The sequence below is a fragment of the Exiguobacterium qingdaonense genome (assembly GCF_018617855.1).
Classification (GTDB): Bacteria; Bacillota; Bacilli; order Exiguobacteriales; family Exiguobacteriaceae; genus Exiguobacterium; species Exiguobacterium qingdaonense.
In genome coordinates this window covers 1-43,754 of record NZ_JACSKY010000014.1, presented here as the reverse complement: position 1 = coordinate 43,754, position 43,754 = coordinate 1, and the positions used below count along the sequence as shown (strand labels likewise).

The 43,754-nt window shown below is 48.4% G+C and carries 43 protein-coding genes and 2 tRNA genes; 44 read left to right on the top strand and 1 reads right to left on the bottom strand.

The features are described from left to right. Positions 1-118 precede the first annotated feature (118 nt). Genes KNP00_RS12705 through rsmI form a run of 9 tightly spaced genes read left to right on the top strand, consistent with a single transcriptional unit; the run spans position 119 to position 6,615 of the window. Positions 119-1,534, top strand: coding sequence for an aminotransferase class I/II-fold pyridoxal phosphate-dependent enzyme (locus KNP00_RS12705; protein ID WP_215145836.1), 1,416 nt, complete (start codon positions 119-121; stop codon positions 1,532-1,534). 3 nt (positions 1,535-1,537) lie between these two features. After that, a complete protein-coding gene (gene tmk, locus KNP00_RS12700) occupies positions 1,538-2,173 on the top strand; it encodes a dTMP kinase (RefSeq protein WP_215145834.1) in 636 nt (211 codons plus the stop codon). Further along, positions 2,173-2,502: a cyclic-di-AMP receptor gene (locus KNP00_RS12695; protein WP_031421800.1), complete on the top strand. Its 330-nt coding sequence runs from the start codon at positions 2,173-2,175 to the stop codon at positions 2,500-2,502. Before tmk ends, KNP00_RS12695 begins: the two co-directional genes overlap by 1 nt. Before the next feature lie 14 nt (positions 2,503-2,516). Further along, positions 2,517-3,509 (top strand): DNA polymerase III subunit delta', encoded by a 993-nt coding sequence (locus KNP00_RS12690; protein WP_215145832.1) that lies wholly within the window; start codon positions 2,517-2,519, stop codon positions 3,507-3,509. 6 nt (positions 3,510-3,515) lie between these two features. Next, positions 3,516-4,346 carry a PSP1 domain-containing protein gene (locus KNP00_RS12685; protein ID WP_215145830.1) on the top strand — a complete coding sequence of 277 codons (831 nt, stop codon included), beginning with the start codon at positions 3,516-3,518 and terminating at the stop codon, positions 4,344-4,346. 23 nt (positions 4,347-4,369) lie between these two features. Continuing rightward, positions 4,370-4,705, top strand: coding sequence for a DNA replication initiation control protein YabA (yabA, locus tag KNP00_RS12680; protein ID WP_215145828.1), 336 nt, complete (start codon positions 4,370-4,372; stop codon positions 4,703-4,705). Between the two features lie 60 nt (positions 4,706-4,765). Next, on the top strand, positions 4,766-5,503 hold the full coding sequence (locus tag KNP00_RS12675; protein WP_215145826.1) for a tRNA1(Val) (adenine(37)-N6)-methyltransferase: 738 nt from the start codon (positions 4,766-4,768) through the stop codon (positions 5,501-5,503). Further along, positions 5,496-5,774, top strand: a complete 279-nt coding sequence (locus tag KNP00_RS12670) for a GIY-YIG nuclease family protein (RefSeq protein WP_215145824.1) — start codon at positions 5,496-5,498, stop codon at positions 5,772-5,774. Before KNP00_RS12675 ends, KNP00_RS12670 begins: the two co-directional genes overlap by 8 nt. Next, positions 5,746-6,615 (top strand): 16S rRNA (cytidine(1402)-2'-O)-methyltransferase, encoded by an 870-nt coding sequence (gene rsmI / locus KNP00_RS12665; RefSeq protein WP_215145822.1) that lies wholly within the window; start codon positions 5,746-5,748, stop codon positions 6,613-6,615. The genes KNP00_RS12670 and rsmI overlap by 29 nt, the downstream gene beginning before the upstream one ends. 16 nt (positions 6,616-6,631) lie before the next feature. Here the strand turns inward: rsmI and KNP00_RS12660 are convergent, their stop codons facing one another. Next, the gene (locus KNP00_RS12660; RefSeq protein ID WP_012727742.1) at positions 6,632-6,925 is read right to left on the bottom strand and encodes an AbrB/MazE/SpoVT family DNA-binding domain-containing protein; all 294 of its coding nucleotides are present in this window, start codon (positions 6,923-6,925) and stop codon (positions 6,632-6,634) included. A gap of 329 nt (positions 6,926-7,254) precedes the next feature. On the opposite strand from KNP00_RS12660, the gene metG reads away from it, so the two are divergent. The 35 genes from metG (at position 7,255) to lysS (ending at position 43,425) form a co-directional block, all read left to right on the top strand. Beyond that, a complete protein-coding gene (gene metG, locus KNP00_RS12655; RefSeq protein ID WP_215145820.1) occupies positions 7,255-9,213 on the top strand; it encodes a methionine--tRNA ligase in 1,959 nt (652 codons plus the stop codon). 51 nt (positions 9,214-9,264) lie between these two features. Further along, a complete protein-coding gene (locus KNP00_RS12650; protein WP_215145817.1) occupies positions 9,265-10,032 on the top strand; it encodes a TatD family hydrolase in 768 nt (255 codons plus the stop codon). A gap of 8 nt (positions 10,033-10,040) precedes the next feature. After that, a complete protein-coding gene (locus KNP00_RS12645; protein WP_338082285.1) occupies positions 10,041-11,321 on the top strand; it encodes a ubiquitin-like domain-containing protein in 1,281 nt (426 codons plus the stop codon). Then, positions 11,314-11,874: a ribonuclease M5 gene (gene rnmV / locus KNP00_RS12640; protein WP_215145807.1), complete on the top strand. Its 561-nt coding sequence runs from the start codon at positions 11,314-11,316 to the stop codon at positions 11,872-11,874. Before KNP00_RS12645 ends, rnmV begins: the two co-directional genes overlap by 8 nt. After that, complete coding sequence (gene rsmA, locus KNP00_RS12635) at positions 11,871-12,749, top strand: 16S rRNA (adenine(1518)-N(6)/adenine(1519)-N(6))-dimethyltransferase RsmA (RefSeq protein WP_215145805.1); 879 nt, start codon at positions 11,871-11,873, stop codon at positions 12,747-12,749. The genes rnmV and rsmA overlap by 4 nt, the downstream gene beginning before the upstream one ends. 82 nt (positions 12,750-12,831) lie before the next feature. After that, positions 12,832-13,068, top strand: a complete 237-nt coding sequence (locus tag KNP00_RS12630) for a Veg family protein (RefSeq protein ID WP_012727736.1) — start codon at positions 12,832-12,834, stop codon at positions 13,066-13,068. Between the two features lie 100 nt (positions 13,069-13,168). After that, positions 13,169-14,032 (top strand): 4-(cytidine 5'-diphospho)-2-C-methyl-D-erythritol kinase, encoded by an 864-nt coding sequence (ispE, locus tag KNP00_RS12625; RefSeq protein ID WP_215145803.1) that lies wholly within the window; start codon positions 13,169-13,171, stop codon positions 14,030-14,032. Positions 14,033-14,105: 73 nt separating this feature from the next. Next, positions 14,106-14,930 (top strand): pur operon repressor, encoded by an 825-nt coding sequence (gene purR / locus KNP00_RS12620; protein WP_215145801.1) that lies wholly within the window; start codon positions 14,106-14,108, stop codon positions 14,928-14,930. Between the two features lie 140 nt (positions 14,931-15,070). After that, positions 15,071-15,370 (top strand): septation regulator SpoVG, encoded by a 300-nt coding sequence (gene spoVG / locus KNP00_RS12615; protein WP_215145793.1) that lies wholly within the window; start codon positions 15,071-15,073, stop codon positions 15,368-15,370. Between the two features lie 184 nt (positions 15,371-15,554). Then, on the top strand, positions 15,555-16,910 hold the full coding sequence (gene glmU / locus KNP00_RS12610) for a bifunctional UDP-N-acetylglucosamine diphosphorylase/glucosamine-1-phosphate N-acetyltransferase GlmU (RefSeq protein WP_215145786.1): 1,356 nt from the start codon (positions 15,555-15,557) through the stop codon (positions 16,908-16,910). 45 nt (positions 16,911-16,955) lie between these two features. After that, complete coding sequence (locus KNP00_RS12605) at positions 16,956-17,912, top strand: ribose-phosphate diphosphokinase (RefSeq protein WP_215145779.1); 957 nt, start codon at positions 16,956-16,958, stop codon at positions 17,910-17,912. 54 nt (positions 17,913-17,966) lie between these two features. Then, complete coding sequence (gene pth, locus KNP00_RS12600; protein WP_215145778.1) at positions 17,967-18,524, top strand: aminoacyl-tRNA hydrolase; 558 nt, start codon at positions 17,967-17,969, stop codon at positions 18,522-18,524. Between the two features lie 45 nt (positions 18,525-18,569). Beyond that, positions 18,570-22,097, top strand: coding sequence for a transcription-repair coupling factor (gene mfd, locus KNP00_RS12595; RefSeq protein WP_215145776.1), 3,528 nt, complete (start codon positions 18,570-18,572; stop codon positions 22,095-22,097). Continuing rightward, entirely contained in the window at positions 22,081-23,628 is a 1,548-nt protein-coding gene (locus KNP00_RS12590; protein ID WP_215145774.1) for a polysaccharide biosynthesis protein, read from the top strand. Before mfd ends, KNP00_RS12590 begins: the two co-directional genes overlap by 17 nt. A 1-nt stretch (position 23,629) precedes the next feature. Further along, a complete protein-coding gene (gene yabN, locus KNP00_RS12585) occupies positions 23,630-25,045 on the top strand; it encodes a bifunctional methyltransferase/pyrophosphohydrolase YabN (protein WP_215145772.1) in 1,416 nt (471 codons plus the stop codon). Further along, positions 25,042-25,314, top strand: coding sequence for an RNA-binding S4 domain-containing protein (locus KNP00_RS12580; RefSeq protein WP_026824785.1), 273 nt, complete (start codon positions 25,042-25,044; stop codon positions 25,312-25,314). The genes yabN and KNP00_RS12580 overlap by 4 nt, the downstream gene beginning before the upstream one ends. Before the next feature lie 40 nt (positions 25,315-25,354). Then, on the top strand, positions 25,355-25,729 hold the full coding sequence (locus KNP00_RS12575) for an FtsB family cell division protein (RefSeq protein WP_215145770.1): 375 nt from the start codon (positions 25,355-25,357) through the stop codon (positions 25,727-25,729). 74 nt (positions 25,730-25,803) lie between these two features. After that, positions 25,804-26,316 carry a S1 domain-containing RNA-binding protein gene (locus tag KNP00_RS12570; RefSeq protein ID WP_012727724.1) on the top strand — a complete coding sequence of 171 codons (513 nt, stop codon included), beginning with the start codon at positions 25,804-25,806 and terminating at the stop codon, positions 26,314-26,316. A 202-nt stretch (positions 26,317-26,518) separates the two neighbouring features. Further along, complete coding sequence (locus KNP00_RS12565; RefSeq protein WP_215145768.1) at positions 26,519-29,131, top strand: YhgE/Pip domain-containing protein; 2,613 nt, start codon at positions 26,519-26,521, stop codon at positions 29,129-29,131. A 141-nt stretch (positions 29,132-29,272) separates the two neighbouring features. Beyond that, positions 29,273-29,349 (top strand) — tRNA-Met (locus KNP00_RS12560). A 9-nt stretch (positions 29,350-29,358) separates the two neighbouring features. Continuing rightward, positions 29,359-29,430: transfer RNA gene (locus KNP00_RS12555), tRNA-Glu, on the top strand. A 68-nt stretch (positions 29,431-29,498) separates the two neighbouring features. Continuing rightward, on the top strand, positions 29,499-30,719 hold the full coding sequence (tilS, locus tag KNP00_RS12550; protein WP_215145766.1) for a tRNA lysidine(34) synthetase TilS: 1,221 nt from the start codon (positions 29,499-29,501) through the stop codon (positions 30,717-30,719). Between the two features lie 35 nt (positions 30,720-30,754). Next, positions 30,755-31,300, top strand: coding sequence for a hypoxanthine phosphoribosyltransferase (hpt, locus tag KNP00_RS12545; protein ID WP_215145764.1), 546 nt, complete (start codon positions 30,755-30,757; stop codon positions 31,298-31,300). Positions 31,301-31,405: 105 nt separating this feature from the next. Beyond that, positions 31,406-33,430: an ATP-dependent zinc metalloprotease FtsH gene (ftsH, locus tag KNP00_RS12540; RefSeq protein ID WP_215145761.1), complete on the top strand. Its 2,025-nt coding sequence runs from the start codon at positions 31,406-31,408 to the stop codon at positions 33,428-33,430. 93 nt (positions 33,431-33,523) lie between these two features. After that, the gene (locus KNP00_RS12535) at positions 33,524-34,288 is read left to right on the top strand and encodes a type III pantothenate kinase (RefSeq protein ID WP_215145759.1); all 765 of its coding nucleotides are present in this window, start codon (positions 33,524-33,526) and stop codon (positions 34,286-34,288) included. 19 nt (positions 34,289-34,307) lie between these two features. Then, positions 34,308-35,237 carry an Hsp33 family molecular chaperone HslO gene (gene hslO, locus KNP00_RS12530; RefSeq protein ID WP_240542881.1) on the top strand — a complete coding sequence of 310 codons (930 nt, stop codon included), beginning with the start codon at positions 34,308-34,310 and terminating at the stop codon, positions 35,235-35,237. 84 nt (positions 35,238-35,321) lie between these two features. Next, a complete protein-coding gene (gene cysK, locus KNP00_RS12525; RefSeq protein ID WP_215145757.1) occupies positions 35,322-36,272 on the top strand; it encodes a cysteine synthase A in 951 nt (316 codons plus the stop codon). 93 nt (positions 36,273-36,365) lie between these two features. Further along, positions 36,366-37,745, top strand: coding sequence for an anthranilate synthase component I family protein (locus tag KNP00_RS12520; protein WP_338082284.1), 1,380 nt, complete (start codon positions 36,366-36,368; stop codon positions 37,743-37,745). Beyond that, entirely contained in the window at positions 37,742-38,326 is a 585-nt protein-coding gene (gene pabA / locus KNP00_RS12515) for an aminodeoxychorismate/anthranilate synthase component II (RefSeq protein ID WP_215145755.1), read from the top strand. The genes KNP00_RS12520 and pabA overlap by 4 nt, the downstream gene beginning before the upstream one ends. Then, positions 38,310-39,128, top strand: coding sequence for an aminotransferase class IV (locus tag KNP00_RS12510; protein ID WP_215145753.1), 819 nt, complete (start codon positions 38,310-38,312; stop codon positions 39,126-39,128). Before pabA ends, KNP00_RS12510 begins: the two co-directional genes overlap by 17 nt. Before the next feature lie 11 nt (positions 39,129-39,139). Next, entirely contained in the window at positions 39,140-39,925 is a 786-nt protein-coding gene (gene folP, locus KNP00_RS12505) for a dihydropteroate synthase (RefSeq protein WP_215145751.1), read from the top strand. After that, positions 39,918-40,283 (top strand): dihydroneopterin aldolase, encoded by a 366-nt coding sequence (gene folB, locus KNP00_RS12500; RefSeq protein WP_215145749.1) that lies wholly within the window; start codon positions 39,918-39,920, stop codon positions 40,281-40,283. The genes folP and folB overlap by 8 nt, the downstream gene beginning before the upstream one ends. Continuing rightward, positions 40,280-40,777 (top strand): 2-amino-4-hydroxy-6-hydroxymethyldihydropteridine diphosphokinase, encoded by a 498-nt coding sequence (gene folK / locus KNP00_RS12495; RefSeq protein WP_215145747.1) that lies wholly within the window; start codon positions 40,280-40,282, stop codon positions 40,775-40,777. The genes folB and folK overlap by 4 nt, the downstream gene beginning before the upstream one ends. Positions 40,778-40,847: 70 nt before the next feature. Then, the gene (gene dusB, locus KNP00_RS12490) at positions 40,848-41,786 is read left to right on the top strand and encodes a tRNA dihydrouridine synthase DusB (RefSeq protein ID WP_240542882.1); all 939 of its coding nucleotides are present in this window, start codon (positions 40,848-40,850) and stop codon (positions 41,784-41,786) included. A 148-nt stretch (positions 41,787-41,934) separates the two neighbouring features. Next, positions 41,935-43,425, top strand: a complete 1,491-nt coding sequence (gene lysS / locus KNP00_RS12485; protein WP_215145743.1) for a lysine--tRNA ligase — start codon at positions 41,935-41,937, stop codon at positions 43,423-43,425. Positions 43,426-43,754 lie beyond the last annotated feature (329 nt).

Sequence of the window (43,754 nt, the reverse complement as noted above, 5' to 3'; positions counted from 1 at the left end):
AGTAGTTGGGGGATCTCCCCCTGTGAGGATAGGACGTTGCCAGGCAACAACGCAGAAGACGATCAAGCATACGCTTGGTCGTCTTTTTTAATCGTTACTCATTTAGGAGGAATAACAGATGGCTCCTTCTCGAAAAAATCCTTTTACATTTTTAGAGGTTCTAGAACAACATGTACGTGAACATCGCGTCTCTTTTCATGTGCCCGGTCATCATAATGGTACTGTAATCGATGAGACGTTACCTAGTGCATTCGCAAAGGTCATGCCTTACGATTTGACGGAGTTGGCACATTTAGATGACTTGCACGATGCCTCTGGAATCATCGAGCAAGCTGAACAATCACTAAGTGCCTTATATGCGAGTAATAGTAAGTGGCTTGTCAACGGGTCGACCGTTGGAAATTGGAGTATGCTTGCAGCAACGGTGAAACGTGGTGAACGCGTTTATGTTCAACGGAATTCACATAAATCTGTTTGGAATGCGATTGAATGGTTAGGATTAAAACCGATTCTATTAACACCCACCATCGAACGTGGAACGGGCATTCCAACGGTCGTCACACAAAAAACGATTGAGCAGGCCATTCAATCATATCCTGGAGGAAAAGCGGTTATGTTGACGTCCCCTACGTATTATGGGGACATGGCAGACATCCGTACGATTTCAGAATATCTTTCTCCTCTAGAGATTCCGTTACTCGTTGATGAAGCTCATGGTGCTCATTTGATTCACCCTCAGTTACCGCGTCGTTCCGCAATTTTTGAAGGAGCGAGTGCAGTTGTACAATCCGCTCACAAAACGTTACCTGCCTTAACGATGGGAGCATGGATTCACTATAAAGAGGACATCAATGAAACTCGTTTAAATCATGCGTTGTCATCTTTTCAGACCTCGAGCCCTTCTTACCTGATTATGGCTTCACTAGATTATGCTCGTTCTTATCTAGAAAGCTTAACGGATGAAGTGTGGTCCGCTATTCAAAAAAGTCATGCACATTTCGTTCTTGATTTGAAGCGTGCCGGCTTTGTTGTGAAGGTCGGGGATGACTTTACGAAAGTAACGATTCTGACTTATCCGAAGAATGGCTTAATCTTTAGTCAACATCTCGCCTCAATCGGTATAGACATCGAGTTAGCAGCAGTCGATCATGTGTTACTCTGCCTGCCATTAAGGGAAATAAAGAAACAGGAAATTGAGCATTGGATTAAACTGATTAAAAAGGCATCTACGCATGTGCCGATCATTGAAGACGATGAAACGATTTTCCCATTTCCACAAACAGAACCCATATCTGAACTGTGCACTGTCACCGACATGCGCGTACAGCGTGTTCTTTTCGAGCAGTCCATCGGATCGATTTCAGCGGAGACGGTGATTCCTTATCCACCAGGTATTCCATGGATTTTGAAAGGAGAGCGCATTACAAAAGAAAAAATTCGCGTGCTCCGGGAGTGGATTTCTTTAGGAAGAAAACTTCAGGCTAGTAAGCATGTTATGATAGAGCAAATTGATGTTATTGTAGAGGAGTTTTAAAAAGTGAGCGGAATGTTTATTACGGTAGAAGGACCCGATGGATCAGGAAAATCTACACAACTTCAATTATTAGTAGAAAACTTAAAGCAAAAAGGATATGACATCGTCGTGACCCGTGAACCCGGAGGAACGACGGTCGGGAATCAAATTCGTGAAGTGTTATTGTCCCCGGATCATCATGAGATGACACCACGAGTGGAAATGATGCTCTATGCTGCTTCGCGAGCGCAAAATGTAGAACAAGTCATTCGTCCAGCGTTAGAGCGAGGGGCAATCGTCTTGTGTGATCGATTTATCGATGCATCGATTGCCTATCAAGGTTACGGATTACAGTATGAACTCGATCAGATTCAGTCACTCAATGAATGGGCGACGAACGGTCTCACGCCCGATTTGACTTTCTTGTTTGATTTGAGTCCGGAGCGGGCGAGTGCACGTATGAAAGACCGGGGACAACTCGACCGAATCGAGAGTCGTGATCAGGCATTTCATGAGCGAGTGTATGAAGGATTTAAAATGTTACTCGATCAGTATCCAGAACGTATCGTTCGCATTGATGCCGATCAATCAATCGAATGCATTCAAGATGAGGTACTTGACCATACAATTGAACGATTACAAGGAGGCGTACAGAGATGATGAAAATGGTAATTGCCATCGTACACGATAAGGATAGCGCACGTTTGTCCGATGCCCTCGTCGAACAGGATTTTCGTGCAACGAAATTGGCCACGACAGGCGGATTTTTAAAAGAAGGAAACACAACATTTATGATGGGGATTCCACAGGAGCGTCTCGATGATTTAATGGACGTGATTCAATCGAATTGCTCGAGTCGTGACCAAATGATCACCCCAATCTCACCGATGGGGGGACATGCAGATTCGTACATCCCTTATCCGGTCGAGGTACAAGTCGGTGGGGCGACGGTGTTCGTCTTGCCGATTGAAGGATTCCATCAGTTTTAATGGGAGTGGGGCAGATGCGTTTTCAGGAATTAAACGAGTCCCAAACAGTGGTTGCTCGAATCATCCAAAACTCAATCGTTACGAACAAAGTAGGCCATGCGTATATCTTCTCGGGGGACTATGAGCCATATTTAATTGATACGGCTACGTTGTTTGCAAAAGCGTTGTTTTGTGAAAGTCCCAAAGGAGCAGAACCTTGCGGCGTATGTCGAAACTGTCGACGCATGGACTCAAAAAATATTGTCGACTATATCGAAGTAGAGCCAGATGGCGCCAGTATAAAAAAAGAACAGATTCAGCAATTGCTCAGTGATTTATCGTTACGAGGTGCCGAGGGGGACCGTCAAGTTTATGTCATCCATCAAGCGCACAAAATGACGACTCAAGCAGCGAACAGTCTCTTAAAATTTTTTGAAGAGCCAGGTGTTGGCAAGCTCGCTATTTTAGTGACGACACAACCACAGCTTCTCCTCCCGACGATTCGTTCACGTGCGCAACATCTTGCTTTTCGTCCAATTAATCGTGAACAGTTGGCACAAAAGATGTCAGATGAACTGTCTTGCACGTATGATTTGGCATACCTTGCCTTAACCGTTTATTCGAAATGGGACGATGCGAAAATGGCGCTCGAGCAGGAGTGGTTTGTACAGGCGTACGGGCTAGTGGTACAATTAATTGAAGTATTGACGAAACGACCTCAAGAGTTGCTTTTGTTCGCACAAGAAAGATGGTTAGGACATTTCAAAGGACGGAATGAGTTACGGGTTGGCCTTGAATTATTCGAACATTGGTTAGAGGAGGCACTTCATTTAAAAGTGCGAGATGCATATACTCCGAAGCTATTTAAGAATGAGGCTACTTTGTACAACGCATTCATCCAAAATCGATCTGTCTCTAAACTTACACATGCGATTGAAAGCGTGCATGCGGCCATTCGACGACTCGAGGCGAACGTCAATCCTCAATTAACGTTCGAACGACTTTCGTTCGATTTGCAGAAAGGATAGAAGCGCGTGCTAGAAGTAGTTGGAGTCCGCTTTAAAGAAGCGGGAAAAATCTATTACTTTTCACCAGGCGATGCAACACTTAAACGTGGGGACCATGTCATCGTTGAAACGGTACGTGGCATTGAATACGGCCAAATTGTCCAAGTCGATAAGCAGCTCGGCGAAGACGAGGTCGTCTTGCCGTTGAAGACAATCCTTCGTGTCGCGGACCAAAAGGATGCGAATATCGTACACGATAATCGACTGGCAGCCGTTGATGCTCACGCCGTCTGTGAAGAAAAAATTCGAGAACATCAATTAGATATGAAGCTAGTTGATGTTGAGTATACATTTGATCGCAATAAAGTGATTTTCTACTTTACTGCCGAGGGTCGCGTTGACTTTCGGGAATTGGTAAAAGACTTGGCTAGTGTATTCCGTACACGAATCGAACTCCGACAAATCGGTGTTCGTGACGAAGCGAAATTACTTAGCGGGATTGGACCATGTGGTCGAGTTCTTTGTTGTTCATCATTTCTTGGGGAGTTTGAACCAGTATCCATCAAAATGGCCAAGGACCAAAATCTTTCATTGAATCCGAACAAGATTTCTGGCGTGTGTGGTCGTTTGATGTGCTGTTTGAAATATGAAAACGACACATATGAAGAATTGAAGCGCGATTTACCAGATGTCGGCAAGCGAATCAAAATTCCAGAAGGTGATGGTCGTGTAATCGGTCTTAACATTTTGGACCAACTCATTCAAGTGGAGCTCCGCGATCGGACGCGTGTCGTCACATATACGATTGATGAACTCGTCGAGGTGGGTGCGATTAAACGAAAACCGTCAAAACAGTGATGGGGTGCTGAGCAGTGGAAAGAATGGACAAAAAAGAAGTGATGATGCGAGTAGATGCCATCGAGCAACAGATGCAGCTCTTAACCGAACACTTAGGCGTATTGAAGGAACAACTCGCTTATTTGCTTGAAGAGAATCAGCATATGTATTTAGAGAATCATCACTTGCGTGAAAAAGTCGAACAATTGGCAGAAGTGGATACGGCAAATGGTGATTCACAAATCGCATTGTCTGGAAAAGGGCAGAACAATTTGGCTGCGCTGTATCAAGAAGGGTTCCATATTTGTAATCTCCATTATGGACAGGTACGAAAAGATGGGGACTGTCTCTTTTGCTTGTCGATGCTCAATAAACATTAATACGGGGCGATAGATAGGGCTTCCCTATCCATCGCCTTTCTTTTATAGAAGGAGGTAACGATGGTAACGTTTAAGGATGGAGAACGCCTTGATGATTTGCTCGGACGCCCGGGAAAAATCATTCAAAGCGATGATGTGTTCTCCTTTTCATTAGATGCGGTATTGCTCGCAGAATTCGTATGGGTCCCGATTCAAAAAGGGAAGTTGGTCGATTTATGTGCCGGGACCGGGGCAATCCCGCTCTTTTTGTCATATCGGACAAAAGGAACCATTATGGGAGTGGAGATTCAGTCAAAGCTCGTTGATATGGCGAATCGAAGCATGGCGGTCAATCGTCTTGAGGAGCGGATACAGATTGTAGAGGGTGATGTCAAAACGGCAGCGGCGCAGCTCGGACATGCGCAGTATGACGTGGTCACGTGTAACCCACCTTATTTTTTGGCGAACGACACGTCACTCCGAAATCAAAACGAGCATCATACGATTGCGCGTCATGAAGTGCTGTGTACGCTCGAGGATTGTATGAAGGCAGCAGGCCAACTCGTCAAGCCGGGAGGGAAAGTGGCGTTCGTGCATCGGCCAGAACGTTTACTCGATATCCTGACCTTGATGCGAGCGTATCGCATCGAACCGAAACGAATGCAACTCGTTTACCCGAAAGTTGGGCGCGAGGCGAATACCTTATTAATCGAGGGATCGAAAGATGGAAAAGCAGGTCTTAAAATTTTACCACCATTTGTTGTCTACGAAGAAGATGATACGTACACAGAAGCGATGCGAGCTATTCTCGATGCCTAAACATTATACGTATATTTTGGAATGCTGTGATGGCACATATTATACGGGTTACACAACGAACGTAGAAAGACGGATTCTTGCACACAATGCTGGAAAAGGTGCGAAATACACGAAAGCACGACTTCCGGTACGACTTCGATACGTGCAATCATTCGATACGAAACGGGAAGCCATGCAATACGAATGGTCAATCAAGCAATTGACACGTGCACAAAAAGAGAAGTTGATGGAGGGGACGACCAATGAATTCACAGAAGAGCTACCGAACTGAACAACCGACATTATATGTCGTACCGACACCAATCGGCAACTTAGAAGATATGACGTATCGAGCGGTACGGACACTTCGGGAAGTAGATTTGATTGCAGCGGAAGACACACGTCAAACGATGAAGCTTTGCCGTCACTTTGAGATTGCGACAAAATTAGTCAGCTATCATGAACACAATAAAGAGATGAGTGGACCAAGACTCATTGAAGACCTTCTTGCCGGGAAGTCGATTGCGGTAGTGTCAGACGCTGGGATGCCAGGGATTTCAGACCCGGGGAGCGACCTCGTTCGATTAGCGATTGAAGTAAACATCCCGGTTGTCGTCTTACCGGGGGCAAATGCAGCACTCACGGCACTCGTGGCATCGGGACTTGCGACAGAGCGATTTCTGTACTACGGCTTTTTACCTCGCAAAAAGAAAGATCGCCTCGATGTCCTTGAGACCATTCAATACGAGCCAGGAACCGTCATTTTCTATGAGGCTCCTCATCGATTGAAAGACATGTTAACGGCGATTCGACAAGTGTTCGGGAATCGACAAATCGTATTAGGTCGGGAACTGACAAAAACGTTCGAAGAATTTTTGAGAGGTACGGTGGATGACGCCTTACAGTGGTGCGAAGGCGAGGTGCGCGGCGAGTTTGTCGTCCTCGTGAGTGGAGCGAAAGAAACAGCCCCTACGACCGTGTGGTGGGAAGGACGCTCTGTGTATGAGCATGTGACTCACTATATCGAAGAAGGGATGAAGCCGAATGCGGCAATCAAGCAGACGGCGAAAGATCGTGGAGAGTCCCGGAACGATGTGTACGATGCGTACCATCAGTTGCATGAAAAAGAGTAAGCAAGGAAATCCTTGCTTACTCTTCGCTGTAGTAGTTTTCAAGCATGTTCTTCAATTCAACGAGAACACGTTGTGCACCTTCTGGTGACAAGATGAGTTTGCCGTCTGCCAATTTGAAGTTATCGTCTGATACTTCGCCCGTAACTTGGCAAGTCATGTTTGGCTTATATTTTTTCAGAACGATTTGGTCGTTGTCGACATAAATCTCGAGAGCATCTTTCTCTGCGATTCCGAGGGTACGGCGCAATTCGATTGGAATTACGACGCGGCCTAGTTCATCAACCTTACGTACAATACCTGTAGATTTCATTTGTGTTTCCTCCTCCAATGGTGTCGAAATCTCGTGGTGACATAAATCGTCAAAATTCGACAATGTGACTACAGCAAAAAGCATACTAAACTTTCCAATTGTAGTCAACTACTTACTATATGGAAAAGTAAGTTTTTAAAATGCTCGAATTCAGAACGATATATACCTAAATTTCCCCGATAGTTTGAACTTGAAACAATGAAAGGGTATTTTTGGAACATACATGACGAAAAAAACGCAAAAAAATTCCAAACAATTAGGTTTGGAAATTCTTTTGTCGAACCGTGTATAATGAGAATTGCAAATGTCGAAAGGATGGAGAGTAAATCATGGCGAAGCCAACTTTTTATATTACAACCCCAATTTATTATCCGAGTGCAAAGCTGCACATCGGTCACGCGTATACTACAGTAGCGGGTGATGCAGTTGCTCGTTACAAACGTTTAAAAGGATTTGATGTCCGTTATTTAACTGGAACGGATGAGCATGGTCAAAAAATTCAAGAAAAAGCGAAAGAAGCGGGTGTGACGCCGCAAGCTTTCGTTGATGGCGTCGTTGAAGAAATCAAAGTCTTATGGGACCGTCTTGAAATCTCATACGATGACTATATCCGTACGACAGAAGACCGCCATAAAAAAGTGGTCGAGCATATTTTTGAGACGTTACTAGAGAATGGGGACATCTATCTCGGTGAGTATGAAGGATGGTATTCCGTACCGGATGAGACATACTACACCGAATCACAACTCATCGACGGGAAAAGCCCTGACAGCGGACATCCAGTCGAGCTCGTGCGTGAGGAATGTTACTTCTTCCGTCTCAGCAAATACGCGGATCGCTTGATTGAGTACTTTGAATCACATCCTGAATTTATCTTGCCTGAATCTCGGAAGACGGAGATGATCAATAACTTCTTGAAGCCGGGTCTTCAAGATTTGGCTGTATCGCGTACGACGTTTGATTGGGGCGTACAAGTCCCATCGAATCCGAAACATGTCGTGTACGTATGGGTCGATGCGCTCACAAACTATATTTCATCACTCGGATACGGAACAGACAACGATGAGCTCTTCAACCGCTATTGGCCGGCAGACGTACATTTGGTTGGAAAAGAAATCGTCCGTTTCCATACGATTATTTGGCCAGCCCTCTTAATGGCGCTTGACCTTCCGTTACCGAAGCAAGTGTTCGCACACGGTTGGTTACTCATGAAAGACGGGAAGATGTCGAAATCAAAAGGGAACGTCGTCGACCCGATTCCGTTAATTGACCGTTACGGACTCGATTCTGTTCGTTATTACCTTCTCCGTGAAGTACCGTTCGGAGCGGATGGCACGTTCACACCGGAAGCGTTCGTTGACCGTCTGAACTTTGACTTGGCAAATGACCTCGGAAACTTATTGAATCGCACCGTTGCGATGATTAAAAAGTACTTCGATGGAAATATCCCGGCATATAACGGAAACGTCACGGCGTTTGATGCAGGACTGCTCGATATGGTGAAGGAAACGACACGTAAAACGGAAGACGCGATGGAACACATGGAGTTTTCGGTCGCCCTCACAAATATTTGGCAACTCGTCAGCCGTGCGAACAAATATATCGACGAGACACAACCATGGGTTCTCGTGAAAGACGAGTCGAAGCGTGAAGAATTGGCTTCTGTCATGACGCACCTTGCAGGTGTCCTTCGTCATGTGGCCATCATGATTCAGCCGTTCATGACGCGTGCTCCAAAAGAAATGTTCCGTCAGCTCGGGCTTGAGGGAGAGGATATGTCTTGGGAGGCACTCGATACATTCGCAGACTTTAACAATGCGGTCGTGACGGACGGGACACCGATCTTCCCGCGTCGTGATGTGAAAGAAGAAGTGGATGCGATCCAAGAAATGATGCGTCAGGCGTCTAAAGCACGAATCGAGGAAACGGAGACAGCGTCAGTAGAAGAAGACGAGGACGTTCGTCCGGAAATCACGATTGATGTCTTCGACCAAGTCGAATTCCGTGTCGGTCAAATCGTGGAAGCCGATAAGATAAAAAAGGCGAAGAAACTGTTGAAACTTCAAGTCGACCTCGGGAAAGAGACGCGTCAAATCGTGTCTGGCATCGCTGAATGGTATGCCCCTGAAGAGTTGGTTGGCAAAAAAGTCATCGTTGTTGCAAACTTGAAACCGGTCAAGCTTCGCGGAGAACTCTCGCAAGGGATGATTTTAGCAGCGGATCGTGATGGAAAACTAGAGCTCGCGACAGTCTCAGACCAGATGCCAAACGGTGCCATCGTCAAATAATGGAATGGGGGAGACCGCGGTCTCCCTCTCTTTTTCTAAGGAGGAAACGAGATGTTGATTGATACACATACACATATCAATGCAGAACAGTTCAATGAGGACGTGGAAGAGACGATCGAGCGGGCGCGGGAGGCGGGTGTCTCTCCGCTACTCGTCGTCGGATTCGATACACCTACCATCGATCGAGCGATTGAACTGGCAGAAACGCACGAAGACATCTACGCCATTGTCGGATGGCATCCCGTTGATGCGATTGATTGTACGGACGCGGACTTGGCGCGAATCGAAGCACTCATGAGTCATCCGAAGGTGATGGCACTCGGTGAAATCGGTCTCGACTATCATTGGGACAAGTCGCCAAAAGACGTGCAACAGCGTCTATTCCGTCAACAGATCGCCATTGCGAAGCGGACGAATATGCCGATTGTCATCCATAACCGGGAAGCAACGGCAGATGTGCTAAATATTTTAGAAGAAGAGCATGCCGAGGAAATCGGTGGTGTGTTCCATAGCTACAGCATGTCCGTAGAGCTGTTGCCTCGTTGCTTAGACTTGAACTTTTATATTTCTCTTGGAGGTCCGGTCACATACAAAAATGCAAAAGTACCAAAGGCCGTTGCAATCGAAGTTCCACTTGATCGTCTTCTTGTTGAAACAGATTGTCCGTATTTGACGCCGACGCCATTCCGTGGAAAACGAAACGAACCGGCTTATGTCAAATACGTTGCAGAAGAGATTGCCTCCCTTCGAGGCATACCGTATGATGAGCTGGCAGAAGCGACGACAGCGAACGCCAAGAAATTGTTCCGACTCTCATGATCAAGCGGGTGTTAGCGAGTATAGGCATTATCGCGACCGCATCTGTGGCGTACGTCATGTGGCAGCCTGAATTGATCAAGGTCGTCGATAACGGGGTGGTGATCGAGCATGAGACACGGGCTGACTCTGTTCTCGAGGTGCTTGAAGAATTAAATATTACGTTGGATGAGACGGATTATATCACGCCGGCACTGAGTGAGGACGTACCTGAAGACCGCCTGATTCGAATCGAACGCTCGCATGAGGTGTCACTCCAAATTGGATATGGTCAAACCGAGACGGTGCAAACTCGAGAGCGAACCGTAGAGGACGTGTTATTAAGATACGGGGTGACCGTACGAGATGGCGACACCGTGTACCCGTCAGTTCGTACACCGGTGACGAACGGGATGACGATTCGCTATCAACCGGTCGTAGCAGTGAACCTCATCGTCGGGCAAGAAGCGTTGACGATTTATACGATGGCCACGGACGTAGAACAACTTTTGATGGAAGAGAACGTCGATGTGACGGAGCGTGATACAGTCATCCCGGCCCCGTCGACTCCGATTCGTGAAGGATTGACGGTTACAGTCAATACAAATCGAGACGTCGTTCAATATGAGAGTCAGTTGATTCCGTTTGATGTGGTTGAGGAAGAAGACGGCACGCTTGAAGAAGGTGTGAAGCAAACGGCGCAAGTCGGGGTGCCCGGACTTGAACGGACAAGGTATGAACTTACCGTAGAAAATGGTACAATTACAAATCGTACGAAAACGGATGTCGAGACGTTACGCAAGACGGTTGCACACATCATCAAAGTGGGAACGAAGAAAGTCACGGAACCGATAAATGAGCCAGAGGCGACGGTTGCGGATGAATCAAGTCCATTCATCCCAGAAGCTGAAGTTGAAATCGCTGAACCACCAAAAACGGATGACGTGCTCGATTTTTCATCGGCAAAACAATTACTTGTGGAAGCAACCGCTTATACAAACAACGCAGAAGACACGGTGACGTATAATGGACGAGTGCTGACAAGAAGCGGGTACGATGTGACAGACACGATCCTGTATGAAGGAATGCGGATTATTGCGGTCGACCCTTCCATCATCCCACTCGGAACCCGTGTGTACGTAGAAGGAATCGGCATGGCGATTGCCCTAGATACAGGAAGTGCAATCAAGGGTCAAAAAATCGACATCATGATGGATGAAAAGAACGAGGCTGTGACGTTTGGTCGCAAGCCGCTCACCATCTGGGTGATTCCGAAGCAGGAAGAAGAGAAAGAAGGATCAGACAATGCGTGAGAAAATACAGGAAATTATCGTCGTAGAAGGGCGTGACGACACGGCGCGACTTCAGGAAGTATTCGATGTCGATACGATTGAAACGAACGGCTCTGCCGTATCTGCTCAGACGATTGAACGAATCCGTCGTGCCCAGGAGAAGCGCGGGGTAATCATTTTGACCGATCCGGATTATCCGGGCGATCGTATCCGAGCGATTGTCGAGGAACGGGTCAAAGGATGCAAGCATGCGCATCTTCCTCGGGCTGAGGCAAAAGGGAAACATGGAAAAATTGGTGTAGAACATGCGACTCCGGAGTCGCTTCGTCGCGTCCTGCGCACGATATTTGAACCGCGCGTCGAAACGGGTCAACCAATCGTTACCCGAAAAATGGTGCTAGAGGCAGACTTGATCGGCGGTGCAGCTGCTGCGGCACGTCGAAAGCGCCTCGGTGTATTGCTGCGAATCGGTGAGCCGAACGCCAAACAATTTGTGAAACGGGTTGAGGCGTTAGGTGTCACGATTGAAGAGTGGGAGCAGGCACTTGCTCAATTAGAGGAGGAACAGGGTTGAAAGACATTGCAACAATCCATCGAACGAAAGCGATTTTAGAACGACATGGTTTTTCATTCAAAAAATCGCTCGGCCAAAACTTTTTAATCGATTTAAATATTTTAAGCAAGATCGTCGGAGCAGCAGAGTTGAGTGAATCGAGCGGTGTGCTTGAAATTGGTCCGGGAATCGGGTCGTTGACTGAACAATCGGCAAAGCGCGCCAAGAAAGTCGTAGCTCTCGAGATTGACCAGCGTCTCTTGCCGATTTTAGAAGATACGATGTCACCTTATGCGCACGTGAAAGTGATTCATGGGGACGCATTAGAGTTAGATTTGCGTGGAATCGTGGAACAAGAATTTTTAAAAGAGGGCATCGAGGATATCTCGGTCGTCGCTAACTTGCCCTACTACGTCACGACGCCGATCATCATGCGACTGCTCGAAAGTGGTGTGAAATTCCGTTCGCTCGTCATGATGATTCAAAAAGAAGTGGCAGAGCGGATTGGGGCGAAACCAGGTACGAAAGCATACGGCTCGTTATCGATTGCGATTCAGTATTATGCTGAGGCAGAGGTGAGCTTTGTCGTACCGAAAAACGTGTTCATCCCCGCGCCGAACGTCGATTCGGCTGTTATAACGCTCCGAATGCGTAAAGAGCCGGCTGTACAAGTGAAAGACGAGTCATTCTTCTTTGATGTGGCGCGCGCAAGTTTCGCACAACGGCGTAAAACCATCTTGAACAATTTAACAAACTATATTGGAAAAGAACATAAGGTCGAACTTGAACGTTCGCTTCATGAGGCAGGGATCGACCCGAAACGTCGGGGAGAAACGTTGAGCCTAGAGGAATTCGCACGGCTGTCTGACACAATTTTACCACTTAAAAAGAGTTGACGACCTGAAAACGAGTCGTTATAATATTAAACTTTATTTTCATATTCAATTGTGCTATACTTGTAACAGTGAGGTGAAGCGTATGCCAAAGACGTTACAAGAAATCAGACAGAAACTCGAATCGCATGTTGGTGAACGATTGACGTTGAAAGCAAACGGCGGTCGTAAGAAAGTCGTTACTCGGTTTGGAACGCTCGTTGAGACATATCCTGCGGTGTTCGTTGTGAAATTGGATGAAGACCTGCACAATGTGGAACGTGTCTCGTATAGCTACGCTGATGTCCTAACGGATACAGTTAAAATTGAATTCGGCAATTGATTTATAAATGAGGGGCGGATGCATTGGCAGCTGCTTCTTTTTTTGTGCGTCTGTTTACGGTACAATGTCGAACAGGAGACAAATGGGAAGGGTGAACGTGATGCGCACGATCAGTGTGAAAGCGCCGGCAAAAATTAATTTGACGCTAGATGTCCTCGGAAAGCGTCCGGACGGCTATCATGAAGTTGAAATGGTAATGACAACAGTTGACTTGGCAGACCGCTTAGAGTTAACAATTTTGGAATCAGATGAGATCCGGATTCAATCGGAGCACGCTTACGTGCCGAATGACCATCGAAATTTAGCTTATCGGGCGGCAGAGTTGTTGCGTGAACGTTTTAATATTCATCAAGGCGTCGAAATTGTACTCGACAAACAGATTCCAGTGGCAGCCGGACTCGCAGGTGGGTCGAGTGATGCCGCGGCAACGCTTCGAGGTATGAATGAACTATTCTCATTAAATTTATCGTTAGAGGAACTCGCGGAACTCGGTGCAGAAATCGGATCGGACGTTTCGTTTTGTGTCATCGGAGGAACTGCCATCGCCCGAGGACGGGGGGAGAGATTGGAGATGATTCCGGCCCCACCTCCGTGCTACGTCGTACTCGGTAAACCGAAAATTGGGGTGTCGACCGCGGATGTATATCGAGCTGTGCGGATGGAAGACGTACATCATCCAGACACAGACGCCATGGTGGAGGCGATTCGTCAAAAAGATTTTCACGGGATTTGTGAAAACCTTGGTAACTCGCTTGAGAGTGTGACACTCAAGCTTCATCCAGAAGTGAAACAAATCAAAGAAACGATGCGTCATTGCGGGGCAGAAGGTGTCCTAATGAGTGGGAGCGGACCGACTGTCTTTGCGTTGATTGAACACGAGCAAAAAGCGCACCGAGTCTATAACGGTTTAAAAGGATTTTGCCCGGAAGTGTTCGTCGTTCGGATTCTCGGCAAAAGACATTGAACAAAAACGAATGAAAGTGATATATTTCTTATAGAACATTCGTTAATTAATGAAGTTGCGAAGGAGAATCCGTATGAAAATTCGTAGAAGTGGTCGTCTCGTTGATATGACCCGTTATTTACTTGATCATCCGCATCAGCTTGTCTCGTTGTCGATGTTTTCAAGTCGCTATAAAGCCGCAAAGTCGTCGATTAGTGAAGACCTTGTGATTGTCAGTGAAATGTTGTCCCATGACGGGATTGGAAAGCTGGTGACCGTTCCTGGTGCAGCGGGCGGTGTGATGTTTATTCCGCGATGGAGCAAAGAAAAGTCGCTTGAGATGATTGATACGCTTTGTGAGCAACTATCAAAACCTGAGCGTCTCCTGCCAGGGGGATACCTCTACTTGACAGACGTGCTAGGGAACCCGAGTCAAGTAAAACCGATGGGACAGGTCTTTGCGTCCGTCTTTGCCGACCGAAAAGTCGATGTGGTCATGACGATTGCGACAAAGGGGATCCCGCTCGCGTATGCTGTCGCGGAACAATTAGGCGTCCCGTTTGTCATCGTCCGTTCAGATAGCCGTGTCACAGAAGGCTCAACAGTGAGTATCAACTATGTGTCTGGTTCATCGAAGGCGATTCGTACGATGGCTCTCGCTCGTCGGAGTCTACCCCGAGGTGCGAACGTACTTTTAATCGATGACTTCATGAAAGCAGGAGGAACGATTCGGGGAATGATGAGCCTCTTGAATGAATTTGAGGCAAACCTTGCGGGTGTCGGTGTTCTGATGGAAGCCGAAGGGGCTGAAAAGAAAATGGTAAGCGAATACGTCAGCTTGATGAAATTGACGAACGTCGACCCAGATGAAGGTCTTGTCACCATTTCACGGGGGAATGTGGAACAATTCTTAAAGTGATTGGCAAAATTTTGATTTCGTTTTATGATTAGAGGGTATACACTTATCAACATGGAACGATGACGATTGCTTAAGACCAACTGAACCTTACAGAAGACCACACCATGGCGTAGACAACGATGAAAAAGGGGATGCGAAACATGCAGATCACAGACGTAAAAATTCGCAAAGTCGCGACAGAAGGCAGAATGAAAGCGTTGGCCTCCATTACACTTGATCACGAATTCGTTGTACACGACCTTCGAATCATCGAAGGGAGTAGCGGTCTATTTGTCGCCATGCCGAGCAAACGGACACCAGAAGGCATTTTTCGGGATATTGCGCATCCGATTAACGGGGAGATGCGACAAAAAGTGGAAGCGGCTGTTTTGGAAACATATTCCAACATCGATGTGGATGTGTTGGACCCACAACACGTGTCTCAAGGTACAAACGAATGATAGAAAGCAGCGGTAGGTCACCTAACCGCTGTTTTTTTGCGTTTCAATGGTTAAGGAATGGTACAACTATTGAAACGAAGGCATGGTTTCGATATAGTAGAAACGGTGTAAATAGGATTTAGTTGCAGAAAAGCCGAACTATAAAGATCAATCACAGCTGTTGTGAGATAGGAGCGAATCAAGCATGGAGCGTTTTGCAGTCATTTTGGCAGCAGGAAAAGGGACTCGAATGAAGTCGAAGCTATACAAAGTGCTTCATCCGGTTCTAGGAAAACCAATGGTCGAGCATGTTGTCGATCAGTTAGACCAAATCGGTGTCAGTCGTCAAATCGTAATCGTTGGCCATGGGGCGGAAGCGGTACAAGACACGCTAGGCACTCGGGTGGAATATGCGGTCCAGGAACAGCAACTTGGAACTGGGCATGCTGTTCAAATGGCGGAAGCCGAGCTTGCAGGTAAATCAGGGGCAACACTTGTCGTTTGTGGAGACACGCCGTTACTGACGGCTGAAACGTTAGAAGCCCTTCTTGCTCATCACGAAGCACAGCAGGCAAAAGTCACCGTATTGACTGCAATTGCAGACGATGCGACAGGATACGGTCGGGTCATTCGTGGTGAAGACGGTAACGTGACGAAAGTCGTGGAGCATAAAGATGCTTCCGATACGGAGCTCGCCATCAACGAAATCAATACGGGGACATACGTATTCGATAACGAATTGTTGTTCGATGCACTCAAGCGGGTCGGGAACGACAATGCGCAGGGTGAGTATTACTTGCCTGACGTCATTTCAATTGCAAAAGAAGCCGGCGAAGTGGTCGCAGCACATACAGCACCGACGTTTGATGAGACGATTGGGGTCAATGACCGCGTCGCCTTGTCGCAAGCAGAAACGATCATGCGTAAACGGACGAATGAGCGTCTCATGCGTGAAGGCGTCACATTTATGGACCCGGCATCGACATACATCTCGCCAGACGTCGTCATTGGATCAGATACGGTCATCTATCCGGGCACGGTCATTCTTGGGGAGACGGTCATCGGCTCAGAATGTGTCATCGGTCCAAACTCCGAAATTCGTAACAGTATAATTGAAGACAACGCTGTTGTTCGACAATCCGTCGTGACAGACAGCCGAATTGGTGAAGCAGCGCAAGTCGGGCCATTCGCTCACTTACGTCAGCAAGCTGTGCTCGGCGCGAACACGCGCGTCGGCAATTTTGTCGAGATAAAAAAATCAACGTTCGGTGATGGGGCGAAAGCTTCGCACTTGAGCTATATTGGGGATGCGTCAATCGGTGAGCGCGTCAACTTAGGCTGTGGGTCAATCACAGTGAACTATGATGGCAAGAACAAGTTCGAGACAGTCGTGGAAGACGATGCGTTCGTCGGCTGTAACGTCAACTTGATTGCCCCGGTAAAAGTCGGAAAAGGCGCGCTCGTCGCAGCCGGTTCGACGATTACACAGGATGTACCGGAAGAGGCGCTTGCAATCGCACGTGAACGCCAAACGAATAAAGAGGGTTACACAAAACGATAACTTGCTGCCAATCATTATGGAAAACGATGGAGGAGAATCCTAAACATGTCTACTGTATACGAACGAGAAATTCGTCTATTTAGCTTAAACTCGAACCGCCCGCTAGCTGAAGAAATTGCGAAAGAAACCGGCATTCCACTCAGTGATTGCCAAGTCAAGCGATTCAGCGACGGTGAGCTGTATATCAATATCGAGGAAAGTGTTCGTGGAGATGATGTGTACATCATCCAATCGACAAGCTCACCTGTAAACGAGACGCTCATGGAACTACTTGTCATGATCGATGCACTCAAACGTGCCTCTGTCCGCACAATTAACGTTGTCATGCCGTACTACGGGTATGCACGCCAAGACCGTAAAGCACGCTCGCGTGAGCCGATCACGGCGAAACTTGTTGCTGATCTGCTTACAGTAGCGGGGGCGACGCGTCTCATTACAATGGATTTGCATGCAGCGCAAATTCAAGGATTCTTCAATATTCCGGTTGACCAATTACTCGGCGTACCGCTTATCTCGACTTATTTTGAGACAGAAGAGTTTAAAGCAAAGGATATCGTGGTTGTTTCTCCTGACCACGGGGGCGTGACACGTGCACGTAAATTGGCAGAACGTTTGAAAGCTCCGATCGCCATTATCGATAAACGTCGCCCGGAAGCGAATGTCGCCGAAGTGATGAATATCGTCGGTAGTGTCGAAGGAAAGACGGCTATTTTAATCGATGACATCATCGATACAGCCGGCACAATCACACTTGCAGCAGACGCCATCGTCGAGGCAGGAGCGAAAGAAGTATATGCATCTTGTACGCACCCGGTTCTTTCTGGTCCAGCGATGGAGCGCATCGACAACTCGTCAATCAAAGAGTTGGTCGTCTTAAATACCATCGATTTGACAGGGCGTGCTTGCTCGAGCAAAATCAAGCAAATGTCGGTTGCCCATTTGCTTGGGGAGGCGATTATGCGCGTACACGAGCATAAATCGGTCAGTACCCTATTCGATTAAAAACGAGGCCCGGAGGCATTCGCCTCTGGGTTTTTTTGTTCAGGAGGAAATGATATGAAATGTATCGTCGGTCTGGGGAATCCCGGAAAAAAGTATGAAATGACCCGACATAATGTCGGTTTTTTGGCGATTGACCGTCTCGCTGAAAAGTATGGCATCTCGCTGAATGAAGCGAAGTTTAATGCCCTTATCGGAACGGGAAGAATCAATGGTGAACGTGTCGTACTCGTTAAACCACTCACATATATGAATTTATCGGGTGAAGCCGTTCGTCCGATTTTAGATTATTATAAGATTGAGATTGATGACTTACTCGTGATTTATGACGATTTGGATATGGTGCCTGGGAAGATTCGGTTTCGTCCGAAAGGAAGCGCGGGTGGCCATAACGGAATCAAATCACTCATTCAACATCTAGGGACAGCCGAATTCAAACGATTGAAGTTTGGAATCGGTCGTCCGCCACACCCGATTAAAGTCGTCGACTGGGTGTTGATGAACTATCGGAAAGACGAGCTTCCGGAATTGAGTGAAACACTCGATCATACCGTAACCGCAGCCGCTGATTTTGTAGACACAGATTGGTTGGCACTGATGAATCGATACAACTAAAGGGTCATTGCACCCTTTTTTGTCGTATGAGTTGGAGGAAAACAGATGAATGCTTTAGAAAGATTTATGGTGTCGCTCCCTGAAACGAATGTGATTCGAGAGCGGCTTCAAAAAGTAGACCGTCAATTGGTAACGGGTCTGACGACGAGTGCGAAAGCGCTCGTCTTGGCGGGGCTCGTGAAATCATCATCGAGACGTCTCGTGGTCGTGACACATAATATGTATCAAGCACAGAAGATGTTCGATCAACTTGAATCACTGATCGGCCCGGACAAAACTGTGCTATATCCAATCGATGAAACGCTAGCAGGTGAGTTGTCACTCACGTCTAGTCCAGAATTGTTGGCTGCCCGAATCGATGCCCGTACGCGTCTCCTCGACCAAACAGGAGGCGTTGTTGTCGTGCCGCTCGGTGGACTACGGCGTTACATCCCAACTCCAGAGGCGTGGCAGAACAGTCGCGTCATGTTGAAGCCTGGAAGTGACCTCGATCTAGCAGGTTTTTCGAAACAATTGACGGACATGGGATATGAACGGACGGCGACTGTGACGACCCCGGGTGAGTTTTCCGTACGAGGCAGCATACTAGACGTTTACCCACTGACGGAAGCGCGTCCATATCGGATTGACTTATTCGACACGGAGATTGACTCGATTTTCACGTTCGATGCAGAGACGCAACGCTCGCTAGGTGTTGTAGCAGAAGTTTGCATTACGCCGGCGACTGAGTTCATCGCAACAGAAGACCAGTTGAAACAGGCCGGTAGCACCCTTCGGAAGCAATATAATCGGACCGTGGAATTGATTGAAAATGAAGTGATTCGCCAAGCTCTCGAGGAGGGGGTCGTGACAGATATCGAGCGCTTCGAGCGCGGGGACTTGCCTGCGAAGATTGGGAAGTATTCACCATTACTCTATACGTCCACGTTCCTTGATTATGTCGGACAAGACGCCGTCCTCATTCTAGACGAAGTGGCACGAATCGATGACGCCGCGGACGTACAGGACCGTGAAGAAGCCGAGTGGTTCTCCTCACTCATCGAAAAAGGAGAGGCTGTCAGCAATTACACGCTCGCCGTCCCCATGCATAACGTGTTCCGTGACTTGAAACAAGTGGCATTCTCCTTACTCCCATCTCGTCGTTCAGGAATACCAGAGACCGATACGGTTCATTTGAGCTGTCGTCCGCTACCGGCGTTCCATGGACAGATGCATTTGTTGAAACAGGAAGTCGAGCGCTGGCAACAGGGCGATCAACGAATTGTCGTACTTGCAGGTGATAAGTCGCGCGCAGATAAGATTGAAGCGCTTCTTTCCGATTATGGAATCGCCTCGACCTTCACCAATGTCGATGGAGAGTTAGAACCGAGACGCGTATCCGTCATCATTGGTCAAATCGAAGGTGGATTCGAACTGTCGACGAGCCGTCTTGTCGTCATATCGGAGGAAGAGCTATTCAAGCGCGTGACGAAACGGAAGCGACAAACGAAAAATTTGACGAACGCGGAGCGAATCAAGAGTTATCAGGAACTGAAGCCGAACGACCATGTCGTCCATGTACATCACGGAATCGGAAAGTATCTCGGCATTAAAACGATTGAGGTCGGCGGGATTCATCAGGATTACCTTCACCTCGTCTATGCCGGGGACGATGCCCTTTATGTGCCGGTCGACCAAATCGATCTCGTTCAAAAATATGTCGGCGCTGAAGGCAAAGAACCGAAGATTTATAAACTCGGGGGCACCGAATGGAAGAAAGTGAAGTCGAAAGTCGCCAAATCGGTCGAAGACATCGCCGATGAGCTGATTAAGCTGTATGCGGCACGGGAAGCATCGGTCGGTTTTGCATTCCCACCTGACGATGAGGAGATGGATCAGTTCGAATCTTCCTTCCCGTACGCCGAGACAGAGGATCAAGTCCGTTCGATCGCTGAAATCAAAACGGATATGGAACGCTCCCGTCCGATGGATCGCCTCTTGTGCGGCGATGTCGGATATGGGAAGACGGAAGTGGCGATTCGGGCGGCGTTCAAAGCTGTGCTCGCCGGCAAACAGGTGGCATTTCTTGTCCCGACGACCGTCCTCGCGCAACAGCATTATGAAACGATGCTCGAGCGGTTCAGCGAATTTCCGATCAACGTGTCGGTCATGAGCCGCTTCCGCTCGAAAAGTGAGATGACGGCGACGAAGAAGGGACTGAAAGAAGGGACCATCGACATCGTCGTCGGGACGCATCGGGTGTTATCAAAAGACGTGACGTTCGCTAACCTCGGACTCGTCATTATCGATGAAGAACAACGGTTCGGCGTCAAACATAAAGAACGTCTGAAACAATTGAAGACGAATATCGACGTGCTCACGTTGACGGCGACGCCAATCCCACGGACACTCCATATGTCGATGATTGGAATCCGTGACCTGTCTGTACTTGAAACACCGCCTGAAAACCGCTATCCGGTCCAAACGTACGTCATGGAATATGACGGCATCGTCTTGCGAGAAGCGTTAGAGCGTGAACTCGCCCGCGGGGGGCAGGCGTTCTTCCTTTATAACCGCGTCGAAGGGATCGAACGGAAAGCAGAAGAAATTCGGGCCTTATTGCCGGAAGCAAGGATTGCCACGGCACATGGTCGTATGACCGAAAGTGAGCTTGAGAGCCAGTTAATCAGTTTCTTAGAAGGGGAGGCAGATATTTTAGTTTCCACTACTATCATTGAAACAGGAATTGACATCCCGAACGTCAATACACTGATTGTCCATGATGCTGATAAGATGGGGCTATCCCAGCTCTATCAACTTCGTGGTCGAGTCGGGCGTTCGAATCGAATCGCCTATGCGTACTTTACGTATCGGAAGGATAAGCGTTTGACAGAAGTGGCAGAAAGTCGCCTTCAGGCCATCAAAGAGTTCACGGAGCTCGGCAGTGGATTTAAGATTGCGATGCGTGACTTGTCGATTCGTGGAGCCGGAAACTTACTTGGTGCACAACAGTCTGGATTCATCGATTCTGTCGGTTTTGACCTGTACTCACAAATGCTCTCTGAAGCCATTGAGGAACGGAAAGACCGTATGCGTGGACAAGCGAAACAAGTCGTCTTCAAGCCGGAGATCACGTTCCAGGCCGATGCGTATATTCCTGATAACTACTTGTCAGATAGCGAATTGAAGATTGAGATGTACAAGCGCTTCAAATATGTAGATACGCCGAGCGCGTTGTTCGCCCTTCAAGACGAACTGATTGAACGGTTTGGTGAATTTCCGGAACCGGTCGCGCTGCTCATTCAATTGACACGTCTACGTATTTATGGGGAGCTGGCAAAGGTGAGTCGAATCAAACAGACGCCAGGACGTATCGAGATGGTCTTGTCTAAAGAATCGACGACGGCGCTCGATGTACCATCCTTCATGGAATGGACGATGCCACTCGGTCGCAAACTGGGTGTGGGTCAAGAAGATGGAGCCTTGAAACTATCGCTCAGCGGACGGATGCCGGTAACAGAGCTGTTGAATGACGCCGATACAGTACTAGAGGAACTGATGAAGCGGTTGGTGGGCGATGCGGTCGCCAAGTAAGTTTGCGCAAGGCGTCGTCTTGTTCGCCCTTGCCGGCTACGTATCGAAACTAATTAGTTTTGCGTATCGCGTCCCCTATCAAAACTTGGCAGGCGACTTCGGTCTTTATGCGTATCAAACGGTCTATCCGTTTGCAGCGATTGTCGCTTCGCTCGGAATATATGCGATGCCGGTCGTCATTGCAAAAATGGGTGTCGGCACGAAAGGGTCGAACCGAAAGCTCGAAGTGTTATGGGGTGGATTTTACGTTTTATTTCTACTAGCGGTCCTCCTCGTGGCCACGGTATGGACGTTCGCACCGACTCTAGCTCGCTGGCTAGGAGATGAACAGTTAGCGCCGGCGCTTCGGGTCATCAGCTTAAGTTATTTGCTCATGCCAGCATCAGCCGTGTTGCGCGGCGCTTTTCAATCGAGAGATGATTTACGACCGAGCGCATGGTCACAAGTGCTAGAAAACTTTGTTCGGGTCACAGTCATGCTGTCGCTGTTATGGATTGGGGTCCGTCTTGGAAAAGACGCCTACACGCTCAGCCAATATGCGTATAGCGCCACACTAATCGGTGGAGTCGTCGCGATTGCCTTTTTAGTTTATCGTGCGCGCGGTCTGCGAATTGTCAAGGTACGACGTGTCACATTTCAAAGCGGAATGCGACTCTTATTAACGACGGGGTTTGCAGTCGGATTCGCTTCGCTCGGAATTTTATGGATGCAACTCGTCGATTCCTTCACCATCGTCAATTTGATGGGTGGAACGTATGACGCGAAGGTGAACAAAGGGATATTTGATCGAGGATACCCGCTCGTGCAATTCGCCATCCTGTTCACCACGACCATCGGCATGGCCAACGTGCCTACACTCGTCCGTCATTATCGGGCGGGACATCTACAAAGGACGACACAGGGCCTCCGTTCGATGATTCGTGTGACGACGGCGATTGCCGGTGCTGCGACGATTGGGTTGATGGGGGTCATGTTTTTCTTGAACGTGGCGTTGTTTGAAGACGGATCAGGGACGCGTGCACTCGTAGTGTTAGCGACGAGTACGTTTGCTGCGTCACTGGCGATTGTGAGCATGACTTGCCTGCAGGCGATTGACCGGGAGTGGGTCGCTGCGCGTAGTATGATTGCTGCAATTTTAGTGAAGGGTGTGGTAAACGCCTGGCTCGTCCCGCATTACGGGATTGAAGGCGCGGCAATCGGAACGTCAGTCGGTTTTTTAATGATGGCGTTCTACAACTTTCGGGCGCTCGACCGCTCGATTCCACTCGGGTCATTTCGGTCAAAGCACTATCAATCGCTATGGAAGGCTCTCACTCCCATGTTGATTCTCGTCACCGTGTTAAACTGGTTAGGCCAGATGTTTGTCGACTCGCGAACCACCGCCTTCATTTGGTTGATTGGAATGGTGTGTAGCGGTGCCGCCCTCTATATATGGAGATTATGGAGCACGCGAATGCTGTCACTTGAAGAATGGGAATTGATTCCATTCGGAAGTCGTCTGCTCGATGTGCTCGAGAAAAAGGAGAACTAATATGGGTTATACAATCACGGTGGTCGGACTCGGGTCCGGCGAGTTGAATCAATTGCCACTCGGTGTGTACCGCCATTTGAAACAGCAACCACTCGTTTGGTTGCGGACGAAAGAACATCCAGTCGTTCAAGAGTTAGAGTCGGAGGGGCTCGTGTTCGAATCATTTGATTCGCTTTATGAATCGAGCGATACGTTTGAAGAAGTGTACGACCAGATTGTCGAGACGTTACTGACTAAAAGTGAAGAGATGGCCATCACCTACGCGGTACCGGGCCATCCGTTCGTGGCGGAACGGACTGTCGAACTATTGGTGGAGCGTGATGCCGACCTTCACGTACTCGGTGGACAAAGCTTTTTAGATGCAATGTTTCAGGCGCTTCAAATTGATCCGATCAATGGATTTCAGTTGCTCGATGCGACCGCGCTTGACCTTGAACGCTTGCAAGTGACCCAGCACATTCTCATCGGACAAGTATACGATGGATTCGTAGCAGGAGATGTCAAAGTGCAATTGATGGAGCGATATCCGGATGAACACCCTGTCACTCTCGTGACGGCAGCGGGAACGACACAAGAGCGAATCGAACACATCCCGTTATTCGAAATGGACCGGATTGCGGAAGTGAACAACTTGACGACCCTCTATGTCCCGCCGCTCGTTGATGAATCGTATTTGGCGAAGGACTTTGCGACACTCAAACAAATCATTGCAACGCTTCGCGGACCGAACGGCTGTCCGTGGGACCAGAAGCAGACACATGAGTCGCTTCGCAAATATTTGTTAGAAGAATCGTATGAGCTGATAGAAGCCATCAATGACGAAGATGACGATGCGATCATCGAAGAGCTTGGTGACGTCTTGCTTCAAGTCATGTTGCACGCCCAAATCGGAGAAGACGAAGGGTATTTTGATATTCGTGATGTGATTGGATCGATCAGTGAGAAGATGGTGCGTCGTCATCCGCACGTCTTTGGAGATGTGACGGTTCAGGATACATCCGAAGTGATGGAAAACTGGAACACGATTAAACAGACAGAAAAAGGGGAAAAGAAATTATCGCATCTCGATGGCGTTCTCGTCGATCAACCTTCTCTGATGCGGGCGGAGCAACTTCAAAAGAAAGCGGCTCAAGTCGGGTTTGAGTGGGATGACGTAGCTGGTGCCTTCAAAAAGCTCGAAGAAGAATTGAGTGAATGGCATGAAGAACTGAGTGACGAATCAGAACTAGGAGACGTACTGTTCTCAGTCGTCAACATCGCGCGATACGTTGGGCTGAATGCCGAGCAAGCATTAGAACAGACGAATCGAAAGTTCAAACGTCGGTTCGAGTATATTGAAGCGAACGGTGAGCTTCGACAGATGTCGCTCGAACAAATGGATGCACTTTGGAACGAGGCAAAGGAGAAAGGATTATGAGACTAGATAAATTTTTAAAAGTATCACGTTTAATCAAGCGTCGTACGTTGGCAAAAGAAGTGGCAGATCAAGGACGTATCCAATTAAATGGACAAGTGGCAAAGGCGAGTACAGATGTCAAAGTCGGAGATGAATTACAGATTCGCTTCGGAAACAAACTCGTCACAGTCGTCATTGATTCAATCGCGGAACATGCACGTAAAGAAGATGCGAAAGAAATGTATCGATTACTTAAAGAAGAGAAGATGGACGGTAGTATCAACTCATAAAAAAAAGTATACTTAATGTATGAAGAGGAGGGGTGAGGCGATGAACGGACGTAACCCGATGGAGCGGCAACGGCGCATTCGGGCGCTAGATGAGCGTAGAGAACAGCTGGAAAAAGACACACATCGTCGACGAGTTCATCTTCGACGCCGTTTGGCAGCAGCCTCACTCCTATTTTTATTTGTCATGGTATTGATTGGGCAGAGTTACTTCTCAAAAGTAGGATATGTATCGGACCAGCAACAAGCCTATGCGCAGGCGAAAGTAGAGTTGCGCGAACAGCAAGCCGAACAAGATGAGTTGAAGGAGCAAGTGGAACGTTTACAGGATGAGGATTATATCGCGAACTTAGCGAGAAATGAGCTACTCTTCTCTAAAGATGGAGAGATTATTTTCTACTTCTCCCCCGAGGAATAAGTTGGTTCGTTGACCGTTTGGGAAACGACTCGTATAATTGTAAAGAATCAATCAAAAAAGGAGTACATTATTTTATGTCAATTGAAGTAGGAAGCAAGGTACAAGGTAAGGTTACAGGGATTACGCATTTCGGAGCGTTCGTAGAGCTCCCTAACGGCAAGACAGGGCTAGTACACATCAGTGAAGTGGCAGACTCTTACGTCAAAGACATTAACGAAGTGTTAACAGTCGGTCAGGAAGTCACGGTGAAAGTATTGAACGTCGAAAACGATGGGAAAATCGGGTTGTCCATCAAGAAAGCGGTCGATCGTCCTGTAAGCGAACGTCCTGAACGTCCTGAGCGTCCAGCTGGTGAGCGTTTCTCTCGTGGCCCACGTCCAGGTGGTCCAGGTCAAGGTGGTCCACGTGGTGGCGGCGGTCCCCGCGGTGGCGGCCCACGTGGTGGCGGTCGTCGTGAGCAACGTCGTGAGCCGGAAACTTTCGACACATTGATGAGTAAATTCTTGAAAGATAGCGACGAGCGTCTTTCAACGTTGAAACGTCAAACAGACTCAAAACGCGGTGGACGCGGAGCCAAGCGCGGGTAACCCTTCGTATACCAATTAGCTTCTACTCGTAACGATATAGGTCTTGTAATGAGACGAGCCATGAACATTTTTGTTCGTGGCTTTTTTTCTTCTGAAAAAACTTATAAAAAATAACTAAAAGAGTTGCTTTTTCTCAAGGAAGAGAGCAAAATAGGGAACATGAAAAAATAGTTATGTTTTATAAGTGAAGGTGGAGAGAGAAATGAATGGATGGAAATTGTGGACGGCGGAGTGGCGGAGTATCTTCAAGAACCCTCGTGTGTTGGTTCCGATTCTCGCAGTCGCACTCGTACCGTTAATGTACGCCGGTATGTTCTTATGGGCCTTTTGGGATCCGTACGGACAGATGAAGGATCTTCCGGTCGCCATCGTCAATGAAGACAAAGGGGCAACATTTGAAGGGGAGTCGCTTGCCATTGGGGATGACCTCATTGACAAACTGTTGGATTCGGAGGCGTTCGAGTTTGTCGAGACGGCAAAGGTAGAAGCGGAATCTGGACTGAAAAACCATGACTACTACATGGCGATTGAAATTCCAGAAGACTTTTCTGAAAAGGCGACGACTGCTTTAGAAGAAGATCCAGAGCAACTCGAACTGAAGTATATCGCAAATGAATCGTATAACTTCTTAGCCGCACAAATCGGTGGTTCCGCGATGGAACAAGTGAAATCGGAACTTTCGACCGAAGTATCGAAACAGTACGTCAGTGCGTTGAAAGACGGATTGAATGACGTAGCAGATGGGCTCGGGGAGGCCGCAGACGGTGCGTCGCAACTTGCAGACGGATCAACGTCGGCGAAAGACGGTGCCGTCAAGCTAGCGGATGGGGCGAAGCTGCTCGCTTCGAAACAACGTGAGCTCGCGAGCGCAGCGAGTCAATTAAACGAGGGGATGACTCAGTTAGAAAACGGTTCGTCTGAGCTCGCGGATGGGACGAAGCTTCTCGCTTCGAAACAACGGGAACTGGCGAATGGAGCAAGTCAATTACGTGATGGTGTTTCGCAATTGGCCGATGGCTCATCTGCACTCGTGGATGGCAGTCAACAAGTATACGAGGGCTCAGCCTCACTTTCGGACGGTGTCCATCGTGTCAGCGAAGGCGCTTCTGCCTTACAAGGAGGGACGAGCCAACTCGTTGACGGGACAGGGGCGTTCGCATCTAAACTTGATGAACTACACACAGGTGCGAAGACGTTGAACCAAGGTGTTCAAGAGCTTGCTACCGGAATCGAGCGCTCGAAAGAGGGGGCATCTGCATTACAGGATGGTGCCAAAAAACTCACAGGAGCGTTGACTCAGGCGAAGGATGGAAACGCGGCACTTGTTGCGGGTCAAACAGACGTGGTCAATGGGATCGGACAAATGAAGTCCGAATTGACTGCGAAACAAGATGAGTTGATTGGACAATTGACAGCGCTCGCTGAGTCGGGTCAATCGGCGTCACCTGAAATGCTTCAAGCCATCGCGGCACAACTGAGCGAAGGGAAGCAAGAGACGGCGGCCGGGTTTGATCAACTATCCGCTGGTGTTGCAAAAGTAAAAGAAGGACAGGTCGCACTTGGTGCAGGTCTTGATCAGGCAGGTACAGGTGCAAACAAACTATCAGCTGGACTTTCTGACTTGAGTACCGGTCAAACGAAATTGGTCGAAGGTGCGAACGCGCTGGCAAGTGGTTCGAGTCAAATCGAACAAGGCACGCAAACGGCGGCCGATCGTTCTCAAGAACTTGTGTCGGCGAGTGAAAAGCTCAATCAAGGCGCAACACAACTTCAAGATGGGACAATTGAGCTCGCCGCTGGAAGTGACAAGCTTGTAGACGCGACCGGACAGTTGTCTGAAGGCAGCGAAAAGCTTGCCGATGGTGCGAAGAGCGCAAGTTCCGGTACAAGTGAATTGGTGAATGGTGCGAATCAGTTAGCGGACGGTGGTCAAAAGCTGCAGTCAGGAAGCCGTGAACTGGCCGAAGGTGCGAAGAGTGCTGAGGCCGGAACGAGCAAGCTAACGGATGGCGCGAATCAGCTTGCAGATGGTGGACAAGAACTTTCAGACGGTAACGGTGAACTCGCCAAGGGGATGGAAGAGATTGCATCAGGTAGCGACGAACTTCGTGAGGCATTAGTGAAAGGTGCGACAGATGCGGACATCGGATTGACGGACGACAATGTCGACATGATGGCGGGTCCGGTGTCGCTCGTCGACAAATCGATTCATGAGGTGCCGAACTACGGTACAGGATTTGCGCCGTACTTCATGTCACTCGGCCTTTTTGTCGGGGCACTCCTTCTCTCGATTGTCTATCCACTGTACGATCCGGCGGGACGCCCGAAACGAAGCTTGTCGTGGGTCTTGTCGAAGTCTGGCGTTCTAGTTGTCGTCGGATTCCTACAAGCCTTGATTCTCGATGTGGCAATGGTGCAACTGCTCGGTCTTGAAGTGAGCGAACCGTTGAAGTTCTTCGGGTTCAGCTGGTTGACGAGTATCACGTTCCTGTTTATCGTACAGTTACTCGTGACAACACTCGGGAACCCTGGACGTTTCGTGGCAATCGTCTTATTGATTTTACAATTGACGACATCAGCAGGGACGTTCCCGCTCGAATTGATTCCACGAGCGTTGCAACCGTTCAATGCATTGCTCCCAATGACGTATACGGTTGCGGGATATAAAGAAATTCTGTCTTCAGACGGTGCACAGTACTTGCAGACGGCGACAATCTACTTAGTGCTTGTTGCTGCCGGATGTTTCGCATTACTGTGGGCATATTTCCGGATTGCATGGAAGAAAAAATATCGTCCGATTGTCTCAGAAGCATGATGTAAAAATAGTTAAAAATCGTGTATAGTGGTTAAGACGACACGATACACGATTTTTTTATAAAAAAATATAAAAAAAGAATTGACACTTGAATGGTGACTGGTTATTATAGAAAATGTGCTTAGGACACAACAATAACATGGCGGTGTAGCTCAGCTGGCTAGAGCGTACGGTTCATACCCGTGAGGTCGTGGGTTCGACTCCCTCCGCCGCTACCATTTTATTTAGGCCCGTTGGTCAAGCGGTTAAGACACCGCCCTTTCACGGCGGTAACACGGGTTCGAATCCCGTACGGGTCACTTAACCTAAGCGAAAAGAAGTCATCTCACACGAGATGGCTTCTTTTGTTATATCAAGGAGGGAACTCATGAAAAAGGTACTCGTCGCTGTGTCCGGTGGAGTCGATTCCATCGTCTTGTTGGACCGTCTCGTCAAAGAAGGATGGGATGTGGCGGTGGCGCATGTCCATCATGGCTTACGAGAAGCATCGGATGAAGAGTACACGTTCGTCGCAAGCGTAGCGGCGTCCTACAAAGTCGCGTTTCATGGGAAGCGTCTTCATTTTCAAAACGGGTCACAAGCTCGTTATCGCGAGGCCCGCTATCAATTTTTTGAAGATGTCATGAATGAACATGGATACGATACATTGGTCACGGCGCATCATGCGGATGACGTGTTGGAGACCGTACTGATCCAACTTCATCGTAACGTGGTCGAGGTGAAAGGTATTCCCGAGCGGCGGAAATTCGCTCGAGGGATGCTCATCCGTCCACTGCTACAAGATACGAAAACCCAACTCATCGAGTATGCTCGAAAAAACGGCCTTGTCTGGAGAGAAGATGCCACCAATCGGGAAGTGGCGTACTTACGGAACCAGATCCGTCACGAAATCATCCCGAAGCTGAAACAAGGATGGCCGAGCGTCGTTGAAGACGTATACAACACGGCAAAACAGGCATACGCTGAATGGGACATGCGCTACCGGTCATGTGAGCAATGGATTGAAGCGTACGTGGAACTCGAAATGAAAGCGTTTCATGTGAAACTTGATGAGTTCAATCGCTTATCCTCACTTGAACGGTATACGGTCGCTCGCTTGCTGTCCCGTCGTTACGATGTAGAAGTCGGTGAGGCGATGGAGAAGCTACGGTTGAGCCAAAAAGATACAGGAACCTATCACCTGATGGGAAAGTGGTTCATGATGAAACGAAATGGGGTACTTCATCTTGTACAGCATGTAACAGAAGAACTTCCTCCAGTTCAAGTCGATTCCTTACCGGCCGTCGTTCAGTTTGGGGGACATACGGTAACGCTGTATATCGAAGAAGGGCGAGAAGGTATTCCACTAAATGAGATCATCTGTCCACTGACGGTTCGCTCGCCTGTACCGGGAGACCGGATGCGATTAAACGTGGGGACGAAAAAAGTGGCTCGAATCTTGATTGATGAAAAAATTGAACGAATGATTCGGCCGACAATTCCACTCCTTGAAGACGCGTCAGGGCAAATTATTGCGATTGCTGGAATACGAGTTTCAGAATTTCTAGACAAGTCGGATGCGATTTGCCTACGATTAATGGTAAAATGATGATTGTGTCGAAACAGAAAGAGGAGGATTTCAAGATGTCATTAATGAACGATATGGAGAAAATTTTGATCTCACGTGAAGAGATTCAAGAAAAGGTGAGCGAACTCGCTGGAACACTTAGCGCAGACTATAAAGAAGAGTTTCCGCTTCTCGTATGTGTATTGAAGGGTGCGATGCCGTTCATGTCGGACCTCGTCAAAGAAATGGATATCCATTTAGAAATGGACTTCATGGACGTGTCGACGTATCACGGCGGTACTTCTTCAACAGGTGAAGTAAAAATCGAAAAAGATTTAAACACATCTGTAGAAGGACGCGACATCTTGATTGTAGAAGATATTATCGACAGTGGTCTAACACTCGGCTATCTCGTTGATCTTCTCAAATACCGTAAAGCGAAATCTGTGAAGATTGTCACGCTTCTCGACAAACCGACAGGACGTAAGAATGGCCTATCAGCAGACTATAGCGGTTTTGTCATTCCACATGAGTTCGTCGTCGGATATGGCTTGGATTATGAAGAGAAATATCGTAACCTTCCTTACGTCGGTGTGCTCAAACCGAGCGTTTACGGGGGCTAACGTTTTTCTTTTGAAAATGTGACGTGGTAAGATAAAAGAAATTCCCAAAGTATAGCCATATACAGAATGGGCGAGAACATCGTTTCTCGGAATAGGAGGCAGAGAATGAATCGTGCAGTGAAAAACACATTGGTTTTTGGTGTGATTTTCCTAGCCTTGATCTTGTTCCTTCAATATTTGCAGAATCCGAATAGCCAGAGTGAAACGCTCTCGTATTCGAAATTCTTAGAGTATGTGGAAGATGATCGAATTGAGACGGCAACCGTACAAGAAATTCCGGGAGCTATCTCGATTACGGGCGATCTTACAGGAGATGAAGACCAGCGTTATGAAACAAACATTCCAGCGAACGAAGCTGAGTATGCGGAAGTGTTGACGCAGCTTCGGGCGGATACGGATATTCAAATCGAGGAGGCTGAGTCCAACAGTAGCTGGTTCAGCATCGTCTTCGCGATTTTACCGTTCATTATCATCTTCATCTTGTTCTTCTTCTTGTTGAACCAGGCACAAGGTGGTGGCGGCGGTGGTCGTGTGATGAACTTCGGGAAATCGAAGGCGAAACTATACGACCAAGAAAAACGTCGTGTCACATTCAAAGATGTGGCTGGAGCGGACGAAGAGAAACAGGAGCTCATCGAAGTCGTTGAGTTCTTGAAAGATCCTCGTAAATTCTCAAAACTTGGTGCACGTATTCCGAAAGGTGTCTTACTCGTTGGACCTCCGGGGACAGGTAAAACACTTTTGGCCCGTGCGGTAGCCGGAGAAGCGGGAGTGCCGTTCTTCTCGATTTCAGGTTCGGACTTCGTTGAGATGTTCGTCGGAGTCGGGGCATCACGTGTTCGTGACTTGTTCGAGAACGCGAAAAAGAACGCTCCATGTATCATCTTCATCGATGAAATCGACGCAGTCGGACGCCAGCGTGGCGCTGGACTCGGTGGTGGACATGATGAGCGTGAACAAACATTGAACCAATTGCTCGTTGAAATGGATGGATTCAGCGATAATGAAGGGATCATCATGGTTGCGGCGACAAACCGTCCGGATATCCTTGACCCGGCTCTCCTTCGTCCAGGTCGTTTTGACCGTCAAATCACGGTCGATCGTCCAGACGTCAAAGGTCGGGAAGAAGTATTGAAAGTCCACGCACGTAATAAGCCACTCGATTCGACAGTGGACTTGAAATCAATCGCACAACGTACACCTGGTTTCTCTGGTGCAGACTTAGAGAACCTCTTGAACGAAGCGGCACTTGTTGCGGCACGTTCGAATCGCTCGGCGGTTTCGGTTGTCGATGTGGAAGAGGCGATTGACCGCGTCATCGCGGGTCCATCGAAAAAGAGTCGCATCATCTCTGAAAAAGAGCGCAACATTGTTGCATATCACGAAGCAGGTCACACAATCATCGGGCTCGAGCTTGAGAATGCGGATGAAGTACACAAAGTGACGATCGTCCCACGCGGAAACGCGGGCGGATATGTCGTCATGCTTCCGAAAGAAGATCGCTACTTCATGACGAAACCTGAACTCGAAGACAAGATTGTCGGTCTTCTTGGTGGGCGCGTCGCCGAGGATGTCATCTTTGGTGAAGTGTCGACTGGAGCGAGCAATGACTTCCAACGTGCCACTGGTATTGCACGTAAGATGGTCATGGATTACGGGATGAGCGATAAACTCGGACCGCTCCAACTCGGTTCGAACCACGGCGGACAAGTCTTCCTTGGACGCGATTTCCAAACTGAACAAAACTATTCAGATGCGATCGCTCAAGAAATCGATTTGGAGATTCGTGAAATCATCAATCACTGCTATGCGAAAGCGAAGCGGATTTTGACGGAGCGTCGCGAAGACCTTGAACTTGTTGCGAAAACACTCCTTGACGTAGAAACGCTTGACTCGAAACAAATTCGTCACTTAATCAAGACGCGTGAATATCTCCCGCATGAGCCGGAAGAAGACGCGGATGCATCGACGGATGCGGACGACGAGGCGAAGAAAGATGACGCAGCCGTGCAGCACGGACAAGTCATCGACCAACCTGAAGCCGTTCAAGACAGCAAACCGGATGTCGTACCTGAAGGTGATAAGCCGGAAGCTACGCCGACGGAACGTCCGAATAACGAATCACGGTAATCAATTAGACGAATGCCCTTGACGAGGCATTCGTCTTTTTTCATGTTATAATTCGAGCGAACTGCAATTGACAACAAAGTGAGGAACTATGTCATGATTTTAGTGATTGATGTTGGAAATACAAATATTGTTCTCGGGATGTACGATGGAGATCACCTTGTACACCATTGGCGCATCTCAACAGATCGGACGAAAACGACGGATGAATACGGTATGCTGGTAAAATCGCTATTCAATCATTCGCATGTTTCGTTCGAACAAGTAGACGGTGTCATTTTATCTTCGGTCGTGCCCCCGGTCATTTTTCCACTTGAACAAATGTCGCAACGATACTTCAATGTACGACCAATCGTTGTCGGTCCGGGTGTGAAGACGGGACTAGACATTCATGTCGAGAATCCCCGTGAAGTCGGGGCTGACCGAATTGTAAACGCGGTAGCTGGAATCGCGAAGTATGACGGTCCGCTCATCATAGTTGATTTTGGCACGGCAACCACGTATTGTTACATCGATGAGAAACGTCGCTATCATGGCGGCATCATCTCACCGGGCATCATGATTTCGGTGGAGGCACTTTATCAACGTGCCGCAAAATTGCCTCGAATTGAGCTGGCGACCCCTCCGACGGTCGTCGGGAAAAATACGATTCAGGCGATGCAATCCGGAACGTATTACGGATATGTGGCACAAGTGGACGGCATCGTGAATCGAATGAAGCGTGAGGTCGGTGAAGCGACTGTCATTGCAACAGGAGGATTGGCACGATTGATCAGTGAACATGCAGAGACAATCGACCATGTGGATTCGTTCCTGACACTCGAAGGCCTCCGTCTCATTTACGAGCGCAATCAAAAGTAAATTAAAGGAGTTAAATGATATGATTCATACAGAACAACAAGCATTACTCGATCAGATGAACGACGACTATCTCGTTCGTGCCCTCGGTTTTAACGGAGAAGTCCGTGCCTTTGCCGCACGTACGACAAAAACGGTATATGAGACGCAACTTCGTCACCAAACGACTCCGGTTGCCTCAGCTGCCCTCGGACGGACGATGACGATCGGCTCGATGATCGGGGCGATGCAAAAAGGTGCGGCGCGCGTCACACTTAAAGTGGAAGGTGATGGCCCGATTGGGAAAATCATCGTGGACGCAGATACAGCGGGAGATGTTCGTGGATATGTATCCTATCCTCGTGTCGATGGCGGGACATTCGTCAACGAACAAGGGTTGACGAAATTGAAAGTCGGCGAAGCCGTCGGGAAAGGGACCATCTCCGTCATTAAAGATTTGGGCTTGAAAGAGTATGTCGGCGGTTCTTCAGAAATTCAAACAGGGGAAATCAGTGAAGACTTCACATACTACTTCGCAACATCTGAGCAAGTACCATCAGTCGTTGGAGCGGGTGTCCTCGTTTTACCAGAAGATGAATCGATTCTTGCGGCAGGCGGTGTCATCGTCCAGCTGCTCCCGAACGCATCTGAAGAAACGGTCCAGGCACTCGAAACAGCACTTCAGACGTTCCCACCGGTATCTGTTTTGATCGGAGAAGAGAAGACGCCAGAAGAAATGCTTCAATTGCTGCTCGGTGACAGTCTAGATATTCTCGATACGAACCCGATTCAGTTTAACTGTACGTGTAGCCGGGAGCGAATGGAGAACGCCATTATTGGTCTCGGAAAAGAAGAGATTCGTCAAATGATTGAAGAGGATGGCGGAGCGGAAGCTGTTTGTCATTTCTGTGGCGAGAAGTATCATTTCTCGGCTGAACAGTTGGAGAAGATGAAAGAACAGGCACAAGCGTAAGCTATGTTCCAAATTGCATGTTTATAATTCGATAGGGTATGATAACAATATCGGAATAGTCGGAATTATGAAGGAGGAAATGTAATGCGAATCGTAAACTCAGTGACAGATTTGATTGGAAAGACTCCGATTGTAAAATTGAATGGGATGACCGGACCGGAAGATGCCGACGTATATTTGAAGCTTGAATATATGAACCCGGGATCAAGCGTCAAGGACCGGATTGCCCTTGCTATGATTGAGGCGGCCGAAAAAGACGGCATCTTGAAACCGGGTGATACGATTATCGAGCCGACGAGTGGGAACACAGGAATCGGTTTGGCGATGGTCAGTGCCGCAAAAGGGTATCAATCTATTCTTGTCATGCCGGAAACGATGAGCATGGAACGTCGTAACCTCCTTCGTGGATACGGGGCCGAACTGATCTTGACACCAGGACCTGAAGGTATGGGTGGTGCGATTCGTCGGGCGACGGAAGAAGCTGAGAAACACGGCTACTTCCTCCCGCAACAATTCAATAACGCGGCCAACCCGAACGTTCACGAGATGACGACGGGTCCTGAAATCGTAGACGCGTTCGAAGAAGCGGGGATTTCAGTGGATGCCTTGATTGCGGGTGTCGGGACAGGTGGTACGATCACCGGAGCAGGTAAAGTCGTGAAGGCGAAGTACCCGGATGTAAAAATTCTTGCTGTTGAGCCAGTCGATTCACCCGTCTTGTCAGGCGGGAAGCCGGGTCCTCATAAGATTCAAGGGATTGGTGCCGGATTCGTACCATCGATCCTCGATACGGAAATTTATGAGGGAGTTCTTCAAATCACGACAGATCAGGCGTTCGAATACGCTCGTCAGGCGGCACGTACGAACGGTGTCCTCGGCGGTATCTCTTCAGGTGCTGCGATTGCAGCGGCACTGGATACGGCGAAACGCCTCGGTAAAGGGAAAAACGTCTTGGCGATCATCCCGTCAAACGGAGAACGTTACTTGAGCACACCGCTCTATCAATTTGATGAAGAGTCGGAGAGTCGCGTATAACAAAAAGGCAGTAATCGAGAGACAATCTCTTTCGATTGCTGCCTTTTGTTGTGTACAATAAAAGGCATGAATGAATAGACGGAGGAATGACATGTGAGATCGACAGCGTTCAGAACGAAGCGGATGACGAAAGAAAAAATGTATGAGACATACATGACGTTGACAGCGGACCAACCGTACCATGCATGGTTAGAAAGTGGGAGAGCGGGACGGTATACGATTGCGGGGATCGAGCCGTTCGGTCGCTTCCATGTAAAAGACGATGTCGGTCTCTTGCAAGTGGGCGATACGACTGAAACGATATACGGAAAGCCGCTTGATCTCGTCAATGAAATAAGAAAACGGTTCGAAGTGGAGCGTCCGGATGGAGTCCCTCCGTTTTTTGGCGGCATGATCGGCTATGTCAGTTATGATGTGGCTCGGACGATTGAACGCCTTCCGAATCAAGCGATAGATGACTTATCGACACCGGACGTCTCATTTCTATTATTTGATGAAGTGGCGGTGTTTGACGAAGCGGATTCGACTCTTTACTTGATAGTGACGGCTGAACGCGATGCGGAACGCAAAGCGGACCGATTGGCAGCTATGTGGAACGTCGAATCGCATTATGCGTTCAAACCGACAGGGCAGTCGCCTGTCGAGCGATCACGCTCGATGTCCCAGGAAGAGTTCGTCGAAGCGGTCAAACGAATTCAATCCTATATCGTGGAAGGGGACGTGTTCCAAGTGAACTTGAGCGTTCGTCAATCTGAACCGCTCCTGGCCGACCCACGTCGTGTATACGACACGCTCCGTCAAATGAACCCATCTCCTTATATGGGATATTTCGTGGACGAGGCCTTCACGATGGTTTCTGCTTCACCAGAACTGTTGATTGAAAAGCACGGATCTGACATCTCGACGCGCCCGATCGCGGGTACGCGTCCGCGTGGGAAAGATGACGGAGAAGACCTGGAATTGGCCAATACGTTGCTTGAAAACGAAAAAGAGCGGGCAGAGCACGTCATGCTCGTCGACCTAGAGCGGAACGACCTCGGGAAAGTTGCGGCGTATGGTAGTGTGCATGTCGATGAATTGATGGTGATTGAAAAGTATTCACACGTGCAGCATATCGTGTCAAATGTACGCGGAACGATTCGGGATGAAATTTCTGGAGCCGAAGCGCTAGCGGCAATGTTCCCGGGAGGCACAATCACAGGCGCGCCTAAAATTCGAACGATGGAAATCATTGAAGAACTCGAACCGGTTCGCCGTGGTCTCTACACGGGATCGTATGGATGGTTAAGTTGGAATGACGACCTCGTCTTCAACATCACCATTCGAACGATGGTCGTAAAAGATGGGGTCGCATACGTTCAAGCAGGGGCGGGAATCGTGATCGATTCTGACCCGGTCTCAGAATATGAAGAGTCATTGTCCAAAGCGAAGGCGCTATGGGCAGCGAAACGAATGACGGAGGGGACGACATGATTGTACTGATCGACAACTATGACTCATTCACGTATAACTTAGTGCAATACTTCGGAGAACTTGGTCAGGAACTAGTCGTGTATCGAAACGATGAAGTATCGATTCAAGAAATCGAGGACCTTTCCCCGAGTTACCTTGTCATTTCTCCAGGACCTTGTACTCCGAATGAGGCGGGGATTAGTATAGAGCTGATCCAAGCGTTCGCAGGTCGCGTTCCGATTTTAGGAGTTTGCCTCGGACATCAGGCGATTGCCCAAGCGTTCGGGGGGAAAGTTGTCCACGCGGAGCGACTCATGCACGGAAAGACATCGAAGATTCAACATGATGGAAAATCAATTTTCAAAGAGATCCCGCAGCAAACAATCGTGACTCGATATCATTCGCTGGCTGTCGAGCGTTCATCTCTACCTGAATGCCTGATGGTCACGGCGGAGACGGAACGTGGAGAAATTATGGCACTACGTCATAAGACGCTCTCCATTGAAGGGGTGCAATATCATCCTGAAGCGATTTTGACGGAGCATGGAAAAGACATGATTCGCAACTTCATCGAGGAGTATCGTCATGTGGTATTGGCATAATGGAAGTCTAGTCGAGCGGGAAAATGTGTCGATTCCGATTGAGGATCACGGTTTCTTATACGGAATGGGTTTGTTCGAGACGTTTCGGACATATGATGATGTACCTTTTCTATTTGATGACCATTGGGAGCGATTGATGGAAAGCCTGAACGAGTTATGGATTGACTTCCCTTATACGAAGGCGGAAATCAAAACGGCGATTCAGCAACTGTGCCGTCAAAACAATGAACCAAACCTCTATATCCGCCTGAACGTCTCGGCAGGGGTCGCGCCCCTTGGTCTATACGCGGGGCGTTATGAAGCGCCGAACGTCACGATGATCGTCAAGCCACTGCCGAAAGCTATCGTGCCGCAGGAGAAACAAATCGAGCCGATCCCGTTTCCAAGAAGTCGTCCGGAAGCGGCGTTTCGTTTAAAATCGCATCATTACATGAACAATATTCTCGGAAAGCGAGTGTTAGAGAATCCGGATGCTGAAGGATTGTTCGCTGATGAGGATGGATACGTAGTAGAAGGGCTCGTATCGAACATCTTTTGGGTCGGACGAGAGGGTGGTTTATATACGACACCACTCTCGAGCGGAGCGCTTGCGGGTGTGACGCGGAAATGGGTGATGGAGCATTTTTCTGTAGTCGAGCAGCCCGTGACATTTGAAGAGCTGTACGTGGCGAAAGAGATTTGGATGACGAACTCAATCCAACAAATCGCCCCGGTGACGCACTATCGTGATCACCATTATCCCGGTAAAGATGGCAGTCGATTTAAAGAAGTGTGGGCGAAGTTCGTTCGTTCACTTGGTTAGGAGGCGAAAGCATGACGAAGATCATGGGTATTTTAAACGTGACCCCGGACTCGTTTTCGGATGGGGGACAGTATACGGCAATCGAGGAAGCCGTACGACATGCGAAACAACTCGTGCGTGATGGTGCCGATGCAATCGATGTCGGAGGTGAATCGACGAGACCGGGCGCGGCACGCGTTTCTGCGGAAGAAGAGACCGAACGTGTCGTCCCGATTATTCAACGACTGACAAAAGAAATCGCTGTCCCGATTTCGATTGATACGTACAAGCCAACGGTAGCGAGAGCAGCATTAGAGGCCGGTGCGACGATCATCAATGACGTGTGGGGCTCAAAATGGGGGGACCGCTCGATGGCGCGTGTTGCCTTCGAATATGAAGTTCCGATCATTCTCATGCACAACCGAGAAGACCGGGACTACAACCACTTCATTGAAGACATAGTCATCGACCTGCGGGAATCAATCGAGATTGCGCATGCGGCCGGTTTGAAAGATGAGCATATTTGGCTGGACCCGGGGATCGGATTTGCAAAAGACGTAGCACAAAACCTTGAACTCATGAAGCACCTTGAGGTGATCACGCGTCTTGGGTATCCAGTGTTACTCGGTACATCACGTAAATCATTTATTGGACATACGCTCGATTTACCGTTAGAAGAGCGACTCGAGGGGACAATCGCGACGACGTGTCTCGGGATTATGAAAGGGTGCGACTGGGTGCGTGTACATGACGTCAAAGAAAACGCCCGTGCTGCGAAGATGATGGATGCGATGATTGGGGGAAATGGACATGGATAAAATGTTTGTGACCGGGATGCGCTTTTATGGTTATCACGGAGTGTTTGAAGAAGAGAACCGTCTCGGTCAGCGGTTTCACGTGGATTTGATGTGTGAACTCGACCTCGCGCCTGCGGGACGTTCAGATGATTTGAATGATGGGGTCAGCTATGCCGGGTTGTATCAATTGACGGAAGACATCGTGACGGGGGAGCCGGTCAATTTACTTGAAACACTCGGAGAACGGATCACGACGGCAGTGCTCGCCCATCATGCGTTGATTCAAAGTGTGACGGTCAAAGTGATTAAACCGGATCCACCGATTCCAGGACATTACGATTCCGTGGCCATCGAGATGACAAGGAGAAGAACGTCATGATTTATATCGCATTAGGAGCGAATATCGGAGAGCGGGCAACACAATTGTCTGCGGCAATCGATGAGATGGAGCGGACGGGTCTCACTGTCACGAAGCAGTCATCGGTGTATGAAACGGCTCCTGTCGGGTACACGGAGCAACCTTCGTTTTACAATATGGTCGTTGAAGTCGAGACTCGCCAATCCCCAGATGAATTGCTCGACATACTTCAACAAATCGAACATCGCTTAGGTCGAGAGCGTCTGTTTAAGAATGGACCGCGCACCATCGACCTTGACATCCTCTTCTATAATGAGGAAGATATACAATCAGAATACTTAACGGTCCCGCATCCGCGCATGCAGGAACGTGCGTTTGTGCTCGCACCGTTAGCGGAAATTGCGCCGCAGCTCATCGTACATGGACGCACGGTCGAATCTTGGCTTGAACGTTTACCGATGACAGACCGCCAAGATGTCATTCGGTTACAGTTGCTTTCGAATTTGGTGAAATGAAGGATGTGTTATTTTGACAGGCTTTAAGATTGGAAACATAAACATTAAAAACCGGGCAGTTCTCGCACCGATGGCCGGCGTGACCAATCCGGCTTTCCGTTTGATCGCGAAAGAGTTTGGAGCAGGACTCGTATGTGCCGAGATGGTCAGTGATAAAGGGATCTTGCTCGAGAACGCTCGGACGATGCGCATGCTATACGTCGATGAACGGGAGAAACCGCTCAGTTTACAAATCTTCGGCGGTTCGAAAGATACACTCGTCAAAGCGGCAGAGTACGTCGATCAACACACAAATGCGGATATCATTGATATCAACATGGGATGCCCTGTCCCGAAAGTAACGAAGTGTGACGCGGGTGCAAAGTGGTTGCTTGACCCGGATAAGGTGTACGAGATGGTGAATGCCGTCACGAATGTCGTCGAAAAACCGGTCACGGTGAAGATGCGCCTTGGTTGGGATGACGAGAACATCTTAATCTTAGATAACGTCAAGGCGGCTCAAACGGGCGGAGCGGCGGCGATCGCCATTCATGGACGTACACGATCTCAACAATATGAAGGAACCGCGAACTGGGACTGGATTGGCGAGGCCAAGAAAGTGGCGACCGTTCCGATTATCGGAAACGGTGATATCGCGACCCCGCAGGACGCGAAGCGCGTGATTGAACAGTACGGTGTAGACGCCGTCATGATTGGACGCGCGGCCCTCGGTAATCCGTGGATGCTCTATCAAACGGTCCAGTATCTTGAAACGGGAGAGCTCCCGCCAGAACCTGAGGCTCGTGAGAAAATCGATATCTGCATGCTTCATCTCGATCGGTTGAGCGCGATCAAAGGGGAGCTGACAGCCGTACGCGAAATGCGCCAACACGCGGCATGGTATTTAAAGGGACTGAAAGGCAGTGGCCCGATTCGTAAACAAATCAATGAAACGGAATCGCGCGAGGCTTTCGCGGCGGTCCTCTATGGATTTGTCGATCAGCTCGAGCGACAACTGTCAGAAGTGTGAACTAGTGAAAAGAACTAATTTATGGTAAGCTTGTTTGGCGAAAAAGTGCACCACAACGAATGAACGGCTTCGGCTGTGCTGTTGGCCATCAGGCTGACAGTTTTTTGTTAGGGAGAAAGCCAATATGGATAGAGGAGTGAATGGAATAGTGAGCCACGAGTTAGAAATGAATGATCAAATGCAGGTTCGTTTTGAGAAGATGACCGATATGCGTGAGCGCGGTCTCGACCCGTTCGGTCACCGCTTTGATCGTTCTGCACACGCAGGTGAGTTACATGAGCAGTACGAATCGATTGAAAAAGAGGCTTTGGCTGAACAGGACGTAGAAGTCACATTGGCTGGACGTATCATGACGAAACGCGGGAAAGGGAAAGTGTTCTTTGCCCATATTCAAGATGTGACAGGTCAAATTCAAATTTACGTTCGCAAAAATGATGTCGGGGATGAGCCGTTTGACTTGTTCAAGTCTTCAGACCTTGGTGATATCGTCGGCGTGAAAGGAAAACTCTTTAAAACGAACGTCGGAGAACTCTCGATTCACGTGGAAGAGTTTGAGTTATTGACGAAGGCGCTTCGCCCGCTTCCGGACAAATATCATGGACTGAAAGATGTGGAACAGCGCTATCGCCAACGCTATCTTGATTTGATTACAAATCAAGACTCGCGTCAGACATTCATTTTGCGTAGCCGCATCATTTCGGAGATTCGCAACTTCTTAAACCAAAAAGGATATTTAGAAGTAGAAACACCGATGTTGCACACGATTGCGGGTGGAGCAGCAGCGCGTCCGTTCTTGACGCATCATAATGCGTTAGATATGGAACTCTATATGCGTATTGCCATCGAACTTCACTTAAAACGCTTGATCGTTGGTGGGCTCGAGCGCGTTTACGAAATCGGACGTGTTTTCCGTAATGAAGGAATCTCGACACGTCACAACCCTGAATTCACGATGATCGAATTATATGAGGCATATGCAGATTACAATGACATCATGGATTTGACGGAAGAATTGGTTGCGCACGTAGCGAAAGAAGTACTCGGTACAACGGATGTACAATACGGTGAAGATACGATTCACCTCGGTGTCGGCTGGAAACGTGCGCATATGGTTGACCTTGTTAAAGAAGAAACAGGTGTAGACTTCTGGCAACAAATGTCCGATGAAGAAGCACGTGCCCTTGCAAAAGACCACGGTGTAGAAGTACAGGACCATATGACGTTTGGTCATATCGTCAATGAGTTCTTCGAGCAAAAAGTTGAAGAAACATTGCTTCAACCGACATTCGTCACAGGACATCCGGTTGAAGTGTCGCCATTGGCGAAGAAGAATGAAACGGATCCACGCTTCACGGATCGTTTCGAGTTGTTCATTGTTCGTCGTGAACACGCGAACGCCTTCACGGAGTTGAACGACCCGATCGATCAACGTGAACGTTTCGAATCGCAGTTGCTTGAAAAAGAAGCGGGTAACGATGAGGCACATGAACTTGATAACGATTTCCTTGAAGCCCTTGAATATGGTATGCCGCCGACAGGTGGACTTGGAATCGGGATTGACCGTCTCGTCATGTTATTGACGGACGCGCCTTCGATCCGTGACGTTCTTCTTTTCCCAACGATGCGTCATCAACAATAATTGATTGTAGAAGGGTCAGGTCATACGTGAGTATGGTCTGGCTTTTCATTTTTATTGGTCTTAAAAACGCATAGGTAAGCCGTTCATATATAGATAAAAAACTTTTTTGAAAAAACTTTAGGAAAAACCCTTGCGTTAATGATAGGGGTGCGGTAAAGTAATAAACGTTGCCGCTGATGGCAGCGGAAAAGAAATAAAAAAGTGGTTGACAACTGTGTCGATGACTTGTATTATTTTAAGAGTCGCCAAGAGCGGCAGACGAACTTTGAAAACTGAACGATGAGGCAAAAATAAGTTTTACAATTTTTGAATGAAGCGCAAGCTTCGTC

Coding starts and splice junctions, on each gene's coding strand:
- KNP00_RS12705 (WP_215145836.1), top strand. CDS start 119: ATGGCTCCTTCTCGAAAAAATCCTTTTACATTTTTAGAGGTTCTAGAA.
- KNP00_RS12695 (WP_031421800.1), top strand. CDS start 2,173: ATGAAAATGGTAATTGCCATCGTACACGATAAGGATAGCGCACGTTTG.
- KNP00_RS12690 (WP_215145832.1), top strand. CDS start 2,517: ATGCGTTTTCAGGAATTAAACGAGTCCCAAACAGTGGTTGCTCGAATC.
- yabA (WP_215145828.1), top strand. CDS start 4,370: ATGGACAAAAAAGAAGTGATGATGCGAGTAGATGCCATCGAGCAACAG.
- KNP00_RS12675 (WP_215145826.1), top strand. CDS start 4,766: ATGGTAACGTTTAAGGATGGAGAACGCCTTGATGATTTGCTCGGACGC.
- KNP00_RS12670 (WP_215145824.1), top strand. CDS start 5,496: ATGCCTAAACATTATACGTATATTTTGGAATGCTGTGATGGCACATAT.
- rsmI (WP_215145822.1), top strand. CDS start 5,746: ATGAATTCACAGAAGAGCTACCGAACTGAACAACCGACATTATATGTC.
- KNP00_RS12660 (WP_012727742.1), bottom strand. CDS start 6,925: ATGAAATCTACAGGTATTGTACGTAAGGTTGATGAACTAGGCCGCGTC.
- metG (WP_215145820.1), top strand. CDS start 7,255: ATGGCGAAGCCAACTTTTTATATTACAACCCCAATTTATTATCCGAGT.
- KNP00_RS12650 (WP_215145817.1), top strand. CDS start 9,265: ATGTTGATTGATACACATACACATATCAATGCAGAACAGTTCAATGAG.
- rnmV (WP_215145807.1), top strand. CDS start 11,314: ATGCGTGAGAAAATACAGGAAATTATCGTCGTAGAAGGGCGTGACGAC.
- KNP00_RS12630 (WP_012727736.1), top strand. CDS start 12,832: ATGCCAAAGACGTTACAAGAAATCAGACAGAAACTCGAATCGCATGTT.
- ispE (WP_215145803.1), top strand. CDS start 13,169: ATGCGCACGATCAGTGTGAAAGCGCCGGCAAAAATTAATTTGACGCTA.
- purR (WP_215145801.1), top strand. CDS start 14,106: ATGAAAATTCGTAGAAGTGGTCGTCTCGTTGATATGACCCGTTATTTA.
- spoVG (WP_215145793.1), top strand. CDS start 15,071: ATGCAGATCACAGACGTAAAAATTCGCAAAGTCGCGACAGAAGGCAGA.
- glmU (WP_215145786.1), top strand. CDS start 15,555: ATGGAGCGTTTTGCAGTCATTTTGGCAGCAGGAAAAGGGACTCGAATG.
- KNP00_RS12605 (WP_215145779.1), top strand. CDS start 16,956: ATGTCTACTGTATACGAACGAGAAATTCGTCTATTTAGCTTAAACTCG.
- pth (WP_215145778.1), top strand. CDS start 17,967: ATGAAATGTATCGTCGGTCTGGGGAATCCCGGAAAAAAGTATGAAATG.
- mfd (WP_215145776.1), top strand. CDS start 18,570: ATGAATGCTTTAGAAAGATTTATGGTGTCGCTCCCTGAAACGAATGTG.
- KNP00_RS12590 (WP_215145774.1), top strand. CDS start 22,081: ATGCGGTCGCCAAGTAAGTTTGCGCAAGGCGTCGTCTTGTTCGCCCTT.
- yabN (WP_215145772.1), top strand. CDS start 23,630: ATGGGTTATACAATCACGGTGGTCGGACTCGGGTCCGGCGAGTTGAAT.
- KNP00_RS12580 (WP_026824785.1), top strand. CDS start 25,042: ATGAGACTAGATAAATTTTTAAAAGTATCACGTTTAATCAAGCGTCGT.
- KNP00_RS12575 (WP_215145770.1), top strand. CDS start 25,355: ATGAACGGACGTAACCCGATGGAGCGGCAACGGCGCATTCGGGCGCTA.
- KNP00_RS12570 (WP_012727724.1), top strand. CDS start 25,804: ATGTCAATTGAAGTAGGAAGCAAGGTACAAGGTAAGGTTACAGGGATT.
- KNP00_RS12565 (WP_215145768.1), top strand. CDS start 26,519: ATGAATGGATGGAAATTGTGGACGGCGGAGTGGCGGAGTATCTTCAAG.
- tilS (WP_215145766.1), top strand. CDS start 29,499: ATGAAAAAGGTACTCGTCGCTGTGTCCGGTGGAGTCGATTCCATCGTC.
- hpt (WP_215145764.1), top strand. CDS start 30,755: ATGTCATTAATGAACGATATGGAGAAAATTTTGATCTCACGTGAAGAG.
- ftsH (WP_215145761.1), top strand. CDS start 31,406: ATGAATCGTGCAGTGAAAAACACATTGGTTTTTGGTGTGATTTTCCTA.
- KNP00_RS12535 (WP_215145759.1), top strand. CDS start 33,524: ATGATTTTAGTGATTGATGTTGGAAATACAAATATTGTTCTCGGGATG.
- hslO (WP_240542881.1), top strand. CDS start 34,308: ATGATTCATACAGAACAACAAGCATTACTCGATCAGATGAACGACGAC.
- cysK (WP_215145757.1), top strand. CDS start 35,322: ATGCGAATCGTAAACTCAGTGACAGATTTGATTGGAAAGACTCCGATT.
- pabA (WP_215145755.1), top strand. CDS start 37,742: ATGATTGTACTGATCGACAACTATGACTCATTCACGTATAACTTAGTG.
- KNP00_RS12510 (WP_215145753.1), top strand. CDS start 38,310: ATGTGGTATTGGCATAATGGAAGTCTAGTCGAGCGGGAAAATGTGTCG.
- folP (WP_215145751.1), top strand. CDS start 39,140: ATGACGAAGATCATGGGTATTTTAAACGTGACCCCGGACTCGTTTTCG.
- folB (WP_215145749.1), top strand. CDS start 39,918: ATGGATAAAATGTTTGTGACCGGGATGCGCTTTTATGGTTATCACGGA.
- folK (WP_215145747.1), top strand. CDS start 40,280: ATGATTTATATCGCATTAGGAGCGAATATCGGAGAGCGGGCAACACAA.
- dusB (WP_240542882.1), top strand. CDS start 40,848: ATGGCCGGCGTGACCAATCCGGCTTTCCGTTTGATCGCGAAAGAGTTT.